Origin of the sequence: Corynebacterium sp. HMSC074A01 (genome assembly GCF_001831515.1) — a bacterium.
In the GTDB taxonomy this organism is placed as follows: domain Bacteria; phylum Actinomycetota; class Actinomycetes; order Mycobacteriales; family Mycobacteriaceae; genus Corynebacterium.
The window spans coordinates 1-45,688 of record NZ_KV825621.1 but is presented as its reverse complement, the minus strand read 5'-3'; the positions used below and the strand labels follow the sequence as shown (position 1 = coordinate 45,688).

Sequence of the window (45,688 nt, the reverse complement as noted above, 5' to 3'; positions counted from 1 at the left end):
CGGGGGCAGGATTCGAACCTACGACCTCTGGGTTATGAGCCCAGCGAGCTACCGAGCTGCTCCACCCCGCGTCGGGTGATATTTTCTTTTCACCTGCTGCCGTATCGGCAACGTGAAGTAACTATACTTATCACCCCGCAAAAGGCCAAATCCCCTGGGCACCGCCCAGAATCACAGTTCTTACAAGACCCACATAACGCACAGTTCCCGATGCACACCTCGCCCACTCGTTCGAGAGATCACGACCCCATGTCCGGGGTGGGCGCTAGAATTACGCTTCCTTGCTCACCGCATAACCACAAGGAGGCGCCCTTGGCAGAATTACTGCGAGCCGCAGTGCACAGCGTGGAGATCCCTTCGCTCACCCGGCGAGAACACCGGATCCTGGGCACAATGTCACAATTGGCCGACGACCACGATGGCTCGCTTCTCAACGTCGACGGCACCGTCCGCCCCGGCCGAACCGGACTCATCACCCATTTCGGCCAGAGCAACGGGAAGGGCGGGTGGGTCCGGCACAACATCCTCATCACCCACATCCCACTGTTTGAAGAGGTGGGTTGGATCGAGGCGGTAACGGAGCCCGCGCTCGACGGCGCGTACCAGCTCAACCTCGCCCGGCTGGCCCGCCTACTCGACGTGACAGAGGAGCGCATGGCCGGGGCGGAAGACGACCCGCTCGCGCTCACCGAGGCCGACCAGTTGCTGCCTGGCGATTTCAGCCGCCCCGTGTTCGCGGGCCTATGGGATCAGGTCGACCGGATCCTGGTGCACAACCCGCAGGTCTAGCCAGGCATAACAAAGCGCCGGGGACGTTTTCCGTCCCCGGCGCTTCCTGCGTTCCGGCTAGCCTGCTAAACGCTACTCGGCGTTCTGGTACGCCTCCACCGCGCGGTCGAGCTGGTCGAGTGCGCGGCCGTACTCCTCGAAGGAGCCGTCGCGAGCGCCCTCAAGGTTGCGCAGCGCATCGTTGATGCCCTGCATGGCCTCGTCCTTGTTGCCCGGGGCCGGCTGGGTCTTCTCCTCGGCCTCTGCCTCCTGCGAAGTATCGGCGGGGGCTTCGGCGTCCTTGTTGTCGGACGCGCCCTCGTCGACAAGCTCGATGTCCTGCGCTGCCTTGGAGTCGATGCCCACCTGCTTGAGCGCCTGGGAGATCGTCGGCGCGTAGCCGACCTGGCCGCGGTAGAACACCAACACGCGCAGCAGCTTCGGGAAGGCCGAGGCCTGGTCCTTGCGCTGCGAGTAGATCGGCTCGACGTAGAGGATCTCGCCGCCACCCACCGGCAGGGTGAGCAGGTTGCCGTTCTTCAGGTCGTTCGAGCCCTCCCACAGCGTGCGGTCGCGCGCAACCTGGTCGGAGGACATCAGCGCGTCCTGCGCCTGCTTCGGGCCCTGCGTCTGCGTATTCGTCGGCAGGACGCGGACCGTGATCTTGCCGTAGTTCTCCGGGTCCGAGGACACCGACATGTGTGCGGACAGGAACTCGCGGTTCAGGCCGCGGTACGGGGTGATCAGCTGGAAGGAGGACTCGTTGGTCTCCGGGTCAGCGGCCACCACGTAGTACGGCGGCTGGTTGAGCTCCTTGCGGCCCTCTGCTGCGGTCGGGTCGTTCGGCACGGACCAGAAGGCGTCGTTGTTGAAGAACACGCCCGGGTCGTCCACGTGGTAGCGGGCCAAAAGCTCACGCTGGACCTTGAACAGGTCCTCCGGGTAGCGCAGGTGCTCGCGCAGGTCATCGCTGATCTCGCTGTGCGGGCGCACCGTGTCCGGGAACACACCCATCCATGCCTCGAGCACCGGGTCTTCCTCGTCGAACTGGTAGAGGTCAACCGTGCCGTCGTAGGCGTCAACGGTGGCCTTGACCGAGTTGCGGATATACCCAAGGTTGTTATTGACCAACCGCTGGGTGGTGCCATCCGGGTTGAGCGCATCCTGTGTGGTGTCCTGCAGGGAGGAACGCGTGGAGTACGGCAGCTGGGACAGCGTGGTGTAGCCGTCCACGATCCACTTCACGCGGCCATCAATGACTGCCGGGTAGGTCTTGGAGTCAGTGGTCAGCCACGGAGCGACCTTCTCCACGCGCTCGCGCGGGTCACGGTCGTACAAAAGCTTGGAGTCCGCGCCGACGCGGTCCGACAGGATCATGTTCAGCTCCTGGTACTTCACCGCGTACGCTGCGCGGTTGATCCAGTTGCCAATGTTGACTCCGCCCTTGCCGGTGTAGGTGTAGGTGGAGTTGTCCGTGTCGTACTCGACCGGGCCCTGGCCGTTATCGCCCACGATGGCGTAGTCCAGCCCGTCCTTAGCAGAGGAGATCACCGGACCGTAGTAGATGCGCGGCTCGTCCACACGGATGCCCAGCTCTTCCGCATCCTTCTTCTCCGCGGCCTTTGCGTTGGACTGCAGGTCCGAGACGGTGAAGATGGGCAGGCCGCCGCGGGTGGAGCCCGCGTCCTGCGCTGCCTCATCCACCGTGTTGGCCTGGGCGGCGACGAAACCGTTGCCGTGGGTGTAGACGGTGTGGCGGTTGATCCAGTCGAGCTGGTTCTCACGCAGGGCGTTCGGATCCATCTCACGGGCGGCGACGACAAAGTCGCGCATCTCGCCGTCGACCTCGTAACGGTCCATGGCCAGCTGATCCGGGAACCCGTAGAAGTTGCGTAGCTGCTGGTTCTGCGTGAAGGTGGGCGACAAAATCTCCGGGTCCAGCAGGCGGATGTTGCTGATGGTGGCCCAGTCGTCTGCGACCTCGTTATTCGAGACCGTGTCCGCTCCCCAGTTTTCCTCGTAGGTGACCGTGTCTTCAGTCAACCCATACGCGAAGCGGGTGGACTCGATGTTGCGGGCGATGTACTCACGCTCCTTGGCCTGACGGTTCGGCTTGACCGAGAACTGCTCCAAAAGCGCCGGCCACACGTTACCGATCACCAGGGAGGACACCAGCATCAGCACGGTGGCCAGCACCGGGATGCGGAAGTCCTTATACACCACGGAGGCGAAGAACGCGGCGGCAACGATCAGCGCGATGACGGTGAGGATAATCTTGGCCGGCAGCATCGCGTTGATGGAGGTGTACGACGCACCGGTAAAGATGTCGTTTTCCCCGTAGAGCAGGAAGTAGCGATCCAGCCAGTACCCGACCGCCTTGATAAGCATCCACACACCGGCGGTCACCGCGAGCTGCACGCGAGCAGCCTTGGAGACGTAGCCAGTCTGCCCGACGGCCCTGTTACCAATGCGGATGCCGCCAAGCAGGTAGTGCGCTACCAGCGCGATCAAAAATGCAACGATGAGCAGCATGCTCAGCGTGCTGACCACCACGGACAGGCCCGGCAACGCAAAGGCGTAGAAGCCGAGGTCTCTACCGTACTGCGGGTCCGAGACCCCGAAGTCAGAGCCGTTGAACCACAGCAGGAAGGTACGCCACATCCGTTGGCCTGCAAGACCGGAGAAGACCGCGACGACCAGCGGCACCGCTACCAGCAGGGAGCGGATACCCTGCTGGATGGAAGCGCGGTACTGTGCGCTGGGCGAAAACAGGTCCGCCTCCGGCATCTCATCTGGTCTACCGCGCCACGCCAGCCATGCCGCGAGGTAAGCGATTCCCCCGCCGAGGAGTGCGAAAACGATAAATAGTACGACCCGGGCGATGATCACCCGGTTGAACACCCCGCGGAAGTCGAGCTCGCCGAACCACAGAAAATCGGTGTACAGACCGATCAGCATGGGCACGAGCGTGAAGATGACGCCGAGGACGATAATCGCCGTCAACATCGTCTTGTTCGACTTTTTCGCGTTGGGTTGAGGCTGGTTGACGCGGGTAGCCAATCCTGCTCCTTCGAAATAGTCTTTGCGTGCGTATTAAGCTTCTAGCTTTAAGTAGCTTAATTTGTGTAACGAATAAACAGCCAGAAAGGTTCCCGTGCAGCAGAATTTCAGCTCGCAGCAAGCCCTGAATAAAGCCATGACCGAGGCTGTGGAGTTCGTCCACGCCGAGGGCTGGGACGCCCCGCCTTCCCTGTTCGCGCTGGTGCCGACGCAGCTGCTTGTCGACGAGCTCACGCAGCTTGCCGACGACGCCGCGCACTCCCCCTTAACGCTGGTGGTTCAGGAGCTGCCCGAGCACATCCGCCCGGGCAGCGACGAGCTGGCCGACTACGTCTCCCGCGTCGCTTGGCCCGAGCAGGTCGAGGGCGTCGTCCTGGCCCAGGAGATCGTCTTCCGCGACACTTCCGCGGGCCCCGATGCAGCACCGCGCCCTGCCCGCCTGTTCTCCGGCGTGCTGCGGGGCGAGGATATCGAGCAGACCCTGCTGCAGATGCGCCTGACCGAGGAGGAGCTGGAGGAGCGCGGGATGTTCGCCCAGGACGAGATCGAGCTGCGCGGCGGGCCGAACGTCGCGCCAAACGTGATCGCCGCTCTGCGCTACAGCCTGGACCGCGAGCCAGAGGAGCTGGGGTAACGGCTGGGAGTCGCCTTCACCCTTGACGTACTATCGGTAGACAACGCACGTGTAAACGTATCTAAGGAGCCAATTTCCGTGTCGCATCGCCGCATCCTCGCCCCCGCCCTGCTCGCCGCTTCAGTGGCGCTCACCGCCTGCGGCGGTGGCGGGGAGGACACGCCTGAGGCCACCGAAGCCACTGAAGCCACTGAGAGCACTGAAAACGCGGAGAACACTGAGAGCACAGTGCAAAGCGAAAGCGCTTCACCCACGACGAGCACCGAGGAGACAGCCACGGCGTCTTCTTCGCAAGAGGCAAGCACGGAATCGAGCACGCGGGCGTCGACAAGCAAGCGCGGTGGCGACGCGGAAGATGAGACGGTTGCGAAGGTCGCGGAAACCTTCGCTTCCCTCGCCCCGGAGTCACTGTTCACTCAGCTTGAAACATGCGCGGCGACAGGAGTCAGCGGCTCTTATGACTGCTCGGGGGCGGAGATCGGGCAGTTCCAGTTCTTCGACTCGGAGGCGAAGGCGGCGTCGACGACGCAGCTTTTGACCGAGCTTCGCTCCTCCCGGATTGTGGAGGACGACGGCGAGCGCATCGTCGGCTGGTCCACCCTGGGCACTTCCGCGATTATCACCGTGGTGGACAATGAGCGCGGCCAGGTGCTGCAGCAGCTGGTGTCTACTGAGCAGGAAGATCCGCGCGAGCGCATCGGCAAGCTGGGGCTCGCCGAGGTGAGTGAGGAGGATGCGACGGAGAAGACCCGGGAAACAACCACCACGAAGGCCTCCGAGACGACGTCGCGCCGCTAGCGGCTAGAGCTCGGTGCCGTCCTCGCTGCCGTCGTCCTTGCCGTCGCCGTACTTGCGCTTGAGGTCAGGGTTGTTGCGCAGCTCCTCTTCGAGCTTGCTGAACTCGGCGTCGAAGTCGGTATCGGTGGTGTCGTCCAGCAGGCCGTCGATAAACGCTGCGGGGTTGTCCAGGTGCTCCGCGGTGGGCAGGAAGTCGGGGTGGTTCCACACCTCGTCGCGACGCTTGACCCCCACCGCATTGTCCACGCGGCGCCACAGCTCGGCGGCCTCGCGGACTTTCGGGGCACCCAGCTCGATGCCGACGATGTTGGCAAAGGCCTGCTCGGCCGAGCCGCCGGTCGCGCGGCGGCGCGCCCATGCCTCGGCCAGCTGCGGTGCAGAAGGGATCCGCTCCGCCAGGGCAGCGTCCACGACCACGTCGACCCAGCCCTCGACGAGCGCGAGCAGGGTCTCCAGGCGCGCGGTCGCCGCGGCGTTGCGGGAGCCGACGCGCGGCGAGAGGTCCATGTTCTGCAGGTTCTGCAGCGCCTCCTGAATCTGCTGCGGGTCGCCCGACTCCAGGTTCAGGCTGCGCGTCGCCTCGTCGATATTGGAGGTGTCGATCTCCAAGCCCGCGGCGTACTCCTCCACCGAGGCAACGATGCGTTCGACCAGCCACGGCACGTGCTTGAACAGACGCTGGCGGGCCGCCTCGCGCGCGGCGATGTAGACCATGACCTCCTGGCCCGGAACCTCCAGGCCCTTGGCGATCTTGGTGACGTTCTTCGGCAGCACCGACGCCACACCGCTGGGCGCGACCGGCAGACCGAAATCGGTGCCGGTGAGCGCCTGCTGGGCCAAATCCCCCAGCGCGTGGCCCAGCCGCATGCCGAAGTTCATGGAGTTCATCGAATTCATCATCCCGGCCAGCGGGCCCATCATCTCCCGGGCCTCGGCCGGCAGCTGGTCCATCTGCGCCCGGTTCATGTGCTCGGCGACCGGGTTGACCATGCGCTTCCACATCGGCATCGTCTCCACCAGCCAATCGTCCGCGTTCCAGGCCTGCGCCTTCGACTCGGCCGCGGGCAGCGTGGTCGTCTCGCTCAGCCAGTGATCCACCAGGCGCAGCGACTCTTCCACTGCCTTCTTGTCCCCCGCGGCAACTGCGGCCTTGTCGCCCACGCGCTGGCGGGCCATGCGCAGCGCCATGTCGAAGTTCACCGCCTCGTCTTGCGCTTCGGCCTGGTTAAAGGAGTTACCCATGCCGCTAAGCATTTGGCCAAACTGGTTCAGGATGTCCCCGAACCCACCGCCAGCCTGGCCGCCGCTAAAGCCAAACGCGGCGAAGGGGTTCGACGCGTCGTTCTCATCGCGCTTGCGCTTGCCTTCGTCGTCATCGTCGTTGGGAAAGGAGAATCCGAATCCGTTACTCATACACGCCACGATACATAGCGTGCAAGCGCTTGCGCGACTACTTTTGCGCCCAGCCAGGACGCTGTGAGCGAACACGGCTGCGCTATGCTGCCTGTGTGAAAAAATCGGCAGAGGTTGCACAAGCAGCTAACGACGTGCGCAGCAGGCGCTGGTCGACGGTGACGTGGGGCGCGATCCCCGTCGCCGCCCTCACCGTGTTGTTGTCCCTCGACCACATCCCAGGCACCGACATCACCCTGGCCGTGCCGTATGCCGCCGAGGGCCCGGGCCCGATGTTTAATGCGCTTGGCGACGTCGACGGCGAAGACGTCATCGACATCGAAGGCACCGAGACCGACCCGGTCGCGGGCAACCTGAACATGACAACGGTGTCGGTACGCACCAACATGACGCTCCTGCAGGCCATCGGCCGCTGGGCCACCACCGACGACACCATCGTCCCGATCAGCCAGATCCTCCCGCCCAACCTGGACGAAGACGAGCTACGCGAGTACAACAAGGCCGAGTTCGCCGCCTCCGAGGGCAACGCCACCGTCGCCGCCATGCGTTACCTGGGTAAACCCACCCGCGTCATCGTGCACGATCTGCTGGAAGACTCGCCGTCTGCGGACGCCCTTGAGCCCGGCGACGTGCTCACCGCCGTCGACGGCACCGAAGTGACCCAACCCAGCGAAGTCCAGGATGCCGTGCGCGCCCACGCCCCCGGCGACGAACTGACCGTGGAGATCTCACGCGGGGACCAGACCAAGGAAGTGCGCATCACTCTGGGTGAGAACCCGCACGAAAAGGGCGAGCCCATGATGGGCATCCTGATGACCTCCGAGCCCGCAGGTGACGTGACGGTCAACTACAACCTCAACGACGTCGGCGGGCCGAGCGCGGGCATGATCTTCTCGCTCGCCGTGATCGACAAGCTCAGCCCCGGCCAGCTCAACCACGGCAAATTCGTCGCCGGCACCGGCACCATTGCCGAATCCGGCGAGGTCGGCCCCATCGGCGGGATCACCCACAAGCTCGCCGGTGCACGTGACGCAGGCGTGGAACTCTTCCTCGCCCCGGAGGGCAACTGCGACGCGGTACGCACCGTCGATACCGGTGACATGACCGTGGCCAGCGTGAAGAACCTCGACGAGGCCGTCGCCGCCATGGACGACTACGCCGCCGGACGGTCTGTGCACGCCTGCGGATAAACGTGGCTAAACGGCGTGTGGCGTACAGCGTACGGCCTGCAGCCAAATGGAGCTAGCTCCATTTACGATTCGCCCGCCAACAAAACGCCAGGTCGCACTCCGCCGCCGACCCCAAACGGAGCTAGCTCCATTTGCAACCAGCCCGGCGACCCCAAACGGAGCTAGCTAAAACGCTGGTAAGCCTCGAGGTAGCCCTTAGCCCGCTCGGCAAACGGGGCGCGGTCCGCCCACGCCCAAAACTCGGGACCGTGACCGGGAATGAAGGTGTGCACGAGCTCGTGGACCACCGTGGCGTCGAGCACGTAATCAGGCACGTTTTTCAGCCGCGAGCTGATCCGGATGTCCCCCGTAGAAGTCGTGCACGAACCCCAGCGTGTGCGCTGGTTGTCCGACCAGCGTACGGAGCCGATGCGCGCTTTGCCCTCGAGCACCTCCCGGTTGAGCTGTTCTGCACGTGCGAGCAGATCCGCATCACTGGAAGCGCTCGAGCGGGTCTTGGCGGCCATCTTCGCCAGCATCTCCTCAACGGCCGCGGTCTCCTGCGCTTTGCTCAGCCGGGCGGGGATGCGGATTTCGACGACCCCATCCACGATCCTGCTCTGGATGGTGCGGGTACGCCGCGCCGAGCGGATGACCCGGTAGGTCTGTCCAGACTCGTGGCGGATCGAATCGCCCACCCCCATCACCGGAACTCTTCGAGCGTGTCTAACACGCCCTGCCCGTACTGCTCGATCTTCGCCGGCCCGACCCCGGAGATGCCGAGGAGTTCCTGGGTGTCGGCGGGCATGGCTTCGGCGATGGACATGAGCGTGGCGTCGGTAAACACGATGTAGGCGGGCTTGCCCGCGGCGCGCGCCTCGTCGCGGCGCCAGCGTTTCAGCGCGGCAAAGACCTCCTCGTCGAAACCGGGCTCGCAGTCCTCGTGGCGGCCCAGCGTTTTCTCCGCCGGGGTTGCCAAGAGGTTCCCGCACACGCGGCAGCGGCGGTTGCGCTTGACCCGCTCCGGCGTCTTCTCCACTTCCAGCTCCGGGGCGATGCCGTCGAGGAAGCGCGAGCGCGAACGCGATTTGCGCCCGCCCTCCTGGCGCGCCAGCGCCCAGGACAGGTGGAGGTGCTCACGCGCGCGGGTCACACCGACGTAGAACAGGCGGCGCTCCTCTTCCACCTCTGCGTCGCCCGCCTTGATCGCGTGCGAGATCGGCAGCGTGTTCTCCACCAGTCCGACGAGGAACACCGCGTCCCACTCCAAGCCCTTCGCGGCGTGCAGGCTCGCCAGCGTGACACCGTCGACGGCGGGCGGCTGCTTCGCCTCGGCGCGCCTGCGCAGTGAACGCAGCACGTCCGGCAGCGTGGAGGCCTCCTGACTGCGCACAATCTCCTCGATGAGGTCGACCAGCGCCGAGAGCGTCTGCCACCGCTCACGCGCCTTCGCACCCTCCGGTTCGGTCGGGGTCAGCCCAATCGGCGCGAGCGCGGCGCGGGCCACCGCAACCGGGTCGTCGGGCAGATCCGTGCGCCGGGCCGCGGCGACGAGCGCGCGGATAGCTTCCCGGATCTCACCGCGCTGGAAGAAGCCTTCCCCGCCGCGGACTTGGTAGACGATCCCGGCGTCGGCAAGCGCGGCTTCGAACGCCGCGGACTGGGCGTTGATGCGGTAGAGCACGGCGATTTCGCGGGCGGGCACGCCGGCGTCGAGAAGCTGGCGGATCTTGATCGCCACCTCGCGCGCCTCGGTCGGCTCATCGTCGTAGGCGGTAAAGGTCGGCTGCGGGCCGTGCTCGCGCATGCCCTTAAGCTCCAGGCGCGTGCCCGCCACCCGGCCCTGCGCCTTGCTGATGACGGTGTTGGCCAAGTCGGTGATCTCAGGTGTGGAGCGGTAGTCGCGCTGCAGCTTGACGACGGTCGCGTGCTCATACGTCCGCGAGAAACTCAGCAAGTAGTTCGGCGTCGCCCCCGTAAACGAGTAGATGGTCTGGTTGGCGTCGCCGACCACCGTCAGGTCGTCGCGCTGTCCCAGCCAGCCCTCCAGCACGCGCTGCTGCAGCGGGGTGACGTCCTGGTACTCGTCCACCACGAAGGACTGGTACTGCGCCCGGAATTCCTCGGCCACCGCCGGGGCGTTCTCCAGCGCTCCGGCGACGTGCAGCAGCAGGTCGTCGAAATCCAAAAGCATGCCGTCCGGGGAGGTCTTCGCGTCCTCGTAGAGCTTATAGACCTGCGCGACCTTCGCCGGGTCCGTCGGTGGGGTGCGCTTGGTGCCTGCGATGCGCTCGACGTAGTCGTCCGGGCCGATCACGCTGGACTTCGCCCACTCGATCTCGCTGAGCAGGTCGCGCACCATTTCCTTGCCGGAATCCAGCCCAGCCGCCCGTGTTGCGCGCCCCACCAGAGGGAACTTGTTGTCCAACAGCTTCCAGGGCAAATCGCCCGCGATCTGCGGCCAGAAGTACTGCAGCTGGCGACGCGCCGCCGCGTGGAAAGTCCGCGCCTGCACCCCGCCCACGCCCATCGTGCGCAAACGGTCGGCCATCTCGCCTGCCGCGCGCTGGGTAAAGGTCACGGCGAGCACCTTCGTCGGTGCCACCATGCCTTGGTCGACCAGGTTGGCAATCCGGTACGTAATGGTCCGAGTCTTGCCGGTACCTGCGCCCGCGAGGATGCACACCGGCCCTCGCGGCGCGGTCGCGGCGACGCGCTGGTCCTCGTCCAACAAACTCAAGTCCACGGCCATGTGCGTGTCCATCCCTTCCTACAACTCGCCCGCGGCCCAGCGGCCAATGAGCTGGCGCGCGATACTGCCCTCCGGAGCAAGTGAAAGCTGCCCCAAGTCCGCGCGCGTCGCCCAGATGATCCGGCTCAACTCCCCATCGGTCTCCCCCACCGCGTCCTCGTCTTCGGTCCTGGCGAAGAAGCCCAGCATCAACGACCCGGACAGCGGCCACGGCTGCGACCCAACATACGCCACATCTGCAATCCTGCGCCCGGTTTCCTCCAACACCTCGCGCGCAAAGGCGTCCTCGGCGCGCTCGCCCACATCCATGTAGCCGGCGATGCAGGTGAAGTAGCCGGGCCGGCGGCGGTTCTCCCCCAACAGGATGCGCTTGGAATCGGCGTGCTCCACCACCCCAATCACGCAAGGATCGATCCGCGGGAAGACAGGCCTGTCGGAGGCACCCCGCGCAAACGCGCCCGAGGCGTCCCAGGCAAGCTGGGAGCCGTCGGCCGGATCGAAGCCGCCGCGCTCGTGCGCGACGAGAAGCCCGACAGCGCGCGCGATGAGCGGATCGTCGAACCACTCGCGCGCACTAGCCGCCTGCGTCGCAAGTTCCTCGGCGGTCACATCGGATACCCGCACCGCGGTCACTTCCGGGCTCACCCGCGCCCTGGTGGTCACCTTTACGCCGGGCGGCAGGGTAGGCAGGAGCAGCGGTTGGCCCTGGGAGTTGAGGGGGAAGTGCAACGCGGCGTCGAAAAGCAGGTACAACGGCACGCTACTCCGACGGCTTCTGCGCTTCAGGCGACTCCTGCGGCTGGGTCATGCGCACGTACAGGAGGCGGTCGCCCGGCTCGACGGTCTCCGCCTCCGGCACATCGATGCGATACAGCTCACCCGAGCGCACCACGCCCAGCACGATGTCGGCCAGGTGGCGCGGGTTGGAGCCAACCTCATCGTCGGCGATCGGACGCTCGGCAACGGCGAAGCCTTCGTCAGGGCTGAGCAGGTCCTCCATCATCTCCACCACGGGCGGAGTGACCGTGGCCAGGCCGAGCAGGCGGCCGGTCGTCTCGGCGGACACCACCACCGAGTCCGCGCCCGATTGCATCAGCAGGTGCTGGTTCTCGCTCTCGCGGGCGCTGGCCACGATCATCGCGCGCGGTGCCATCTCACGCACCGACAGGGTGACCAGGACGGCCGTATCGTCCGAGCTCGGAGCCACCACGACGGAACGTGCGCGGGTAATGCCGGCGACTCGCAGCACGCTCGACTTCGTGCCGTCGCCGTGGACGGTGACCAGGCCGCGCTTCTCGGCGTGACCCAAGGCAACCGGATCCGAGTCAATGACGACGATGCTGCTCGGAGCGGTATCGCCCGCGAGCAGGGCGTCGACAGCGGAACGGCCCTTCGTGCCGTAGCCGACCACAATGGTGTGATTGCGCACAGTTCTCCTCCACTGCTGAATCTGAAGTGTCTTGCGGGAATCCTCCGTCAGCACGGACAGGGTCGTGCCGACCAAGAGCATCAGGAACGCCACACGAGCCGGGGTGATCACGAAGATATTGACCAGGCGCGCGCCCTGGGTCACCGGGGTGATGTCACCGTAGCCCGTGGTAGACAGCGACACCGCCGAGTAGTACAGCGCGTCGATAAAGGTCAGCGGCTCGGTGTAGCCATCCGTGTCCAGGTACACGATCAGCGCCACGATGACCATGAGCATCGTGGCATAGGCGAAGCGCCGGGCAATGAGCGCCCACGGGGTGGTGCGTTCCTCTGTAGGGATGGTGATGACATCAAGGAGCGTATGCACCGGAACGTCCGAGCGGTCCACGTCGTCGCGGACGCGGTCCCGCCAGGCAAAGGGGTAACGCCGCCTCATCGCCTACTGCTCCCTTCTACTCATGAGTGACTTAACCCCGAAACACTAGCACTGCCAGCGTCCAACAGCTCTGCGAGCCGGTCCGCGTCCGGCAGCTCCGACGGGGAGTAGTCCTCGCCCGTGCGCACGTAGAAGAACACGGCGCGCACCGGTTTGCCGTCGCCCGCTATTCGACGCCACGCCTCCGCATACACCGCCAGCTGCAGCTTCGCCGCCTCCATCTGCGCGGGCGCGGGCTTCGCCCCGGTCTTCCAGTCCACCACGACCCAGCCACCATCTGCGTCGCGGAATACGGCGTCCATCCGGCCGCGCACAACCGATTCGCCCAGCGCGAGCTCGAAGGGGTGCTCCACGTGGACAGGGCTGCGCCGCGCCCAGTGGCTCTGCTCGAAGGAGCGTTTTAGGCGCTTGAGCGTTGCGGCATCCACCTCCGCCTCGTCGCCGCCGGGCAGTTCGTCCTCGGTAAGCAGGGGTTGTTGGCCGTAAAATTCCTCCAGCCACTCGTGGAAGGCAGTGCCGCGCTTGGCGTAGGTATTCGGTTTAAACGGCACTGGCCTGCGGGCCCGGCGCGCGAACTGCTCCGGATCGGCCTTGAGCGCCACCACGTCCGAGGCGGTGAGCTCAGCGGGCATGACCACGGCGGTGGCGGGGGCTGAGGCGCGCTCGTGTTCCTCGATCAGCGCGGTGACGTCGCGCTCCCACAGCTCAAAGAGTTCGCCCTCGGTGAGCGCGGGCAGCGTATCGCGTGCTTTGTCGACGCGGGCTGCGGCAGCGAGCGTTTCCGGCTCGGGGTCGAAGTGGGGCCAGGTGCCGGTGGGCACTGTGTCTTCTGTTGGTTCCGGTGCCTCTGTCTCCGTGGCTTCTTCCCCGCTCGCCCACGCCACCGGCTCATCTACGAGCGTGCGCATGGTGGCGAAGTGCTCGTAGGGTTCCGCCTCGCGCGCAACCTCCGGTTTTGTCCGCGACCCGGTGATGAGCAGCTTGCGCTCGGCGCGGGTGACGGCGACGTAAAAGAGGCGGGCGGATTCCTCCGCCAGCTCGGCGCGCACCTGCTTCAGCCAGGCGGCACCGGCCTTTTCAAACTGGGTCCGGTTTTCCACCTCGGCGAAGTCCGCCAGGTACTCCGGGTCGCCGAAGGAGGCGTCCGGGAGGTTGCGCACCCAGGTGAGGAAGGTCTCTGCTTTGGCGGCGTAGGTGGCGTTGTCGGCGTGCAGGACTGCGACGGTGTCCCACTCCAGCCCTTTCGCCTTGTGCGCGGTCAGGATCTGCACCCGATCGGTGCGGGAGGCCACGGCACCTGGGGCCAGGCCATCCTCGTGTTCGCGGGCGAGCGCGAAGTAGTCGAGCAGGCCTTCCAGGCTGGTCCCGGGGTAGGCCGCGACCGCACTGAGGAGGCGCTCGAGGTGGACGGTGCCAGCGGCAGAGCTGCGGGCGAGCACCTCGGTGCGGATGCCGAAGACGTCAATGATGTCGGTGAACAAGTCCACGAGCCGCTTGCCCAGGCTCTGGGTACGCAAATACCGCAGCTTCGCGGCGAGCTCGCGCAGCCGGCGCAGCCCCTCCTCGCTGTAGCGCTCCGGCTCGCCTAAGTCCGCGACGGCGTCGGCAAGCCCCGCGGGCGCTTCCGCCCCCGCGTTTAGCGCCGCAGCGCGGGTCTGGAGTGCGTCGAGCTGCGCTGCAAGGCGTGCGGCTGGGTCCTCGCCTGCCGTCTCCTCTTCCTGTGTACTACCGCGCAGGTTGTTGGCGCGCGCGGCGAGCGCGGCAAGGTCGGCGAGCCCAAGGCCTACTGCGGGACCGGCAAGGATGCGGAGTGCGGCCGCGGAGTCCGCGGGGCGGACCAGCATGGTGGCCACGGCGAGCGCATCGGCGACCTCCGGGACGTCGAGAAGCCCGCCGACGCCGACGATTTCGTACGGCACGCCGCGGGCGGCCAGCTGCTCCGCGATCTCGGCGGAGTGCCGGTTCTTGCGCACCAGCACTGCCGCGGAAAAGGGCGCGCCCAGCTCCTGGGTCTCGAGGTACTGAGCAGCGAGGTTGTCGGCTACGAACGCGAGCTCCTCCTCGTTCGTCTGGAAGAACCCGAGGGCCACCTCCCCGCTGTCTGCGCCCGGCCGGGCCGCAAGCGGGGCGACCGTGCGCTTTTCGCTGGTGCCCAGCACCGCGTCGGACACGCTGTTGGCCAGGACAAGGATCTCTGGCGGGTTGCGCCACGAGGTGGTCAACTGCTTCTTCGGCGCGGGCGAACCGTCGACGGGAAAGTCCTCGACAAAGGCGGCGAGGTTTTCCGCGGTGGCTCCACGCCACCCGTAGATGGCCTGCATGGGATCCCCCACCGCCGTGACCGTCAGCTCGGGGTCCGCACCCTGGCCGAACAGGCTGCGCAGCAGGACGCGCTGGGCGTGGGAAGTGTCCTGGTACTCGTCCAGCATCACCACCCGGAAGCGCTGCCGCTGGGCACGCCCGACGCGCTCATGGTCGCGCGCAAGTGCCGCAGCGGTGGACATCTGCTCGTTGAAGGTCACCACCCCGCGTCGCCGCAGCTCCTCGTTCAGCTCGCGGGCCAGCGGCAGGTACGCCCGGCGCTCCTCCTGCGTGCTGCGCCACTTCTGCAACTTCTGGGTGAACTCGGTGCGCGCACGCGGTGCCATGGGCAGCGACTCGGTCTCCGCCAGAAACGCGGCGGCCTGCTCGTCTACCTCCTCGGGCGTGGCCAGCTCGTTGCCCATCGAGGTCACCAGCGCGAGGACCTCACCCACCACGGTGCCCACGGCCGGATTCTTCCCGCCGCTGGCGATCACCGGCCCGGCGTAGTCCGTGACCACCTCGGTAGCGATCGCGTGCAGCTCCGCGTCCGTGATCAGCCGTGAGTCCGGCTCGACCGGGACCAGTAGGCCGTACTCGCGTACGAGGTCGCCGGCGTACGAGTCGTAGGTGGACACGGTCGGGGCGATGACCTGCAGCGCCTCGGCGAGCTCGCCCGAGGGGTCCAACCGGCGCACCAGGTCGCGGTTGGCAGCCAGGGTGGCCAACCGGTCGCGGATGCGTTTGCCCAGCTCCTGCGCCGCCTTGCGGGTAAAGGTGAGTCCCAGGATCTCGTCGGGCCGCGCGTAGCCGTTGGCCACCAGCCACACCACGCGCGCGGCCATGGTCTCCGTCTTGCCCGCCCCGGCACCGGCCACCACGAGCAGTGGTCCGGGCTCGGCCCCGATAACCGCGGCCTGTTGCTCGGTGGGCGGGAATTTCTGGCCGAGGTAGCGCGACAAAAGCGTCGGCGACATCGGGGCGTTGCTCACGTTAGGCACGGTAGATCACCTGTCCTTCCGGTTGGATGGGGCACAGCGCGCGCACCGCGCAGTGCTCGCAGTGCGGCCCGGCCGTGGCCAGCAGCTCAGGGCCCGCCGTCTGTGCAGGCAGCGGGGCCAGAAGCTCGCCAAGCTCCGCGAGCTCCTCCGGCGTTTTCGGTGCCTGCTCGCGGGTAGCCAGCGTGGATTTGTTCGCGTTGGGGTAGACCAGCACCGCCCCGCCGACGCGCAGCGGTGCATCCCCCTCCCGCGCGGTCACGACCGCCTCGCCGTCGAAAGTACCCCCGGCTAACGCGAGCTGGTAGGCGGCCAGCTGCATGTTGTCCGCAGTCGCCGCCTTCGTGGGCGGGGTGGCCCCGGTTTTCAGATCAACGATGTGCACCGGGCCCTCCGCTTCACCGCTGACCTCCCGCTCCAGACGGTCGAGCCGCCCAGCAATGCGCACCCCGCTTTCCAGCTCCACACGCACCGGCACCTCCGCGCCCAGCAGCGCAAAGGTACCGCGCGTCGACGCCACCCAGGTGCCCAGCCGCTCGAGCAGGGCTGCGAAATCGTCGACGTCGCGCGCGGTTTTCCACGCCGGGCCGCGCTCCGCTTCGCGCCGGGCCGTCACCGTCGCCTCGCGGGCCTCCGCCTCGTCCATGCCCGCGCCCAGCGCCTCCAGGTACGCGTGCGCCATCGATCCGTAGATCATCGCCAGGTTCTCTTCCAGCCCCACCATGCGCCCGAGCGTCTCGCGCATCGGGCACGCCAAAAGCCCCTCGATGCGCGAGGGCGACAGGGTTGTCGCGTGGTGCAGGGCCTCGCTTGTCGACGCCTCCGCCGTCCCCCACCACTGCTCCGGTGCCGCCCCCGCCACACCGGCCTGCGCCAGCCGCGCCAGCTGCCGCGCGGCCTGGCCCCGGGTCGCCTCGTCCGAATCTTCCGCCACCAGCGCCCGCCGCAGCTCCGCGATCACCTCGTCGCGTGCCAGGAGGCGAACGCGATCGTGTGCAGTCTCGCTTCCACTGCTCTGCGGCGCCTCCGGCGGGGCCACGACGGTGGTCGGCTCGATACCGAAGTCCTCGCAGTACTCCTCGATAAACCGCGAGGGCACAATCAACTCGTCGCCGTCTTGGTCATCCACCGTGGTGACCAGCACGGCGTCGCGCGCGCGGGTCACCGCCACCCAAAACAGGCGGCGTTCCTCTGCCAGCCGCTCCGCGGTGTGCGAGACCGGCACGTCGGGGTCCACCCCGTTATCCACCAGATCCACCAGGTCCTCCTGGCGAAACAGGGAGCCAGTCTCGCCGAGGCTCGGCCACGAATTCTCCTGCACACCAGCGACGACGACGCGCGCGAACTCCTGGCCCGCCACACCGTGCGCTGTGAGCAGCGCCACCGCATCCGGCGTCGCCGCCCGGCGGTCGCGCACGCCGGTAGGCAGCTCCTGGGAGGTGATCTCCGCGATGAAGCTCTCCACGCCGGCGGCTGCGCGGCGCTCGGTGAAGTCCCCGGCGGCGTCGAAAAGCGCCATCACTGCATCCAAGTCGCGGTCCGCCTGGGAGCCGCTGGCACCGCCACGCAGCGCGACCGCGAGCAGGTGGTCGGACAGACCGGTGGCGTGCCAGATCGCCCACAGCACGTCCTCCACGCTGCCGCCTTCGCGCTCGGCCCGTCGGCCCGCGTCCAGCACCGCGCGAACGCGCTCGAGCAGGCCGCGCTCGCGGTCCGTGAGCACGCTGCCAAAGTCGGGCAGCCCCTGTGGGGTCACCAGCAGCGCGTGCAGTGTCTCCTCGGCGCGCGTGTCCGGTGCCCACCGCCGCAGCCCGCGCAGCAGGCGACGCAGCGTGACCGGGTCGGTGCCGCCGACCGGGCCGAGCAACAGGTCGCGCCACTGCGCGGAGGCGAGCTCCTCGTGCAGCGCACGCATGCCAAGCAGCAGCGCCGCCACGATGCGCTGCTCGCTTAGGACCACGTCGGTGGGGTTGAGCATCACCGGCACCCCGGCTTGCAAAAGGCTGCGGCGCACCGGCTCGATAAGCGAGGTCGAGCGCACCACCACCGCCATCTCCCGGTAAGCCACGTCCTCCTCCAGGTGTGCGCGGCGCAGCGCGTCGGCCACCGCTGCCAGCTGGGTGGCCCCGTCCTGCGCAATCGCCACGCTGCGGCGCGGCTGCCTGCGCGACTCCCCCAAGTCAATGACCTCGTGGTCTAACCCGCCCAGGTCGCGGAAGAAGCGCGGCGAGGCACCACGGAAGTGGTAAATCGACTGTGCCTCGTCCCCGCCGACGACCCCCAGCTCGGCGTTGGCGAGCAAGCGGCGGATGAACTCGGCCGGGGCAGGCGCGAGGTGCTGCGCATCGTCGACAATCACGGTGTGCCACAGCGTCGGCAACTCGCCGCGTAAGACTTCGGCGACAAGCTCCGAGGCCGAGAAGCGCTTGCCCCCGGCCAGCGCCATGACCTCCCGGTACTCGTGCAGGAACTCGGCGGCCGCACGCCAGATCTCCACGTCGTGGCGCTCGCCGAGCGCGGCGAGCTGATCCGCGTCCAGGCCGCGCTCCACGGCGCGCAGCAGCACGTCACGTAGCTGGCGGGCAAAGCTCACCATGCCCATCGCCGGGCGCAGCTCCTCTGGCCAGCTCCCGCGCCCGTCTTCTACCTGGCCGCGCAGCAGCTCTCGGATCACCGCGTCCTGCTCCGCGCCGGAGATCAGCCGGATCTCCTGGTCGTATCGCTGGCGCAGGACGGCAAAAGCCAGGGAATGCACCGAGCGCACCAGCGGCGCGCTGCTGACAAAGCCGCTCTCGGCCAGCCGGTCGGAGATCTCCGCGCGCATCCGCGCCGCCGCCTCCTTGGAGGAGGCGAGCACGACGATGCCGCTCGCATCCTCACCCTGCTCGGCGGCCCGCAGCGCGGCGGCCACCGCCGTGTCCACCAGGAAGCTCGTCACACCAGCACCGGCCTCGCCGACGACCTTCCACCGCCCGGACTCTGGCAGCGCAGTCGGCCACGAGCGCGCGGTGGTCTCGCGCGTGCGTGGGACCAAGTAGGCCCGCGGGGTGTGCGGTATCTGTGGTGCGTTCATGGCCGCTAGTGTGCCAGGCTAGGCCGACATGATGAGCTCGCGCACCCGCGAAATATCAGAACGCACGTTCGCGATGGTGGCCTCACCTGTGATTTCGCGGTACTTCAGCGCGCGCTCGGCCAGCTCCAGCAGATGTGGAACGTGCGCCCACCGCCCGATCACGCCCTCGTCCACCGCGCGCACAAGCAGCCCGTCAACCATCACTTGCGCGGCCGTGTACCCGCGCGGGCGCGGCTCCACCGAGGGCACCAGGGCGCTCAGCACCGGGGCGTCCTTGCCCGCGAACAGGCAGCACGCCAGAAGGTCCATGTGCGCAGTCACCAGCCCGCCAGTCGGCACGTCACCGTCGAAGTCCCGCCAGGCGGCGCGCTCGGCATCGGCCCACATGCCCGTGCGCGAGGCTGGGGAGGGCGGGGCGAAGGGGGTCAACGCCTCGTCGAGAAGCAAAGCCCCGGCCATCGCCTCATCGACGCGGGCCGCGGGCGCCCCGGGGGCGAACTCATTGGCGCAGTAGCCGCCCACCACCAGGCGGCCGTCGGTGGCGCGCACCGGGCGCGCGACGTGCAGGCCGGGGATGGCATCCGCCAGCTTCTCCCGGGTCTTGCCGGACCACGCGGCGGTCGGCGACGCTGGCGCGATCACGACGTTGCCAAACTTGCGGCCAAAGTCCCACGGCGCGCCCAACGGACTGCCCGAGCCCTCCAGCTGGAATGCAGCAACAACGTGCTCAGGAATCATGCGCACACCCCCTCTACTTCGCTGCCGGGCGCGGGTACGGCCACGGGTTGGTTCGGCAGCGCTTGTTGTCGTCCGGGTACACCTCTTCCGGGTCAAAAGAATGCAGCTGGGAGTTATCCAAGCTCAGCGTCTGCTGCATCATCACCGGCGCGAGCGCCCCCTCCTCACGGCAGGCCTCATGCGAGGCAAAGCCGAGCGCGTGGCCCACCTCGTGGTTGATCATGTACTGGCGGTAGCGGCCCAGGTCGCCCTCGAAAGGCACGGCACCGCGCACCCAGCGGGCCTCGTTCAACAGCACGGTGTCCTCGCCAGTAATAGTGGTGCGGCAGCTGGTCTCCATGTCCAGGTTCACCCCGCACAGCTCCTTGGTCGTGGCCTGGGAAGTCAGGCGGATCTTCACGTCCGGATCCTGGTCGGCCGCCACGTGCTCGAAGCCGAAGCGGGGGTCGTTCGTCCAGCTCCGCGGGTCCGCCAGCGTGGCGTCCACCATCGCCGCGAACGCGCCGTCGCCGCCGTAGGTGGTGGTGTCCACCCCGTTTTCAATCTCCACGACGTAGCGCACTTTCAGCTCCTTGCCCTCGCCCACGTTCAGGCCGGGTGCCCCCACGGTGCGGTAGGTGCCGTCGCCCGCCGGGGTAAACGGCCCACCGGGCGGCAGCTCCTCCACCCCGTGGTCGCCCTCCGGCAGCTGGGCCGGCTCACGATGCGCGCCGCCTTCGCCCACCTCCTCGGTCCCCGCGGCCGCGGCGGTCTGCTCATCCGCGCCGCCAACAGGCGCGACCACGGAAGAGCCGGGGTGCTGGAACATGTTGACCAGCACAAGCACAGTCAGGACAGTGAGCACCGGAATGGCGTATGCGCGCCACCCGTACTCGCGGGCAAAGCGCACGAGACGGCCCTCGCCGTCATCGTCGCCCTCCCAGTCGCCGAAGAAATCCTCCGCGCCATCCTCGTCCCAGTCCGCTTTCGCTTCCGTGGGCGCAGATGCCGCGGCACGTCTGTGCCTACTGCTCATAACCTCACAATCTATCGCATGAAGCCAACGCTGCGTGCGGTGGTCGAGCCCTGCTCCACGTAAGCAATCCGGTCGGTGCGGATGAGGTAGGTCCGCTCCTTGTCATCGACCACCTTGACAGTGGCCTGGCCCGCGTCAATCGCCTGCTCGATGGTAGAGATGAAGTCTTCCTGCCCCTCTGGCAGCTTGATTACAAGCTCGCGCGGGGTATCGGCCAAACCAATCTTGATGTCCATGGGTGACGCTCACGTTCCTTTTAAAATGTGTGTAATTACTCTTCAGTCACGCCCGTCTCCGAGCAGTGGCCCCATTGTAACGGCCCCGGGCTAAGATGAGCGTGTGCCTAGATCAGCTGAGAGTGAACACGACAACGCGCCCACCTTCGCGGCACTGGGCGTGGCCGCAGAACTGCTCGATGCACTTGCAGAGCAGGGCATCACGGACACGTTTTCCATCCAGGAGCTCGCAGTACCGCTCGCCTTAGACGGCCGAGACTTGATCGGCCAGGCCCGCACGGGCATGGGCAAGACCTACGCTTTCGGCATCCCGCTTTTGGACCGGGTTTTCGACGACGCCCGCATCGCGGAGCTCGACGGCACGCCGCGCGCCCTCGTGGTCGTTCCTACTCGCGAGCTGGCCGTCCAGGTCGGCGAAGACCTCGACCGCGCCGCGAAGTACACGCCGGTTCGCTGCACCACCATCTACGGCGGCACCCCCTACGAGGACCAGCTGCGCGAACTCAAGCGGGGCGTGGACGTGGTCATCGGCACCCCGGGTCGGCTGATCGACCTGTACAACCGCGGCGACCTTGACTTAGGGCACGTGGCCATCCTCGTGCTGGACGAGGCCGACGAGATGCTGGACATGGGCTTTTTGCCCGACATCCAGAAGCTGTGGTCGGCGGTGCCCAAAGAGGTACAGACCATGCTCTTTTCCGCCACCATGCCCGCGCCCATCCTCACGCTGGCGCGCTCCATGATGCGCACGCCGGTCCACATGCGCGCAGAATCCGAGGATGCCTCGGCCACCCACGCCAGCACCAAACAGGTGGTCTTCCAGTCGCACCGGATGGACAAGCCCGAGGTGCTCGCACGCGTGCTCCAGGCGAACGGGCGCGGCCGCACCATCATCTTCGCGCGCACGAAGCGTACCGCCGCCCAGGTGGCGGAAGACCTGGCGCGCCGCGGCTTCCTCGTCGGCACCGTGCACGGCGACCTGCGCCAGGAGGCGCGCCAGAAGTCGCTGGACGCATTCCGCACCGGCGAGGTGGAAATCCTCGTGGCAACCGACGTAGCGGCGCGCGGCATCGACGTCGACGACGTCACCCACGTGGTCAATTACCAGACCCCGGACGACCCGATGACCTATGTACACCGCATCGGCCGCACGGGCCGCGCCGGCCACTCAGGCACCGCGGTCACCCTCATCGGCTTTGATGAGATGTACAAGTGGGAGCAGATTAACGACGAGCTCGAACTCGGCCAACCCACTCCCCCGTCGTGGTTTTCCACCTCCCCGGAACTCTTCGAGGCACTCGATATTCCGGACTCGGCTACCGCCACCGTTGGGCGGCCGCGTAAAGTGCTCGGGAGCCGGCCGGCGAGACAGCGCACGGCCAAAAGCCCCAAGAGACCACAGCAGGGAAGGAAACGGCGTTGAACGCTCCGCTGCGACGCACCAAGGGTGACCTGATCGCCACTGCGGTAATCACCGCGCTGACTGTCGGCCTACTCGGCACCGCGTTTCTCACCGCGCCGATCCGCTCTTCCGAGCTGGTCTCGGCGGCCGAGGAGCACGAGAACTACGGCCAGCTGGCCATCGTGCCCGAGGAGCTGCACGAGTCCTTCCGCCTGCCCGATACCTCCCCGGACGCCGCCCCGCTCGTGGTCGCTGGCATGCTGATCACCTACAACGAGGGCACGATCACCGCGACCACTCCGGAGGGCAACACCGCCTGGACGTATCACCGCGAAGAAGAGCTGTGCGGCCTCAGCGGCGCGTGGGACAAGGTGGTGGCCAACTACCGCGGCAACGCAGGCTGCGGCGACGTGGTTGCCATCAACGCCCTTTCCGGCGAGTACGCCTCGACGCGCTCCGCCCCGGGACCTGAGCAGATCACGCCCGTGGCCTCGAACGACCACGTCGGCCAGGTGAACCGCGACCGCGTGGAGCTGTGGCGCTCGGACATGGTGCGCACCGTCGAGTACGGCACGATCGAGGCCCCGCAGGAGCCGAACCAGCAGCCCAACGAGTGCCCGATCACCTCGGCGCTGACCCGCACCGAGCTGCTCGCGGTGACCGAGGAATGCAGCGGCGGCACCTTCCTGCGCTTCCAGGAGACCACGCCGGAGGACTCTCGCGAGCCGGAGATGCACGGCTCGGTACAGCTTCACGACGGCGCATACCTCGTCGGCATCTCCCAGGACGCCGCAGCGATCTACGACCCGACCACCTCCGAGGTCCGCTCCTACCAGATGGACGGCAAGGAGATCACCGCCTCGACCATCCCAGACCTGGGCGAGCCGAGCTCGCTTGACGACGGCACGCGGATCCTCGCGACCAAAGACCTCCCCCACCACATGAGCTACTTCCAGAACGACTACCTGGTGCTCATGGACCCGGCGAAGCTCGGCGTCACGGGCGTGTTCCAGGGTGCCCTCGGCACCGGGTTCTCCGCGGGCGACCGCCTCCTCTACGCCTCGTCGAAAGGTGTCGCGGTGGTGAACTGGGACAAGAACTCGGTGGAGAAGATCATCCCGGTTGACCGCGGCGACTACTCCGGCCCCATCTCCATTAGCTCGGCCGGCCCGACCATCGTGGAAAAGCGCGGCGATGAGGTCGTCGTCCTCGCGATCGAGGAGTAAGCCCTAGCGCTGGGCCTTGCGGAGCTCGTAGCGCGCCTCGTTGTAGCGCGCCGACTCCGGGTTAAAGACGGTGTAGAGCACGAGCGCCGTGGACAGCAGCGTGGCGATTCCCAACAGGATCGCGCCGCCGGAAAACATGTAGAAGGCCACACCGGTCAGGATCGCCTCGATCAACACGATCGCGCCCGTACTCCGCGGCTTACCGCGCAACGTGGACACGGCGACAAAGGCGATGAAGCCAAAGATGATTAGCAGGAAGATCGCCGTACCCAGCGAGACGAAGTGGACCGCCGCCGAATCCGATTCAAGCGTGCTGTCGCTCGCCCCCGTCAGTTGGTTATAGATGAGGCTCGCCGCGTAGACGAAGATGGCCAGGCACTGCACCAGCACGATGACGGCACCGAAGCGCATCAGCGGCGGCACGCTTCCGCTGAGGCGCTCCGCCGTATCTAGATCCATTGCGGGTTTGGAGGTCTGCTTACTCGAGTCTTTGTTGGTCACATTGCGTTAGTCTATCCGTCACTTTGGTAAATGCATGCGCAGTGCCGCTTGTCGACGCCCAACCATCTCCCCGAGGAACATCACAGGTATCCGATTTGACCTTCTCCGGCGCGTATGCGTGCGCAGAATTCCCCGTTATCCCAGTTCAGAGACATGTCGGACGGTGCGAAAAATCCTGGGGAATCCCAATATGAACTGCCCGCGCAACAAAAATTCGTATGATTCCTATCACATTTTCGCGTTTACCCCTAGCCAACATTGCAATTTCATGCCATGATTCTCAGGTAGCAAAAACAACGGGCTGGTAACACAGCCCTTAACCCGAAGACACCACAGGGTTAACGCCAGGGAAACCGGCAGCCGGAACTCACCAGAGCACACCGCCCGGATCCTGGAATCAAACTTCGTTTGCAACTCGCCCCTTTCCCCGAGGGCGATGAAGTGGTGTGCGCAACAACTGTTCAACGCTTATATAAAGGAGTATTTCACCATGGATTGGCGCCACGAAGCAATTTGCCGCGACGAGGACCCGGAGCTCTTCTTCCCGGTCGGCAACTCCGGCCCCGCTCTCTCCCAGATCGCCCAGGCCAAGCTGGTCTGCAACCGCTGCCCCGTCACCTCCCAGTGCCTGAAGTGGGCACTGGAGACCGGCCAGGACGCCGGCGTTTGGGGCGGCCTCTCCGAGGAAGAGCGCCGCGCAATCAAGCGCCGCAACAAGGCGCTCGCCCGCAACCGCGCACGCCTGTCGGCCTAAGCCCCGCCACCGTACGCGCACAGAATTTCCCTGTAGGCGTGTGTGAGCGATAAAGTAGAATACCTGTACTTTTAATCGCCCAATTCGAAGGAGGCCCCCATGAGCAAGCGTGGTCGTAAGCGCAAGGACCGTCGCAAGAAGAGTGCAAACCGCGGCAAGCGTCCTAACTCTTAAGAACAGCGCAACCGCCCCCTCCCCGGCACGTTCCGGGAAGGGGGCGGTTGTTTTTGTGCGCTCACGGATGCGGGGTGTCGGGGCTGTTTGCTGTCGGCCGCTGCTGTCTGCGCCGCCGACCCAAATGGAGCTAGCTCCATCTAGGACACCCGGCCACACGCGACCAGGCGTTTTCCACCCGCCCCAGACCCAAATGGAGCTAGCTCCATCTAGAGCCCCTGAACGGGACCCCAGACAACGGCACCCCAGCCCCAACCTCTCCCACCCACCAAAAAGCAACCCGCCCGGTTCACTGCGAACCGGGCGGGTTGCCGTCTTCCGAAGGGTCTCTCTCCCAGGGCGCTAGCCCAGCATCCCCGAGCCGACGACGCCTGCGATGCCGCCGATGATGGCCAGGATGGCGATGATCGGGATGACGATCGCTGCGATGTTCGGGCTCTCAGCCTTGGCGTTGCCCTGGCTGTCAGCTGCAGGCTTCTGCTCTGCGGGCTCCTGCTTGTCCTGCGCGGCAGGCTTTGCGGGCTGCTCGACCTTGGTGGTCAGAGTCTGCGAAGTCTCGCGCTGCTTCTCCGGGCGCGGTGCCTGTGCCGCACCGGTGTTGGTGGCCCCAGCCATCGCGTCGGAGGGAGCTGCCTTGGCGTTGGTCTCGACGTCGACTGCGAAGCGGTCCTCAAAGGCGGTTGCACCCTTGCCGTTGGTGACCTTCACGTCAACCGGCATGACTGCTGCGTTGCCCGGGACGACCGGCACCTTCACGGTGACCTCGTTGTCGGCCTGGCCGAAGGCACCGCCCAGGACGACCGCGTCGTGGAACGCGCCGTTCGGGGTGACGACCTGGATGTCGTAGCGGTCAAGGTCCGCGCCAGGGTTCTTCACCCGCAGGGTGACTTCGCCCTTCTTGCCGGCCTGCAGCTTCTTCGCATCGAGTGCGACCTCAGCGGTCCCGTTCTGTGCTTCCGCTGCGGCGAACTGCTTGGCGCGTGCTTCCACTGCCTGCAGCGCCTTGGCGTCGACAGCCTTGCCGTCAACACCAGCGGCGCCAACCGGACGACCGATGTGGCCGGTGTTGATGATCAGGTTGTCCCAGTCAGCGGGCACCCGGTAGTCGCCGGTGTAGCAGTTCACACCGGGGCGGTTGCACTCCTGCGGCAGCGGGCCGCCGGAGACTGCCTCTTCATCCGAGTAGTCGAAGTGGCTGAACTGGTACAGGTAGTTCATCACCGAGTAGTAGTTCGGCAGGTAGTCCGACTTGGGAACCTCGTTGGCAAACTTGGTCGAACCGTTGTGATCCAGGCCGAGGGTGTGGCCCAGCTCGTGCATGATCGTGTTGCGGAGCTGCTCGTCGGTGGTCATCCGCTCGTGGTTGGCAACGTAGAAGGCGTTGTCGCCCACCAGGGAGAGGCCGACCGAGTAGTTGCCCGGGCCCATCGAGTCACCGATCATGCCGCTGCGGAAGACCGCGGAGCGGTTGCCGAGGAGCTCGTCGATGTTGTCCATGAGCTTCAGGCCAGGCATGACGCCCTGGAAGTAGTAGCGCTTGAACTCGCCGTACTCGCCGCCGTGGCGCTCTGCGTAGTTCGGGATGTTGCTGTAGCTCTCGCCTGCGTCGATGTGCAGGTTCACGCCGTGCTCGTCGAACTTGTCCACCAGCTGCTGCAGGACGTCAGCGCTCGGGCGGTAGCTCTTGGTGTTCGCCTCTGCGCAGGCGCGCTGCTGCGGGTTGTCAAAGCAACCGCGCGACTCAAACTCCGAGGGCATCCAGTTCATCTGCAGGAAGATGTCGGGGCGGTTCGGGTCTGCACCCCACTCGTTGAGCGGCATTGCGGTGCCGTCGGCAAGCGTGAGCCCCTGCTCCTCCCACACATCCGGCAGGCCGTCGCCGTCAGGGTCGACTGCGCTGTCCTGGGTTTCCATCGTGATGGTGGCCTCTGCAACTGCGGTCTGGCCTGCGTCGATCTCCTCGATCCAGCGGCCGCGCTGGAACATGGCACCCGCCTCATCGACGAAGCCGACCTCGCCAGCTTGGGTGGTGTCATTGAAGGAGTTAGCAACGCCCGAGCTGTACGCACCGTCGAAGGTCAGTTGCGCGTTGTAGCCGCCGAACTCCGGGCCGACGGTGAAGACGCCATCCTCGTAAGCGCCCTGCAGCTGGCGGGCAGTGTTGACCTGATTGGTCATGTCCAGTTGGAAGTACCCGTCCTCTGCGCTGATGTTTTCCACCTCAACGCGGACGGTGATCTTGTTGCCGTCGATGCGGAACTCGCGGGTCCAGGCAGCACCGAGGGCGTCGTCGCGGTTGCGCATAGTCACAACCTGGACCTTGCCCTCCTTGCGGGTATCTACCGTGGTGTTCTCGGCGTTTCCAAGGCCGCGCTGGCCGTTGAAACGGAAGTCAATATAAAAGGAAGAATCCTGGGTGCCACCCACCGACGCCGGGTCGGTGAACTTCAGCGAGGAGATACGGCCCTTGTCCAGCTCCAGGTTGTGGAAGAAGGGACCGACCTCGTCAGCGGTGACCGTAACGACGGAAGACTCTTCGACAACCGCAGCCTGTGCTGGTGTCTGGATGGCGGGAACGAATACAGAAAGCGCACACATTGCGGCAAGTGCTTTGCGGGCGATGGCATCCATTTCGTGTTCCTCTTCTCGTGCTGCCTCCCGGCGGCAACGCCGGAAGTTGTTGTCTTTGTTCTGGCTCTAGTTTATGCAGAAAGAGTATGCACTGTGAAGTTACTTGGAAAACCGGCTTTATTTTCACGGTTTTTACTGTTTTATATCGCGATTGTTCAACACATTTAGCCCCATTGGCTGCGGCTTAGTTAAAAATTCGGTTCGTTAGGCGCACCATACCTGAGAGCAAACTCGCTATAAGTGTCTACGAACTCCAAAGTGTTCAACGATACTCGTGAATGCATATTATGCTTCCCGAGAAATAGAATGCCGCACTTTGTGGATTTCTCAACATCCACCCTGGGAGTTTTCGAAAAAGGGAAGCATAACGTCCATATCCTTAAGACCTTTACGTATGAAACGCTCAGCTAACACCAATCCGGCATTCCTTAGGAATGATCAATACGGAATTGTTCACCATTTGCCACCCCCGAAAATTACCCCCGTTTTCGGGGATTCGCTATCACTTCTTCGCCACGGACGATCCCAACCCCCGCCACACGCAAAGAGCCCGCGACCTGCACAGTCGCGGGCACCTGTCGAAAAAACAGCGCTATCGGTAGCGGATCTCGGTATACGTCACCGACGAGAGCGACGCGATGATCCGCTTGCGCAACGGCTCCGGGGCATGCGCCTGCCCGCAACACGAGCGGACGATCCGGCGCACCGCCTCCTCCGATTCCAGCTGCCCAAAGCAGTGCGGACACGCCTTGACGCGCACACGGATCTCTTCAACCCGCTCGGGCGTAGTCGACGGGTCAAACAGCTCGCACAGCAGTGCGTGCACCTCGGTGCAATCAGCCGCTTCGCAGTGGTTGTTGGGCGTGTCCATCACTTCTCCTCCGCGTTTTTTGCATCTGTCGCCGCTCGCTCGAGCCCAATGCCTTGATCATGCGCTACGTCTTTCAACATCTCGCGCAGTTGTTTTCTTCCACGGTGCAGCCGACTCATCACCGTGCCAAGCGGAATGTCCATCACTTCGGCGATTTCCTTGTACGCCAGGCCCTCCACGTCGGCGTAGTAGACCACCATGCGGTAGTCCTCGTTCAGCGAGTTGAGCGCCTCCGAAATCCGGGAGTTCGGCATCTGCTTCAACGCCTCCACCTCGGCGGATTCCAGCCCGGTCGAGTCGTGCGAGCTGGAGGTGTAGAGCTGGTTGTCGGTGACCTCGTCGGCCGAGGTGACCAGGGGGCGGCGCTGTTTCTTGCGGTAGGTGTTGATGTACGTATTCGTCATGATCCGGTACAGCCACGCCTTCAGGTTCGTGCCCGGGGTGAACCGGTCGAAGGCCTTGTATGCCTTTAAGTAGGTCTCCTGCACGAGATCTTCCGCGTCCTGCGGGTTGCGCGTCATCCGCAGCGCGCCTCCGTAGAGCTGGTCTAGCAGCGGCATGGCCTCTTCGGTGAAGCGGTTTTTCAGATCTTGCTCGGGCATGCCCGCTATTGTAGGCCACTTTCCCAGGCGTAGGATCGGCCCATACGCCAAGCGAGAAGGAGCCTCACATGTCCGCGCGCACCCGCGCCATCGCCGCAGCCAACAGCGTCGAGCACACCGTGCTGGAGTACACCGCGAGCCAGGATCATTTCGGTGAGCACTCCGTGCAACAACTCGGCGTCGACCCGCGCGCCACGCTGAAAACCCTGGTGGTGTCCAACACCGCGCAGCCGCGCGAGATGGCGCTGTGCTGCGTGCCGGTCGCGGGCCACCTCTCGCTCAAGGCAGCCGCAAAGGCGCTGGGCTGGAAGAAGGCGCAGCTCGCGGAGCCGAAGAAAGCCCAGCATGCCACAGGCTATATCGTCGGCGGCATCTCGCCGCTGGGCACACTACAAAAGCTGCCAGTGCTTATCGACGCCTCCGTGTCCCCCTTCCCCACCATCATCGTCTCCGCCGGCCAGCGCGGACTCTCGCTCGAGCTGTCGCCAAACGACCTCGCCGCGCTCGCGGGCGCCAAGTTCGCCGAGATCTCGACCGACTAGGGCCGCGTCTTCCCCATCGGCCCCTCACCGATAAGCCCGGCGTACTCGTTGCGGGCGTTGCCCACCGCTGGGTCCGCCTCGCGCCAGCGCAGCGTGTCCGCTACCCGCGACGGTGCCAAAAGCTCCGCGGCCTCCTCCGGGGTCCCGTCGACCCACTGCGCAACCTCATCCGCGCCGAGGAAGAGCGGGAGGCGGTGGTGCAGCCACGCCATATTCTCGGTGGCGTCAGTGGTCACCATCGTGGTGGAAAGGCGATCCAAGCCCGTCTCCCACAGCGCGGCGGCGTAGAGCATGCCTGATTCTGCAGCGACAAAATACGGCTGTTTTGTGCCGTGTTCGGTGGGGAGCCATTCGTAGTAGCCGTCGAGAAGCATCAGCCCGCGTTTATGGGCGAAGGCGGAGCGGAAGGAGGGCTTCTGCGCGACGGTTTCGGCGCGCGCGTTGAACAGGGACGGGCCGGAGTCGTCCTTTTTCCACGTCGGGAGAAGGCCCCAGCGCGCGGCGTCGATGCGCGCGCCGGACGCGTCGAAGCGCACGAGCGCGACCTGCTGGGTCGGGGCGATGTTGTAGCGCGGCGGCGGGGTGCCATCGGGGGTGGCGACGTGGCCTGCGCCGGGCAGGGCGGCTACCGCGTCCACGAGCGCCTCGCCGGTGGTGAAAAGCACGAAACGTCCACACATGCCTCCATTATGATGGACGCATGACTGATCTGTGGCCAGCGCCGTACGCCCCCGCCCCCGTCTCGCACACGCAGGCGGTGCCGGGGTCCAAATCGATGACCAACCGCGCACTCATCCTCGCCGCCCTCGCGCAGGGCGAATCCTTCATCGTCGGTGCCCTGCGCTCGCGCGACACCGAGCTGATGGAGTCCGCACTCGCCGCGATGGGCACCCGCTTCGCCCGCGAAGGCGAAGGAATCCGCGTGACCCCGTCCGAGCTTCAGGCCGCGGAGGTGGGCTGCGGGCTCGCCGGCACCGTGATGCGCTTCGTGCCGCCCGTGGCCGCGTTCGCGCAGGGCCCCGTGCTTTTCGACGGCGACGTGCAAGCCAAGTCCCGCCCCATGGGCACCATCCTCGACGCCCTTCGCGACCTCGGCGTCTCCGTCGCGGGCGACTCGCTCCCCTTCACCGTGCACGGCACCGGGTCCGCGCCCGGCGGCGAGGTCACTATCGACGCCTCGGGTTCCTCCCAGTTCGTCTCCGGCTTGCTGCTGGCCGCACCGCACTTTGAACGCGGCGTGACGATCACCCACTCCGGCGGCACGCTGCCGTCCATGCCGCACATCGAGATGACGGTGGACATGCTGGCACAGGCCGGGGTGCGCGTGCAGGCCGAGGGCAACACCTGGAAGGTCGAGCCACAGCAGATTCAGCCCAATCGCTGGGTCATAGAGCCGGACCTTTCCAACGCCACGCCCTTCCTCGCCGCCGCCGCAGTGACCGGGGGCGTGGTCTCCGTGCCGCACTGGCCGATTACCACCACGCAGCCGGGCGACGTGATCCGCGACATCTTGGAGCGCATGGGCTGCGAGGTCGAGCTCGTCGCCACCGGCCCGGACCACACCTTAGAGGTCCGCGGCCCGCAGAACGGCGAGCTGCAGGGCATCCGCATCGACATGAGTGACATCGGCGAGCTCACCCCCACCGTCACCGCGCTCGCAGCGTGCGCGTCCACCCCTTCCGAGCTGACCGGCATCGCGCACCTTCGCGGCCACGAAACCAACCGCCTCGAGGCGCTGACCACGGAGCTCAACCGCCTCGGCGGCAACTGCGAGGAGCTGCCCGACGGGCTGCGTATCACCCCGGCACCGCTGCACGGCGGCACCTGGTACTCGTATGCGGACCACCGCATGGCCACCGCCGGCGCGATCCTCGGGCTGGTCGTCGACGGCGTCGAGGTGGAAAACATCGACACCACCTCCAAGACGCTGCCCGGCTTCGCGCAAATGTGGGAAACCATGGTGGGGCGCTAATGGCCCGTCGCTTCTCCAGCTACGACGAGTACGACGAGTCCGACGTCCGCGTCCGCCCCGGCAAGGGCTCGCGGCCGCGTTCAAAAGACCGCCCGAGCCACAAGGACGCCCGCTTCGGCATGGTGGTCACGAAGGACCGCGGGCGCTGGGGCGTCGTGCTCGATGACGGCACGCTGGTCAACTGTGTGCGCGCACGCCAACTGAAGCGCACCAGCATCGAAATCGGCGACCGAGTCGGCGTCGTCGGCGATACCTCGGGCGCGAAGGATACGATGGCGCGCATCGTCAAGCGCGCCGACCGCGCCTCGGTGCTGCGCCGCACCGCCGACGACACGGACCCCTACGAGCGCATCATCGTCGCCAACGCGGAGCTGCTGCTCATCGTGGTCGCCGCCGCCGATCCCCCGCCGCGCACCGGCTTTGTCGAGCGCGCGCTGATCGCCGCCTTCGTCGGCGGCGTCCGCCCCGTCGTGTGCGTGACCAAATCCGACCTGGAAGACCCGGAAGCATTCGAGCGCGAGATCGCCGACATGGACGTCACCGTGCTGCGCACCGGCACCGCCGATGACCTGGCAACGCTGCGCTCGCTTATCGACGGCCACGTCACCGCCCTCATCGGCCACTCCGGCGTCGGCAAGTCCACTCTGGTCAACCGCATCGTCCCGGACGCCGAGCGCGCAACCGGCGAGGTCTCCGGCGTGGGCAAGGGTCGCCACACCTCCACCCAGTCCGTCGCCTTCGAGCTCGACGGGCCAGGCGGCGGCTGGATCATCGACACCCCCGGCATCCGCTCCTTCGGGCTTGCGCACGTGCAGCCCGATCAGATCATCGACGTCTTCCCGGACCTCGCCGAGGCATCCGCCGACTGCCCCCGCGGCTGCACGCACCTGGGACCGCCCGCGGACCCGGAGTGCGCCCTCGACAACTTTGCCGCCGACTCGCCTGTAGGCAGGCGGGCGGCGGCGGTGCGCCACCTGTTGGTGGCGCTGCACTCGAATAACGAGTGGGAGCTAAAGCAACTCGATGAGGAAAGGTAGCTCGCTGGGGTCGAAGAAGGCCATGTAAAGGTCCTGGGCGTCCCCCACGGTCAGCTCCGCGTCTTCGTCGCCCAGATCAGCGGCGTCGATGCACTCGATGGCCTTACGCGTGGCCTCCTCGGCCTCGCGCACGTCCACGTGCACCGCGGCGACGTCCTTCAGCTCGACCGGGCCCGCGACCTTGACCACCGACTCGCCCATGTCCGGCTCGCCACTTGCCTCCACGTCAGCGGAGACCACCACGCGGCGGTGCGGGAAACGCTCCTCGTCGCCAATCGCGAGCAGGCGGATTGACGCCAACGCCGCGTCGTCGAAAGCGATCGCCTCGATCTCCTCCTGGTCACCCGAGGTGAAGAACTCCGTCAGCTCGTCCGTGGCGGCGAAGCCCCAACCGTTGCGGGCGTGCAGCACACCCGTGTCGTTGAGGCTCTCGAGCATCCCGAAGGTGGCGGGGATGTAGACGCGCATTAAAACTCGCCCTCGACGTCAAACAGCGACTGGATCTCCACCGACGTACGGTCGAACGCCGTGTGCAGGATGCCGATCATGCCGAACTCCACGGCCGCGCGGACGTTCACAATATCGTCGTCGATCATCACGCAGTCGTTGATGATCACGTCGATCGCATCCGCCGCCGCCTGGAAGGCCGCGCGGTCCGGCTTGCCAATCCCGATCTCGCCGGAGAGCACCACCGCGTCCACGTCGCCGCGGAACTCCCACTCGCGGATCGCCTCCGCCAGCGGGCTGTCCGCCTCCTCGTTGGAGAGGATGCCCACCTTGATGTCCTGGGCCTTGACCGCCTTGATCAGCTCGCGCCAGCGCTGCTCATCCTCTTTGTCCTGGTCAAGGACACCTGCGTAATCAAAAATCAGTCCCTGCATGCGTGCTCGCCTTTCTCCGCCTAGTACGTCTTTGTAGTGAGTCTACGGGCGTTACGCCTGCGCCGCTTGCTCGTCCTGGCTCTCGAACTGCTTACGCATCAAGAACAGCTGACGCACGGTCTCCTCCTGGATGGCCTCGTTCATCGCCGCGAACATGTCGCCGCCCTCCTTCTGGTACTCCACCAGCGGGTCGCGCTGCGCCATCGCGCGCAGGCCGATGCCCTCCTTCAGGTAGTCCATCTCGTAGAGGTGCTCGCGCCACTTGGTGTCGATCACCGGCAGGATCACGGAACGCTCGAGGTTGCGCATCTGCTCTTCGCCGCCGATCTCGGCGATCTTTTCCTCGAGGGCGTCGTACTGGGCCTGCGCATCGTCGACAAGCGCCTGGCGCAGCTCGGACGCACTGATCTCGCCCGGGCTGCCGTAGGTCGAGCCCTCGATGAGCTCCTCGGCCGTCACCGTCGGGCCGTAGAGGGACTCGAGCGCGTGCCACAGCTCGCGCAGATCCCAGTCCTCGACGTAGCCCTCGCGGGTCGCGCCGTCGACGTACGCGCCGACGGTGTCCTCGATCATGCGGCGCACCTGGTCCTTGATGTCCTTGGAGGCCAGGATCTCCTGGCGCTCGCCGTAGACCACCTTGCGCTGCTCGTTGAGTACCTCGTCGTACTTGAGCACGTTCTTACGCATCTCAAAGTTCTGGTTCTCCACGCGCGCCTGGGCACCCTTGACCGCGTTCGAGACCATCTTCGCCTCGATCGGCACATCGTCCGGCACGTTGAGGCGGTTCATCATGTTCTCCATCGACTGGCCCATGAAGCGCACCATCAGCTCGTCGCGCATGGACAGGTAGAAGCGGGTCTCGCCCGGGTCGCCCTGACGGCCGGAGCGGCCACGCAGCTGGTTGTCAATACGGCGCGACTCGTGGCGCTCCGTGCCGATGACGTAGAGGCCACCGGCCTCGCGGACCTCGTCGCCAAGCTGCTTCGAGCGCTCCTTCGCCGTCGGCAGCTGCTCGTTCCAAGCCTCCTGGTAGCGCTCCTCGTCCTCGAAGGGGTCGAGGCCCTGCTCCTGCAGCTTCGCATCCAGCAGAATTTCCGGGTTGCCGCCCAGCACGATATCGGTACCGCGACCAGCCATGTTGGTGGACACGGTCACACGCCCCGGCAGGCCCGCCTCGGCGATGATGCGGCCCTCCTCCTCGTGGTGCTTCGCATTCAGCACGTTGTGCTTGACACCCTTGCGGGTCAGCAGCTGGGAGAGGTACTCGGAGCGCTCCACGGAGGTGGTACCCACCAGCACCGGCTGACCCTTCTCCGAGTGCTCCGCGATGTCCTCGGCCACGGCCGCGAACTTCGCCTCCTGCGTCTTGTAAATCAGGTCGTCGCGGTCCTGGCGCTGGTTCGGACGGTTCGGCGGGATCTGCACCACGTCCATCTTGTAGATCTGGTGCAGCTCGGCCGCCTCGGTTTCCGCCGTACCGGTCATGCCGGCCAGCTTGTCGTAGAGGCGGAAGTAATTCTGCAGCGTAATCGTCGCCAGCGTCTGGTTCTCGTTCTTGATCTCGACGTTTTCCTTCGCCTCGATCGCCTGGTGCATACCCTCGTTGTAGCGACGGCCCGCGAGCACGCGGCCCGTGAACCCGTCCACGATAAGCACCTCACCCTGGCGCACGATGTAGTCCTTATCGCGCTCGAAGAGCTCCTTCGCCTTAATCGCGTTGTTGAGGTAGCTGACCAGCTGCGAGTGCTCCGGGGCGTACAGGTTGCCAATACCCAGCTGGTCCTCGACGAACTCCACGCCCTCCTCGGTCACGCCGATGGTGCGCTTGCGGCGGTCCACCTCGTAGTGCTTGCCCTCGCGCATCCGCGGGGCGAGCTGGGAGAACACGGTGTAGAGCTGGCTCGACCCGTCGACCGGGCCGGAAATGATCAGCGGGGTACGCGCCTCGTCGATAAGAATCGAGTCAACCTCATCCACGATGGCGAAGTTGTGGCCGCGCTGCACCATCTCGCTGGTCGAGCGCGTCATGTTGTCGCGCAGGTAGTCGAAGCCGAGCTCGTTGTTCGTGCCGTACGTAATCGCCGCGGCGTAGGACTTCTTGCGCTCGTCCGGGCGCATCTCGGAAAGAATCACGCCCACGTCCAGGCCCAGGAAGTGGTGCACACGGCCCATCATCTCGGCGTCACGCTTAGCCAGGTAGTCGTTCACCGTGACGATGTGCACGCCCTTGCCGGACAGGCCGTTCAAGTACGCGGGCAGCACCGAGGTCAGGGTCTTGCCCTCACCGGTCTTCATCTCGGCGACGCTACCGAAGTGGAGTGCCGCGCCACCCATGATCTGCACCTTGTAGTGCTTCTGTCCCAGCACGCGCCAGGACGCCTCGCGGGCGGTCGCGAACGCGTCGAGCAGCAGGTCGTCCAGCGACGCCCCGTCCTCGATCTGCTGCTTAAACTCGTCGGTCTTTGCCTTGAGCTCCTCGTCAGTGAGCTTCTCGTACTCACCCTCCAGCGCAATGACTTGGTCAGCAATCTTTGACAAACGCTTGACGGTGCGCCCTTCACCGGCGCGGAGCAACTTGGAAAGTCCAAACACGTTCTGTGAATCCTTCGGTAGTCAGTGCAAAAGTACGAGCACAAAAAAGTTACTTAAGGTGTACCAACCCGCAATTGTACGCACAAGGCAGCGTGCCTTGACAACCGCTTGTCTGCGCAACCTCGCACAATTTGGTGTGAATACGCCAAACGCCCGCCACGACACAAGGCCGTGGCGGGCGTACTGGTCTAGCCCTTAGGCTTCCTTCGCCTCAGCGGTCAGGGCGATCAGACCGTAGTCGTAGGCGTGGCGGCGGTACACCACGGACGGCTGGTTGGTCTCCTCGTCCACGAAGAGGTAGAAGTCGTGGCCCACCAGCTCCATCTCGGACAGCGCATCGTCCACGCTCATCGGGGTGGCGGAGTGCTCCTTGCGGCGCACGATCTGGCCAGGCACCACATCCTCGACGGTGTCTGCGTACGGATCCGTCTCGAAGTTGTCCTTTGCCTGTGCGCGTGCCTCTTCTGCCTCGCGTGCCAGCTCGGCCGCGATCTTGCCGGTGGACTTCGGCGCGCGGTGGCCGGAGCGCGCCACCTGGCGACGCACCTTCACCTTGCGCAGCGAGCGCTCCATCTTGCCCAGTGCGGACTCGAGGGCAGCGTAGAAACTGTCCTCCTTCGCCTCGGCGCGGGCGAGGTGACCCTTGCCGGTTGCGGTGATCTGCACGCGCTGTGCCTGTGCTTCTCGACGCGGGTTGGGCTCGTGCTGCAGCTCCACATTAAAGAACGTGAGCGAGGGGTCAAGCTTCTCAATCTTTGCGAGCTTGGCGTTGACGCGCTCTTGGAAGTGCTCTGGGACCTCGACATTTCGGCCGGTGATGGTCACCTGTGCGTTGGGGCTCAGGCTGTCGTTGTGCTCTGCAGAAGTCATCTGCTTCCTCCCTAGAGTAGTAGGAACTCGGTCTACCCCAACTATACAACTGGTCATAACCAATGTGTTGCTTTGAGGGGAAGAAGTTCCTGCCAGTTTCCTGCGTCTCACGCTTCCGCGAGTGTGACGCACCCCGCTACGCCCACCCCGCGCGCAAGCAGTGCAGCCACGCTGGCCTCGAGCGTTGCCCCCGTGGTGACGACGTCGTCGACCACCACCACGCTACCGGCAGGCAGTTTTCGCACGTGCACCGCCCCCTGCAAGTTCGCGCGCCGGCCGGCCTCGTCCAGCTCGGTCTGGTCTGCCGTTGTGCTGCGCAGCGTCAGCGCCGGGCAGGTAGCGCGCCCGCTCGCCTCGCACACCGCACGTACCGGGTCCCCGCCGCGGGCGCGCGCGTTGGCTTTGCGCGTCGGGGCGGGGACCAGCGCGTCCGCGACCGCGATGTCCCCGCGCACCTCCAAGTGCTCGAGCGCCGCCGCCAGCACCGCGCCGACGTGCGCGCGCACCGCCAGGTTATTGCGCTCCTTCATCGCCAGAATCACCCCGCGGTGCGCATCCGCGTACGGTCCGAGCGCGAAGACCGGGGCGGGCACCGCCACCTTCGGGAACACCCGCTGCGGGGGCCGCGCAAGCAGGCGACGGCACCGCGCGCACAGCACCGACCAGCGCTCGGCGGGCTCCCCGCAGCCCGCGCAGTAGCGCGGCAACAGCAGGTCCGCCACCTCCCCCAGCATGGTGCTAGTTGCGCGCCACGATCGGCAGGGCGCGGGTGCCGAGCAGCCCGGGCACCTCACGCCACAGCGGGTTGTCACTGCCGGAAACCGGCATCTGCAGCAGCGCGTTCGAGTCGGTGACGTACAGCATGTTCGGCGAGGTACCCACCGCCACCACCGGCGCGGAGATGTTGCCCGCGGACAAGGTGGTGCTGCCGGAGCCGTCCTGTTCGACGCGCATCACCGGCGAGAGCCCGCTGGAGGTGCCCACGAGCAGGGAGCCGTCCGGCTGCCAGTCCGCGGAGATGACCGACTCGCCCAGCTCGGAGGCGTACTCCACCACGTTGACCACGGAGCGCTCGCCGGTCGCGCCGCGCTTGACAATCCCGGTGTAGAGCCGCCCATCAATCACCATCACCACGCGCGCCGAGCTGCGCGACAGGCGCAGCACCGAAATGTTGCCCTCGACGCCCTCCGGTAGTTCGACGTCCACCTCGCTGGTGATGATCTCGTCGGTCGCACCGGACTGGATGGTGCGCAGCACCTTCGTGCCGTCGGCCACGACCCACACCGCAGCGGCGTCGGGCTCGAAGGTGGGCCGGGAAAACGTCGTGCCCTCGACGATGTCCTCCTCGCGCCCGCCGAACTCGCCGACGCGGAAGACGTCCTTGTCCTCGTCGTGCTCCTCGTTGTTGCCGCCGGCCTTGCCGAAGACCCCGGCCCAGTACTTCTCGCCGTAGATGTCGGCGGTCAGCGCGTCGCCCGCCTCGCCGAGCGCGCCCTCGACCTGGTGCGCGGTGCCGCCGCTGACACGCGAGACGCGACCGTTGGCCAGCGAGTACAGCGTCGTCTCGCCAACCAGATCCACCAGCGGGCTGAACTCGGCGAAGTCGTCGACGGTCAGCGCGTCGGCGCCGTCGAAAAGCACCTCGCCGTCGGCGCGCAGATTGTACGGCCCGGTCACGCCAGCAGAGGCCAACGTCCACACCACCTGGGCCGCAAACTGCTTGCGCGCCTTCTCATCGAGCCCGCCGAAGCCGGTGAAGGTGTACGCGCCGTCTTCCATCCCCGCGTACGCGATCGCGTCGTTCTCCCCCGTCAGGTGCGCCGGGGACGACTCCTCCACCGCCGGGGCGAGCCGCTCGGACGGGCCGCCGGTCAAAAGCGTAATCAGGGCGCTCGGCAGCGACTCCCGGCGCGAGACCACCCAGCGGCGGTCGGTGATCAGCTCGTTGCCGGCCGGGTCGAAGAAGTAGAGGTTGTAGGGCTGGTACTGCTCGCGCAGCTCGGAGCGCTCCAGCACGACGCCGGACGGGAGTGAGGAGATGCGCCACTCGCCGTCGACAAGCTCGAGCTCCAAGGTGGCCTCGTAGCTGCCGTGCTCGGGCGTGAATGCGCCGCCGTCGTGCAGCTCGCCGACGACGTCGCCGTGCACGCTGTAGCTGCGCTTGGTCCCGGCGCCGCCCACGAGTGTGGTCACGCCGATATTGTCCACGATCAGCGTCTGCACGCGCGGGTCCCAGGCCGAGCGGGCGTCGCCGGTGAGGAAGGCGCGCGCGGCCTCGTAATCCGCGGCCGGCAGCGCCGAGGCGGCGTAGAAGTCGCGCAGGAGCAGGTCCGGTTCGCGGCCCTCGATCGGGCGGGCATCGGGCTCGGCCGCCGTCTGCGCGTCAAAGCTGTGGAGCACGTGCGGGTCGGAGTTTGTGGGCAGGGAGGTACACCCCGAGGTCAGGGCGATTATCGACGCCCACGCCACCACCTTCGCCTTCCTAGTCACGCCCATCTGCCGCCTCCTCTTTCGTACGCGCCACCAGCGGACGCGCCTGTTCGCCTTCCGCATTCTGCTCATCCTCGCCCGGCGCGACCAGCGGCAGCGGGGCTTCCGTGTAGCCCTGCTCCGGGTGGCGCGGCAGCACGAGGCGGAACTGCGCACCGACGCCGGGCTGGCCCGCCGCATCCAGCTGGCCGTGGTGCAGCACCGCGTCCTCGCGCGCGATCGCCAGGCCCAGGCCGGTGCCGCCGGAGTGGCGCTTGCGCGACTTGTCGGCGCGCCAGAAGCGGTTGAACACCAGCTCCTCCTGCCCGGGCTTGAGCCCGACGCCGCCGTCGGTGACGGTAATGGCCACGGCCTCGTCGTTGGCCCGCAGGCACACAGCGACCGGGTTGCCCTCCGAGTGGTCGATGGCGTTGGCAATCAGGTTGCGCACGATACGCTCGATGCGCCGCGAGTCGCCCTCCAGGTTGACCGGCTCCTCGGGCAGGTCGAAGATGACCTCCACGTCGAGTTCCTCGGCCAGGTGCTGGGTCTGCGCCCACGCAGACTCGATGGGGGTCTTCGCGTCGATGGTGGCCAGCGCCAGGTCGGCCACGCCGGCGTCGTGGCGCGAGATCTCCAGCAGGTCGGCCAGCAGCGCCTCGAAGCGGTCGAGCTCGCGGGTCATCAGCTGCGAGGCGCGCTGGGTCACCGGGTCGAGGTCGTCTTCGTTGGCGGCGATCATGTCCGCGGCCATGCGCACCGTGGTCAGCGGGGTGCGCAGCTCGTGCGAGACGTCCGAGGTGAACTGTCGCTGCAGGTCGCCGTACTCCTCGAGGTGGTTGATCTGCTCGGAGATCTTGTCCGCCATGTTGTTGAAGGACAGCGCGAGCACGGCCATCTCGTCCTCGCCGTCGACAGGCATGCGCTCGCGCAAATGCCCGCTGGCGAAGCGCTCGGCGGTGCGCGAGGCGGAGCGCACCGGCGCGACGATCTGTTGGGAGGCCAGCCACGCGATGCCCACCAGCAGCACGATCACAATCACCGCAGCCGAGGCGATGAGGCCGCGCATGAGCGCGAGTGTCGACGCCTCGTTGTCCATGTTCAAGACCAAGTACAGCTCGAGGTCGCGCAGGTCCGCGTTCGTCGGCGTGCCGATGATCAACGCGCTGTAGGTGGAACGGTCGGTGCGCTCGACCGAGGAAAACTGGTAGGCCACATTGCCCTCAGACACGAACGCCTGGAGCTTCTCCGGGATGGAGTAGGACTCCGGCGAGGACGTGCCCGCACCCGGGCCGCCGCTGACCAGAAGGACCGGGTCGTAGACGTTGGCTGCCTCGGAACTGCCCTGCGAGCGCTGCGTGAGCGCCGCCCGTGCCGAGTTCAGCCGCACCTGCAGCGAGGAAGCGCTGCCAGTGTTGTTGATCTGCTCCTCGACCACCACGCGCGCACGCTCGATCTCGACGCTCGCCGCGTCCAACTTGCTCTGCGTGATGCGCTGGGTGACCACCGAGGCCATGGCGAAACCCAACACGAGCATGACGATGGTGGACACGATGAGCACCGTGCCCACGAAACGCACCTGCAGCGAGGTGCGCCACGACTCTGCGACGCGCTCTCTCGCCCGCCAGATTGCGTTGCCCTTTATCGGCTACACCCCCGGTTTACCAGTCTTGTAACCCAGCCCACGCACGGTGAGGATGATCTCCGGGTGCTCCGGGTCCAGCTCAATCTTGGAGCGCAGGCGCTGCACATGCACGTTGACCAGGCGGGTATCGGAGGCGTTGCGGTAGCCCCACACCGTCTCCAGCAGCTCGTCGCGGGTGTGCACCTGGTTCGGCTTGCGCGCCATCTCCAGCAGCAGGTCAAACTCCAGCGGGGTCAGCGCGATCTCCTCGTCGCCGCGGCTGACCATGTGCTGCGGCACGTCGATGGTCAGGTCTCCGATCTTGAGCACCTCGGCAGGCTCATCGTCGGCGCGGCGCAGGCGCGCGCGGATCCGGGCGATGAGCTCCTTCGGCTTGAAGGGCTTCGTGATGTAGTCATCCGCCCCGGACTCTAAGCCCAGCACCACGTCCACGGTGTCCGTCTTCGCGGTGAGCATGACGATCGGTACCGCGGAAGTCCGGCGGATCTCGCGGCAGATGTCAATCCCGTTGACGCCGGGCAGCATCAGGTCCAAGAGCACCAGATCGGGGTCGTACGCGTGAAAGGCCTCCACCGCTTCCGCGCCGTCCTGGACGGAAGAGGTATCAAAGCCCTCTGCCTCCAGCACGATGGTCAACATCTCATTGATGGCTGGGTCATCATCAACAACGAGGATCTTCGGCTGCATCAGGGCTCCTTCAACGTACGGCTTCGACTGCTTGCATGATAGTTCCTGCATCAGTGGTGCGAAGCCATCGGCTCGCCCACCCCTGCTCGGCCAGCGCCACGTACGCCTCGTAGGTGGCCTGCTGCAGGGACGCGTCGCGCTCGTAGCGGTCCCGCGCACGCGCCTCGTCCGCCGCTGCGCGCTTGACCGCCCGCTCCTGCGCGACCGCAGGCGGGGTATCCACCAGCACCTGCAGGTCCGGCACTGGCAGCCCGAGCTGGCCGAACTCCAGCTCCGCCACCCAATCGACGATCGCCGTCTCCCCCGAACGCGCCCAGGAGTAGGCCGCGTTCGAGGCCACGTAGCGGTCCAACACCAGCACACCTGTCTCCGCGTACTCGGCGATCTGCGCCTTCGCCCCGTAGCGGTCCAGCGCAAACATGGTGGCCATCCCGTAAATCGAGTCGGTCAGATCACCCATCTTCCCGTGCAACGCCTGCTGCGCCAGCTGCGCGTGGATGGACTCCTCGTAGCGCGGGAAAGCAAACGTGCGCGCCCCGTACTCGCGCTGGATCGCCTGGACAATGGTGCGCTTTCCCGCCCCGTCAATACCTTCTACGGCAATAATCATGGCCACCCTCGCCTACGCAAGCGCCTCGAGGAACTGATCCAGGCTCGCGCCCGCCTCCTCCTCGCCGACGCCCTCCAGCACCGCGGTCGCGGCCTCGATCGCCTCGTCGCTCACCGTCGCGGGACGGTTGCGGATAAAGGGATAGGTCTCGGCGACCTCGCCGGCGGAAAAGGGAGCCCCGGCCCAGATCGCCACGATCGTCGCGGCGGCGCGGCCGTTAAGCAGCTCATCCTCGCTGACGGAGGCGGGGTTTTGGTTGGCGGCCAACAACGCGGCGTCGATAACCGCCTGCTCGGCCTCGTCCTCCTCGAGCGAGTCAAGCTCATCGAGAAAATCGACATTGGCCTCGACAGAGAAGATCTCCTCATCCCACGCGCTCATCGGCATCTCCTTTTCCTTTTTGGGCGGATTTTGCGCACTTGCCATAGGTCTACCACGATTCTGCTTCACCCGGCACGGAGGCAGTGTTGATGTGTTTGTGATCACTTGAACAGGAGAATTCATAACAAGCGTGCTATAAAAGGCGCAACAGGGTAATTGTTATAAGGTTGTGACAATTGAGTCGGGGAAGGAGGACCCGTGGATAACCAGAAGCCGCGCGTCGGCATCTTTATGGCGGCAGGCATGGTCGCCGCCATCGTCATTGGCTTCTTCGTCTGGAACGCCTCCTCCTCCGAGCGCTCAGCCCAAGCCGGCTACGTCTCCGAGACGACAAGCGAGCAGCCGCGCAAGGAAAGCCCCGTCTCCAAAACCTCCCGGGTGACCTCGGATAATCGCTCCGAGCAGGCTGACGACGACGCGGGGCAGAACCCCGACGCCGCGCCCCAGCAGCCGCAGGTCAACCTCGCACAACCCAGCACGGAAGGCCAGGGCGAGGCCTACAGCCTCAACTCCGACCCTTATGCCCCGCAGCACGCGGTCGTAGGCACCGCGCAGCAGCAGGCATCCACCCGCGTCTTCCGCCCCACCAACGTGGTCCCCACCACCGTGCTGCCCACCACCGCCGCGGCGATGCAGGGCGAGGGCGAGGCTGCCGAAGCCCCGAGCGCCGCTGAGTCCTCCGCGCCTTCCACGCAGGAAACGCCGGGCACGCCGGGCGCTCCAGGCGAGGGCAGCTCGACGACGACCGAGCCGACGCCAGCGGAGCCGAAGCCCGCAGACCCCGCCGGCGAGCCCGCGCCGGAACCACCGGCCGGTGCCACCCCGACGCCGAGCGGTGCACCGCAGTCGGCCGAGCAGAACACGGCACCCCAGGAGGGCCAGGCACACACCCAGATCGGTCCTGAGGCCGACCAGGGCGCGCCACCGGCCCCTGCACCGCGGGAGGCGGGAGCCCCGCAGCAAGGCTTCTCCTCCGAGGCACAGCAGGCCTGGAACCGCTGGATCAGCAACTTCCGCCGCTAACTACGCCACACGCAGCGACCCGTTTGATTTTGGGTCGCTGCTTTTTCGTATCCCCCTTCCGTGGGCAGGCGTCATCCTTCTCACTTCCGCTTATGGCGCTTCAATGAAGTACCATGCGCTACAGAAGCCTTTTTAAGGCCAATCCAAGCTGCTACAAACTTCGCACAGCTCCCTCACACGGCAATCGCCTTTGATTTACGTGCGCCGAGCCGGGCGGAGACGTCGCAACTTGCCTCTTTACCTCGCCGTCATCTGAGAAAGGGAATTCAATGCGGCCGTTTTCCACTCCCCGCACGCTCAACCTGCGCCCGGCGCTCGCCGCATCAATGGCGGCAACGCTGGCCATTTCCGGAACCGCGGCAGTCAGCGTTGTCGCGCCAACCGCGGTCTACGCGCAGGCAGCAGAAGCTAGTGGGGAGCTCAACGCGGAAACGCGCCTGGACAAGTTCGCGGATCTACCCAGATACAATGACGGCACCTTGATCGGTACCACGGGGTACAGCACAACTAAACTCCCCTGGTTCTTGACCTACCAGCCCACCTACGCGAACTACTACACCGCCTCCCCAGGCAAAGCGTTCCGCATCGACGCGCCCGAGTACTGGGAGTTCTTCCCCCATGCATACCGCAGGACTCCGCCGGAGGAGATCAGGTACGAGGGAGTAGCGACAGGTGAGAAGCCCTTTGTCAACCCTGACTGGGCCACTGTGCACCCCGATGGCAGCGTCGAAGGCACAGTCCCGGCAGACGCCGCGAAGGGTGTCTATACCCTGCAGGTGAAGGCGTGGCAGGAGGGGAGCGACTACACCTCCGAAATCACGCTGTATGTGGACGAAGCGGGGAACTTAAGCTACGAGGATCTCCCCGATTACGTCCGCTACCAGCCGAAGTTCCAGCGACACCCGCTGATTCTTAAGCCCGGCGAGACGAAGAAGATCCCCGGCGTTGCGTGGAGCGACCCGGTGCGCTACGGCGACAGCGAAGTCATCGATGTCAGCGATCCCGACTTCGACCCGAACAACCCAAAACATGTGGACAGCCACTGGCCGGTGATGACCGACGTGGACGGCAACCCCCTGGTCGAGGAGCGCCAGATCGAGGGTGAAAAGCGCGAGCTGCTCGTCAACGCGCGTGCCAAGTTCGAGAAAAAGTTCGCCAACGCCAAGAACAAGGCGAACCGCTTCTGCGACGCCAGCGCGGATGAAGACGCTTGCCAGGACGGCGACCACACGATCAAGATCAGCTATGTGCCGCTAGGCTCGCCCCTCGGCGATGATCCGAACGAGGAACAGCAGTACCGGATCTTTTCTGAGATCCATATCACCGCTGGAAAAGACCCAAACCCACTCGAATACGTTGAGCTGCCAATCACCTTCAACTACTCAGAGAGCTCCTGGGACACGGTGAACCTGCCGATCTACATCAAGGACGTGGACCACGCTGGGCTCTACTCCCCCGTGCTCAATGAGGCTGTCATCGTCGGCATGAACGAAACTGAGACGGCGGACACCCCGCTCTTTATCGACGCGAGCGACCCTGATGGTCCCCGCATCGCCCCACCAGAGGGCACGACATTCTTCATCCCCGCCGGTGACGACGGCGTGCCGTACCGCGACTGGGTCAGCATCGAAGACCAGGGCGGCAAGCCCGCGATCAACGTGAACCCCGGGGCGAAGGATGCGCTGCTCGACGGCGCATCGCACCGCACGATCGAGGTCCCCATCCAAGCGCAGTTTGCCGACGGCACCACCTCTAAGGCCTTCTTCCTTCCCGTCACCGTGTACCGGGAGAAGACCGTCTACCCGGGCCGCGGATCACAGCCCGCAGGTGTCGCCGTCGGCGAGGTTCACGAGGGCAAGACCACTGTCACCGCAAAGGACAAAGCGGGCAAGAACGTCCCCGCCAAGTTCAACGCAAACGGCGAGGTTGAGCTCGATCCCGCCACCGGTGCGGCAGGCCCGATCACCGTCACCGTGACCGACCCCAGCCTTGGCGAAGT

General features: G+C 66.1%; 39 protein-coding genes. 13 read left to right on the top strand and 26 right to left on the bottom strand.

Translation table 11 applies throughout. The features are described from left to right. Window positions 1-312: 312 nt before the first annotated feature. Entirely contained in the window at window positions 313-789 is a 477-nt protein-coding gene (locus tag HMPREF2550_RS07855) for a hypothetical protein (protein ID WP_141757883.1), read from the top strand. 72 nt (window positions 790-861) lie between these two features. Here HMPREF2550_RS07855 and HMPREF2550_RS07850 read toward each other — a convergent pair whose 3' ends face one another. After that, complete coding sequence (locus tag HMPREF2550_RS07850) at window positions 862-3,774, bottom strand: UPF0182 family protein (protein ID WP_070764669.1); 2,913 nt, start codon at window positions 3,772-3,774, stop codon at window positions 862-864. Between the two features lie 148 nt (window positions 3,775-3,922). Between HMPREF2550_RS07850 and HMPREF2550_RS07845 the strand changes: the two genes are divergently transcribed. Both HMPREF2550_RS07845 and HMPREF2550_RS07840 read left to right on the top strand, forming a co-directional pair. Then, window positions 3,923-4,462 carry a PPA1309 family protein gene (locus HMPREF2550_RS07845; RefSeq protein WP_038588903.1) on the top strand — a complete coding sequence of 180 codons (540 nt, stop codon included), beginning with the start codon at window positions 3,923-3,925 and terminating at the stop codon, window positions 4,460-4,462. Between the two features lie 78 nt (window positions 4,463-4,540). Next, the gene (locus HMPREF2550_RS07840; protein WP_070790592.1) at window positions 4,541-5,260 is read left to right on the top strand and encodes a hypothetical protein; all 720 of its coding nucleotides are present in this window, start codon (window positions 4,541-4,543) and stop codon (window positions 5,258-5,260) included. A gap of 3 nt (window positions 5,261-5,263) precedes the next feature. Here the strand turns inward: HMPREF2550_RS07840 and HMPREF2550_RS07835 are convergent, their stop codons facing one another. Beyond that, on the bottom strand, window positions 5,264-6,673 hold the full coding sequence (locus HMPREF2550_RS07835) for a zinc-dependent metalloprotease (protein WP_070790591.1): 1,410 nt from the start codon (window positions 6,671-6,673) through the stop codon (window positions 5,264-5,266). Between the two features lie 95 nt (window positions 6,674-6,768). Between HMPREF2550_RS07835 and HMPREF2550_RS07830 the strand changes: the two genes are divergently transcribed. Next, entirely contained in the window at window positions 6,769-7,863 is a 1,095-nt protein-coding gene (locus HMPREF2550_RS07830) for a YlbL family protein (RefSeq protein WP_070790590.1), read from the top strand. A gap of 161 nt (window positions 7,864-8,024) precedes the next feature. Here HMPREF2550_RS07830 and HMPREF2550_RS07825 read toward each other — a convergent pair whose 3' ends face one another. Genes HMPREF2550_RS07825 through HMPREF2550_RS07785 form a run of 9 tightly spaced genes read right to left on the bottom strand, consistent with a single transcriptional unit; the run spans window position 8,025 to window position 20,819 of the window. Further along, window positions 8,025-8,546 (bottom strand): M48 metallopeptidase family protein, encoded by a 522-nt coding sequence (locus HMPREF2550_RS07825; RefSeq protein ID WP_070790589.1) that lies wholly within the window; start codon window positions 8,544-8,546, stop codon window positions 8,025-8,027. Continuing rightward, window positions 8,546-10,606, bottom strand: coding sequence for an ATP-dependent DNA helicase UvrD2 (locus tag HMPREF2550_RS07820; RefSeq protein WP_305764122.1), 2,061 nt, complete (start codon window positions 10,604-10,606; stop codon window positions 8,546-8,548). Before HMPREF2550_RS07820 ends, HMPREF2550_RS07825 begins: the two co-directional genes overlap by 1 nt. A 6-nt stretch (window positions 10,607-10,612) precedes the next feature. Continuing rightward, a complete protein-coding gene (locus tag HMPREF2550_RS07815; RefSeq protein WP_083319844.1) occupies window positions 10,613-11,353 on the bottom strand; it encodes an NAD(+) diphosphatase in 741 nt (246 codons plus the stop codon). 1 nt (window position 11,354) lies between these two features. After that, window positions 11,355-12,458, bottom strand: a complete 1,104-nt coding sequence (locus tag HMPREF2550_RS07810) for a potassium channel family protein (RefSeq protein ID WP_070764568.1) — start codon at window positions 12,456-12,458, stop codon at window positions 11,355-11,357. Between the two features lie 20 nt (window positions 12,459-12,478). Continuing rightward, a complete protein-coding gene (locus HMPREF2550_RS07805; protein WP_070790595.1) occupies window positions 12,479-15,736 on the bottom strand; it encodes an ATP-dependent helicase in 3,258 nt (1,085 codons plus the stop codon). A gap of 16 nt (window positions 15,737-15,752) precedes the next feature. Further along, complete coding sequence (locus tag HMPREF2550_RS07800; protein ID WP_070790588.1) at window positions 15,753-18,830, bottom strand: ATP-dependent DNA helicase; 3,078 nt, start codon at window positions 18,828-18,830, stop codon at window positions 15,753-15,755. Between the two features lie 18 nt (window positions 18,831-18,848). Continuing rightward, entirely contained in the window at window positions 18,849-19,568 is a 720-nt protein-coding gene (locus HMPREF2550_RS07795; protein ID WP_083319843.1) for a hypothetical protein, read from the bottom strand. A 13-nt stretch (window positions 19,569-19,581) separates the two neighbouring features. Next, window positions 19,582-20,583: a DUF3152 domain-containing protein gene (locus tag HMPREF2550_RS07790; RefSeq protein ID WP_083319842.1), complete on the bottom strand. Its 1,002-nt coding sequence runs from the start codon at window positions 20,581-20,583 to the stop codon at window positions 19,582-19,584. Between the two features lie 11 nt (window positions 20,584-20,594). Beyond that, a complete protein-coding gene (locus HMPREF2550_RS07785; RefSeq protein WP_038588881.1) occupies window positions 20,595-20,819 on the bottom strand; it encodes a DUF3107 domain-containing protein in 225 nt (74 codons plus the stop codon). A 103-nt stretch (window positions 20,820-20,922) separates the two neighbouring features. Here HMPREF2550_RS07785 and HMPREF2550_RS07780 point away from each other — a divergent pair, with 103 nt between their 5' ends. Both HMPREF2550_RS07780 and HMPREF2550_RS07775 read left to right on the top strand, forming a co-directional pair. Further along, window positions 20,923-22,242: a DEAD/DEAH box helicase gene (locus HMPREF2550_RS07780; RefSeq protein WP_070790586.1), complete on the top strand. Its 1,320-nt coding sequence runs from the start codon at window positions 20,923-20,925 to the stop codon at window positions 22,240-22,242. Beyond that, window positions 22,239-23,447, top strand: a complete 1,209-nt coding sequence (locus tag HMPREF2550_RS07775) for an Rv3212 family protein (protein ID WP_070764573.1) — start codon at window positions 22,239-22,241, stop codon at window positions 23,445-23,447. Before HMPREF2550_RS07780 ends, HMPREF2550_RS07775 begins: the two co-directional genes overlap by 4 nt. A gap of 3 nt (window positions 23,448-23,450) precedes the next feature. On the opposite strand, the gene HMPREF2550_RS07770 is transcribed toward HMPREF2550_RS07775, so the two are convergent. After that, window positions 23,451-23,948, bottom strand: coding sequence for a hypothetical protein (locus tag HMPREF2550_RS07770; RefSeq protein WP_246817531.1), 498 nt, complete (start codon window positions 23,946-23,948; stop codon window positions 23,451-23,453). 490 nt (window positions 23,949-24,438) lie between these two features. Between HMPREF2550_RS07770 and HMPREF2550_RS07765 the strand changes: the two genes are divergently transcribed. Both HMPREF2550_RS07765 and HMPREF2550_RS12620 read left to right on the top strand, forming a co-directional pair. Continuing rightward, window positions 24,439-24,702, top strand: coding sequence for a WhiB family transcriptional regulator (locus HMPREF2550_RS07765; RefSeq protein WP_038588872.1), 264 nt, complete (start codon window positions 24,439-24,441; stop codon window positions 24,700-24,702). A 99-nt stretch (window positions 24,703-24,801) separates the two neighbouring features. Then, window positions 24,802-24,876 carry a 50S ribosomal protein bL37 gene (locus HMPREF2550_RS12620; RefSeq protein ID WP_095066802.1) on the top strand — a complete coding sequence of 25 codons (75 nt, stop codon included), beginning with the start codon at window positions 24,802-24,804 and terminating at the stop codon, window positions 24,874-24,876. A gap of 342 nt (window positions 24,877-25,218) precedes the next feature. On the opposite strand, the gene HMPREF2550_RS07760 is transcribed toward HMPREF2550_RS12620, so the two are convergent. The 3 genes from HMPREF2550_RS07760 to HMPREF2550_RS07750 all read right to left on the bottom strand — a co-directional run bounded on the left by HMPREF2550_RS07760 (window position 25,219) and on the right by HMPREF2550_RS07750 (window position 28,980). Then, a complete protein-coding gene (locus HMPREF2550_RS07760) occupies window positions 25,219-27,507 on the bottom strand; it encodes a zinc-dependent metalloprotease (RefSeq protein ID WP_070790585.1) in 2,289 nt (762 codons plus the stop codon). Window positions 27,508-28,099: 592 nt separating this feature from the next. Then, window positions 28,100-28,378, bottom strand: a complete 279-nt coding sequence (rsrA, locus tag HMPREF2550_RS07755; RefSeq protein ID WP_038588869.1) for a mycothiol system anti-sigma-R factor — start codon at window positions 28,376-28,378, stop codon at window positions 28,100-28,102. Continuing rightward, entirely contained in the window at window positions 28,378-28,980 is a 603-nt protein-coding gene (locus HMPREF2550_RS07750; RefSeq protein ID WP_070764575.1) for a sigma-70 family RNA polymerase sigma factor, read from the bottom strand. Before HMPREF2550_RS07750 ends, rsrA begins: the two co-directional genes overlap by 1 nt. 68 nt (window positions 28,981-29,048) lie before the next feature. Between HMPREF2550_RS07750 and HMPREF2550_RS07745 the strand changes: the two genes are divergently transcribed. Then, the gene (locus tag HMPREF2550_RS07745) at window positions 29,049-29,522 is read left to right on the top strand and encodes an aminoacyl-tRNA deacylase (RefSeq protein WP_070764576.1); all 474 of its coding nucleotides are present in this window, start codon (window positions 29,049-29,051) and stop codon (window positions 29,520-29,522) included. Here the strand turns inward: HMPREF2550_RS07745 and HMPREF2550_RS07740 are convergent. Continuing rightward, complete coding sequence (locus HMPREF2550_RS07740) at window positions 29,519-30,202, bottom strand: SOS response-associated peptidase (protein WP_070764577.1); 684 nt, start codon at window positions 30,200-30,202, stop codon at window positions 29,519-29,521. The two genes, HMPREF2550_RS07745 and HMPREF2550_RS07740, sit on opposite strands and share 4 nt — an antisense overlap. Window positions 30,203-30,222: 20 nt before the next feature. Here HMPREF2550_RS07740 and aroA point away from each other — a divergent pair, with 20 nt between their 5' ends. Continuing rightward, a complete protein-coding gene (gene aroA, locus HMPREF2550_RS07735; protein WP_070790584.1) occupies window positions 30,223-31,494 on the top strand; it encodes a 3-phosphoshikimate 1-carboxyvinyltransferase in 1,272 nt (423 codons plus the stop codon). Continuing rightward, complete coding sequence (gene rsgA, locus HMPREF2550_RS07730) at window positions 31,494-32,531, top strand: ribosome small subunit-dependent GTPase A (RefSeq protein WP_070790583.1); 1,038 nt, start codon at window positions 31,494-31,496, stop codon at window positions 32,529-32,531. Before aroA ends, rsgA begins: the two co-directional genes overlap by 1 nt. Here the strand turns inward: rsgA and HMPREF2550_RS07725 are convergent. The 10 genes from HMPREF2550_RS07725 to HMPREF2550_RS07680 form a co-directional block, all read right to left on the bottom strand. Beyond that, entirely contained in the window at window positions 32,505-32,999 is a 495-nt protein-coding gene (locus tag HMPREF2550_RS07725; RefSeq protein WP_070790582.1) for a DUF6912 family protein, read from the bottom strand. The genes rsgA and HMPREF2550_RS07725 overlap by 27 nt on opposite strands. Beyond that, on the bottom strand, window positions 32,999-33,412 hold the full coding sequence (locus HMPREF2550_RS07720; protein ID WP_070764581.1) for an HAD-IA family hydrolase: 414 nt from the start codon (window positions 33,410-33,412) through the stop codon (window positions 32,999-33,001). Before HMPREF2550_RS07720 ends, HMPREF2550_RS07725 begins: the two co-directional genes overlap by 1 nt. A gap of 51 nt (window positions 33,413-33,463) precedes the next feature. Beyond that, window positions 33,464-36,004: a preprotein translocase subunit SecA gene (secA, locus tag HMPREF2550_RS07715; protein WP_070790581.1), complete on the bottom strand. Its 2,541-nt coding sequence runs from the start codon at window positions 36,002-36,004 to the stop codon at window positions 33,464-33,466. Between the two features lie 195 nt (window positions 36,005-36,199). Then, window positions 36,200-36,874 (bottom strand): ribosome hibernation-promoting factor, HPF/YfiA family, encoded by a 675-nt coding sequence (hpf, locus tag HMPREF2550_RS07710; RefSeq protein WP_038588841.1) that lies wholly within the window; start codon window positions 36,872-36,874, stop codon window positions 36,200-36,202. Between the two features lie 107 nt (window positions 36,875-36,981). Beyond that, a complete protein-coding gene (locus HMPREF2550_RS07705) occupies window positions 36,982-37,608 on the bottom strand; it encodes a ComF family protein (protein WP_070790580.1) in 627 nt (208 codons plus the stop codon). Window positions 37,609-37,612: 4 nt separating this feature from the next. Beyond that, window positions 37,613-39,370, bottom strand: coding sequence for an MtrAB system accessory lipoprotein LpqB (lpqB, locus tag HMPREF2550_RS07700; protein WP_070790579.1), 1,758 nt, complete (start codon window positions 39,368-39,370; stop codon window positions 37,613-37,615). Then, window positions 39,357-40,928, bottom strand: a complete 1,572-nt coding sequence (gene mtrB / locus HMPREF2550_RS07695) for an MtrAB system histidine kinase MtrB (protein WP_070764585.1) — start codon at window positions 40,926-40,928, stop codon at window positions 39,357-39,359. Before mtrB ends, lpqB begins: the two co-directional genes overlap by 14 nt. 63 nt (window positions 40,929-40,991) lie before the next feature. Next, window positions 40,992-41,675 (bottom strand): MtrAB system response regulator MtrA, encoded by a 684-nt coding sequence (gene mtrA, locus HMPREF2550_RS07690; protein ID WP_070764586.1) that lies wholly within the window; start codon window positions 41,673-41,675, stop codon window positions 40,992-40,994. A gap of 10 nt (window positions 41,676-41,685) precedes the next feature. Next, entirely contained in the window at window positions 41,686-42,285 is a 600-nt protein-coding gene (locus HMPREF2550_RS07685) for a dTMP kinase (protein WP_070790578.1), read from the bottom strand. A gap of 12 nt (window positions 42,286-42,297) precedes the next feature. Further along, entirely contained in the window at window positions 42,298-42,666 is a 369-nt protein-coding gene (locus HMPREF2550_RS07680) for a DUF4259 domain-containing protein (protein ID WP_070790593.1), read from the bottom strand. Window positions 42,667-42,864: 198 nt separating this feature from the next. Here HMPREF2550_RS07680 and HMPREF2550_RS07675 point away from each other — a divergent pair, with 198 nt between their 5' ends. Together HMPREF2550_RS07675 and HMPREF2550_RS07670 are read left to right on the top strand one after the other, a co-directional pair. Further along, window positions 42,865-43,689: a hypothetical protein gene (locus tag HMPREF2550_RS07675; protein WP_070790577.1), complete on the top strand. Its 825-nt coding sequence runs from the start codon at window positions 42,865-42,867 to the stop codon at window positions 43,687-43,689. Window positions 43,690-43,958: 269 nt separating this feature from the next. Further along, the coding region (locus tag HMPREF2550_RS07670; RefSeq protein ID WP_141760561.1) for a hypothetical protein at window positions 43,959-45,688 on the top strand (1,730 nt) is incomplete at its 3' end.

Excerpts from the sequence above, each read along its gene's own strand:
- HMPREF2550_RS07850 (WP_070764669.1), bottom strand. The coding sequence starts at position 3,774 with ATGTTGACGGCGATTATCGTCCTCGGCGTCATCTTCACGCTCGTGCCC.
- HMPREF2550_RS07835 (WP_070790591.1), bottom strand. The coding sequence starts at position 6,673 with ATGAGTAACGGATTCGGATTCTCCTTTCCCAACGACGATGACGACGAA.
- HMPREF2550_RS07825 (WP_070790589.1), bottom strand. The coding sequence starts at position 8,546 with ATGGGGGTGGGCGATTCGATCCGCCACGAGTCTGGACAGACCTACCGG.
- HMPREF2550_RS07820 (WP_305764122.1), bottom strand. The coding sequence starts at position 10,606 with ATGGACACGCACATGGCCGTGGACTTGAGTTTGTTGGACGAGGACCAG.
- HMPREF2550_RS07810 (WP_070764568.1), bottom strand. The coding sequence starts at position 12,458 with ATGAGGCGGCGTTACCCCTTTGCCTGGCGGGACCGCGTCCGCGACGAC.
- HMPREF2550_RS07805 (WP_070790595.1), bottom strand. The coding sequence starts at position 15,736 with ATGTCGCCGACGCTTTTGTCGCGCTACCTCGGCCAGAAATTCCCGCCC.
- HMPREF2550_RS07800 (WP_070790588.1), bottom strand. The coding sequence starts at position 18,830 with ATGAACGCACCACAGATACCGCACACCCCGCGGGCCTACTTGGTCCCA.
- HMPREF2550_RS07795 (WP_083319843.1), bottom strand. The coding sequence starts at position 19,568 with ATGATTCCTGAGCACGTTGTTGCTGCATTCCAGCTGGAGGGCTCGGGC.
- HMPREF2550_RS07790 (WP_083319842.1), bottom strand. The coding sequence starts at position 20,583 with ATGAGCAGTAGGCACAGACGTGCCGCGGCATCTGCGCCCACGGAAGCG.
- HMPREF2550_RS07785 (WP_038588881.1), bottom strand. The coding sequence starts at position 20,819 with ATGGACATCAAGATTGGTTTGGCCGATACCCCGCGCGAGCTTGTAATC.
- HMPREF2550_RS07765 (WP_038588872.1), top strand. The coding sequence starts at position 24,439 with ATGGATTGGCGCCACGAAGCAATTTGCCGCGACGAGGACCCGGAGCTC.
- HMPREF2550_RS07760 (WP_070790585.1), bottom strand. The coding sequence starts at position 27,507 with ATGGATGCCATCGCCCGCAAAGCACTTGCCGCAATGTGTGCGCTTTCT.
- rsrA (WP_038588869.1), bottom strand. The coding sequence starts at position 28,378 with ATGGACACGCCCAACAACCACTGCGAAGCGGCTGATTGCACCGAGGTG.
- HMPREF2550_RS07750 (WP_070764575.1), bottom strand. The coding sequence starts at position 28,980 with ATGCCCGAGCAAGATCTGAAAAACCGCTTCACCGAAGAGGCCATGCCG.
- HMPREF2550_RS07745 (WP_070764576.1), top strand. The coding sequence starts at position 29,049 with ATGTCCGCGCGCACCCGCGCCATCGCCGCAGCCAACAGCGTCGAGCAC.
- HMPREF2550_RS07740 (WP_070764577.1), bottom strand. The coding sequence starts at position 30,202 with ATGTGTGGACGTTTCGTGCTTTTCACCACCGGCGAGGCGCTCGTGGAC.
- aroA (WP_070790584.1), top strand. The coding sequence starts at position 30,223 with ATGACTGATCTGTGGCCAGCGCCGTACGCCCCCGCCCCCGTCTCGCAC.
- rsgA (WP_070790583.1), top strand. The coding sequence starts at position 31,494 with ATGGCCCGTCGCTTCTCCAGCTACGACGAGTACGACGAGTCCGACGTC.
- HMPREF2550_RS07725 (WP_070790582.1), bottom strand. The coding sequence starts at position 32,999 with ATGCGCGTCTACATCCCCGCCACCTTCGGGATGCTCGAGAGCCTCAAC.
- HMPREF2550_RS07720 (WP_070764581.1), bottom strand. The coding sequence starts at position 33,412 with ATGCAGGGACTGATTTTTGATTACGCAGGTGTCCTTGACCAGGACAAA.
- hpf (WP_038588841.1), bottom strand. The coding sequence starts at position 36,874 with ATGACTTCTGCAGAGCACAACGACAGCCTGAGCCCCAACGCACAGGTG.
- HMPREF2550_RS07705 (WP_070790580.1), bottom strand. The coding sequence starts at position 37,608 with ATGCTGGGGGAGGTGGCGGACCTGCTGTTGCCGCGCTACTGCGCGGGC.
- lpqB (WP_070790579.1), bottom strand. The coding sequence starts at position 39,370 with ATGGGCGTGACTAGGAAGGCGAAGGTGGTGGCGTGGGCGTCGATAATC.
- mtrA (WP_070764586.1), bottom strand. The coding sequence starts at position 41,675 with ATGCAGCCGAAGATCCTCGTTGTTGATGATGACCCAGCCATCAATGAG.
- HMPREF2550_RS07685 (WP_070790578.1), bottom strand. The coding sequence starts at position 42,285 with ATGATTATTGCCGTAGAAGGTATTGACGGGGCGGGAAAGCGCACCATT.
- HMPREF2550_RS07680 (WP_070790593.1), bottom strand. The coding sequence starts at position 42,666 with ATGAGCGCGTGGGATGAGGAGATCTTCTCTGTCGAGGCCAATGTCGAT.